This window comes from Flavobacterium caseinilyticum (assembly GCF_004349085.1).
Classification (GTDB): domain Bacteria; phylum Bacteroidota; class Bacteroidia; order Flavobacteriales; family Flavobacteriaceae; genus Flavobacterium; species Flavobacterium caseinilyticum.
The window spans coordinates 1-57,154 of sequence record NZ_SMFM01000008.1 but is presented as its reverse complement, the minus strand read 5'-3'; the positions used below and the strand labels follow the sequence as shown (position 1 = coordinate 57,154).

Sequence of the window (57,154 nt, the reverse complement as noted above, 5' to 3'; positions counted from 1 at the left end):
TTCGCATACTGTTTCATTTGTGACATGGCCAATTCCGGTGATTACCGGGATAGGAAATACCGCAATAGCCTTGGCCAATTCGTAATTGTTATAGCATGACAAGCCCACATCACCGCCGCCACCCCTGATAATGGCGACTGCATCGAAATGATGGATTACTTTTCTAATTCTTTCTAATTGTGAAATGATGCCGTGAACTGCTTTGTCTCCCTGCAATATGGTTGGAAATAAAAGATAAAAGAATTTGTAATTCCACGAATTTTTATCAATTACATCGAGAAAATCACCAAAGCCTTTGCTAGTCGCTACCGAAATTATCGCAATTCGTTGGGGTAAAAAAGAAAGTTGTAAATTTTTGTTTTTATCATAAATTCCGTCCAGCTGTAGTTTTTTGATTGTTTCCCGCTTTTCATTTTCTAAATCTCCTAACGTGTATTGTGGATCAATATCTATTATTTGAAGTGAAAGGCCAAAAGCCGGATCGAAGGATATCTTAGCAAGGAATAAAATTTTGATTCCATCTTTGAGCGGCTCCTTCAGTATGCGTAGAAAATTGCGATTGATATTTTGGTAATCGTCACGCCATATGGTAGATTTAATTTGCGCGATTATTTTCCCATCTCTTTTTTCTACTAATTCCGGAAAGCAATGACCTGATTGACTGTAATGATTTAGTTTGTTCATTTCAGCTTTAATCCAAAACGCGCTTTTATACCTTTCTTCCAGCGTTTTTTTGATACTGTTTGTTACCTCCAGCAGCGAAAAAATAGTCTTATCGTTGATTTTTTCAGGCATACTAATTTTAGATTTATGCTTTAAAGGCGTGCCTTTTATAGTGTTTCAAAGATAAAGTAGTTTTTTTACATTGATATTATCGGATGGAGTTAATTTTTTTAATCTGTTGGCCGATGATAGGAGGAAGATCGTTTTTGTCTATTAACAGGAAAGGGCTCGAAATAAAATTTTATGATAACGGGGGGAAGTTCGTCTATTGTCTATTAATTGGAAAGGGCACGGAATGCAATTCCGCGCGAAATGACTCTGTTTAGCGAGCCGCGTTGCAAACGCTACGACTTGTTTTTATAAGTAAAGTAGGCACTCGTTACATACGAGCGCCAGTGGGTATGGTTTATTTCTTAATATATAATTGCCAAACCAAGTTGTCACACTTCTTCAAACGCTTTTATATCCATACTTGTGCCGAATGCAATTCCAATTGGCATTCCTATACCTATAAAAGCCATATTCACGAGGCTTGGCAGGTCAGGTCGCATGATTTTCAAACTATGATTTTGCCTGTAGATCTTTTATTGCAGCTCTTTTGGCGCTATGAAGCATTTTTGATACTGAATTTGTTAATAATACATTTCCTGATGCCTTCAATACTTTCTTATTGTCTTTTGTATTTATCCGACTGGCAATTAAACCAAGGATAGCTAACGCGACCGTACTTATTAAAAGTGTATTTTTCATCATGTTTTTATTTAGTTAATTGCATAAATAGTTTTTACTAATTATAGCCTATATAGAACGAAATCTAAAGAGATCAGTTGAGCAAATCTTGTGACGCTACCATTCATAGGCAAATTTGCCTGTAAAGAAACCCTCTTTAGAATTTCCCTCTTTATTCCGCTTTACTGATTTGCCAAATACTGACAATAAGAAAATGAGCTTTGCCGCTCTATCGCTATATTTTATAGGATGTTTATTCTTCAGAAAAAGCTGGTTTATATGATTCCTTTACAGAACTAAATTTTGCCTGAATTTCTTTAACGGATGCATTCTTAGCATACTCAAGTATATCCTGCATAGCTTCTGACGACAACCCGGCTTGCACCGCTTGAGATACCATATTTTTTAATTTCTCATTTTTTCCTAATACGATTAGTCCAACTACCAATAAGGCTGCGGAACCGATTAAAATTGAATTTTTCATTTTGTTTATTTTTAAAAGTTATTGTGAATCTGTTTTTTAAAATTTTAGATACTATCAACTAGAGAACGATGCCTTTCATAGAGCTTGGCGGGTTTGAAGGCAGTATTCTTTTTTTTATAAAATTAAAAAGACTTAGGAGAATAAGATTTATGTTATTTCTGTAAATTTCTATATAATTCCCACATGCAGTGCATTTTTTATACCTCAAGCGGGAAGCTCACTGCTTATTAAGCGGGGCTATCTTCGGAAGTTCCTTTATCGTTTGCCTTGATTATTTGACGGATGCGATCGATATGTATTTGAGACTGTGCCGCTCTTTCGCGTACTATTTTTTCGGGTGTTCCGCGACGGGTTTCCGCCAGAGTCAGTAAAAGATTTTTTCGCTCTTCGAACATCCGCAATGCAACCCACATTGTTTCTTCGATTTTTTCTGTTTGTACCGCTAAAAGGGCTTCAGCAGTATAAGCGTGACCGGTATGGCAGCGATAGCGAGGCGGAACGCCCTTATCTATCTTCCATAGCACACCGCCGCAGCCCGGACAGTTAAACGGTACCTGTTCACCCAGCGTATTTACAGCGGGCAAATCGCTTAACACTCTTTTTGCAATGTTGGCTTCAAGGATTACGTCTTTGGGAATGGTTTTGCGTGCGGATATTTTCTTCGAAATAAGCTGCTCGATCTGTGCTCCCATTTCTTTCAGCGGCAGGACATAATCGATTTTTACGTTATTGATTGCATTTTGCGGCATTTGCGGATAATCTGCATCTGCGGGATCCTGAACGATACAAATACCACCACATTTTCTAACGGCATCCATACCTGAGGTTCCGTCGTTAAGGAATCCTGTGAGCAGGATTGCAATCAGCGAATTGCCGAAAGTGACAGCGGCAGATCGAAACAACGGATCAATTGCAGGACGATTTCTGTTTTCATGGGCACCCTTTGTGATCAGTATTTTAGCATCATCGCCTACCAAGAGGTGATGTCCCGAGGGCGCCAGGTAAACATGCCCGGCTTTGAGTGTTTGACCCGAGATTGCGTGCGCACAGTTTAAAACTGTATTTTTGGTAAGTGCATTAAGCAGTACATTACCTGATGCATCTTCTGAAATGTGCATAACAACCAAAATCGGAAGCGGAAATTCGGATGGTAGCTGGGCGATTACATCGACAATCGCTTTGAGTCCACCTGCTGAGGCTCCTATAACCACCGCCTGATGCTTTGATTCTCTGGGTTTGGTTTTTATACTTGTCATTATTCCTTTCTTTATCGGTTATATACTCTATTTAACGCGCGCACTATTGTATGTATTACTTTTGTTGAAAATAGCTTTTACAATCTTATAGCAATTCCGCCTGTCACAACTACATGAGTTGTATTAGTCTGAGCCATTATTGAGCGTTTAAAAGTTCTTTTTGATACACTTCCTGACGCAGGTTGGTACTCGAAAAACGATGATCTCTGGTATTATAGTACAGTTCGATCCCTTTTTGCTCACAATAAGCTCTTCCGGTAAAATCCTTTTCTTTATATTCATCACCAACGATGCGTACATCAATTTTAAAAGACTTCAAAACATCTTCTAAATCTTGTTCCGTAGCATAAGGAACTACCTCATCAACAAACTTACATGCCTTTAATTGTATATAACGTTCAACAACAGTTTGAGTAGGTTTGTTTTTTGTTGGACGATCTAAAGTAGGATCGGTCTGTAAACCAACAATTAAATAGTCACATTGTAATTTTGCTTCCTCAAGCATTTTAACATGCCCTGCGTGTAGCAAATCGAAGGCACTAAAAGTGATTCCTGTTTTCATCGGTCTAAAGTTTTAAAATTAAAAAAAACGTTTTTATAAGTAGCTGATATGTAAAAATCATGATAAACCTTTTTACCTTAATTCAGATTTAGTTTTTTGTAGCGAAACCTAAACTCATCATAAAATTTAATCTATTAAATTAAAAGCTTTTCTAATTAAGTTGTACTCCTGTTAAAAGCCATATTAGTTACTGTATATCTAACGCAGAATACAAAGTTGCGCTAACTTTTAATTAATTTGTTGCGTTATATTTAAAAAATGTTTCAATATTTACACATCCATACTGGAAATTTAAAACCGAGGCCATTGCCGAAATATCATCCAAAAAAATATTTTCATTATTTGAAAATTATTTAGAAAAGAAAGATTTTATCGCTGCTGATATGGCGCGGAAATTTCTTCAAATGGGTTTTACAAGAGCAAGAAGATACGCTAACCACAAGAGCGGGAGAAAATATGAAAGCGGCGAAAAAAAAGTCGACAAGGAAGTCTATCCATTTTCTTCAGGCAGCAGTAATAAAGACAATACAGTACTAGAGCAAGAAACGGACGCACTAACCAATGAAAAGGCCAGAGCAGCCGCTATTTTTAAACATTATTGGTTTTTAGCAAAAGATTATCCTCAGTTTATACAACAAAAAGATGAATTTAAAAAGATGTATTACCATTAAACGTGAATGATGATGTGCGGAAGAACCCTGCAGAAAAATGGAAGTAAAAACCGAGTTGTTGAGTATATTTATAAAATTTAAGATACAAAAGTTAGTTATTATCTATCCTAATTTTGTAGCCAGCAAATTAAGTAAACCTCGAGGGTTATTGTACATCTATATATAAAAACATTTTTAGTTTACTGCAGATGAGATCTATGAAAGTCTAAAGCATTTTCTTTTAGGTTAGGTATTTGTAGAAACAATTTTTTTTCGACGTCCGTAAATATTTATTTGTATTTTTCAATTAGCACCATTGCCATTTCATAAATATCTTTGGCTTCATAGGTCGGTTTATCCGAAAGGGAATACAACGATTGGCCTTCACGTGCAACAAAACCGGTTTGCAATCCAGCATGTATAGCGCCGGCTAAATCCCATCCGTGTGCCGCAATCATAATTATATTTTGTGGTTGCTGATTTAATTCAGTTGCCGCCCATTTATAGGTTGTAGGGTCTGGTTTGTAAATTTTAAGAGTATCAATACTTAGGACAAGCTCAAATATATCAGTCAGATTTGAATTAATTAATTGTTCTTTCAGTGTGTTTTCAGGCGAATTTGTCAAAGTGGCTAATCTAAAACCATTTTCTTTCAACAGTTGTAATCCTTTCAAAACATCGGGATACGCTTTCAGATTCCGAATTATTGAAAGAGTTTTTTTAATTTCATCTTCGGTTACGGTTTTATTTAAAGAAGTTGCCGCCATTCCAAGCATCGCAGCACCTATCGCACTAAAATCATGATACTGATTCGTGCAATTATCCACTAGCGAATAATGCAATACCATTCCAAACCAAATTTTGAACGCCAGTGGTTCCTCCAGTAAAGTGTTGATCGCATTCTTAAGCGGAGTCATGTCTAACAAGGTTTCATTTACATCAAAGAGGAGTACGGGTTTTGTGTTTTTTGAGTTCATAGTTGGGGATTATTTTTATCTTATTAAGAATAATTTAATGAGAATTTATAATTCTTCTTATTGTGTTAGCAGTTTGTTTTTAATAGAATAAACTAGGTTCATGAATGTTCAAATTTAAAGGTAATGATTTTAAACACAATTTTTCGCTAAAAGATTTTTGATCTACTGTTGTTTTTCCATCATAGGATATCAATAATTCGGGTTTTACAATTTTAGGTACAGGTCTAATAATTACTGTTTTGATTGGCTTTTATATTTAAAGGTTCCAGATTTGATTCTTTTATAAAAAGGACTTTATGAGTTCCCAAATTACTGAGGTGATCAAGTACTTTAGAGTAATAAGGATCCTTTATGAATGTATCTTCAAAATAACCTGTGAATAAAGTATCAAATTGTTCTTCCGATGTGGGAATAAAAGAAATCATGTCTTTGTAAATGATTTTGGCTTCTTCACCCAGCTGAAGTATAAAATCATAATTAGAAATGGTGTCGTTTTGCAAATTGTATAGCGTAATGAAGATAACGATTTCGATCTTGGTAATCGTTCCTAAAGAAATAAAATTATGACCATTTTGTCCTTTACCGTACTCTGCATACTTAAAATTGCTGATTGAGTTTAGTAAGATATATCATAAGCCAGTTTTTGTATGCTGGTTAAGTCTAAATTATGTCTATTGATGATTTTTGCTTCTTCATTCATGACGATAGGGTTTCCTGTTTTTTTGTTTTACAAAATTGCAAAAGACCAATTATATTTGGTGGTCAATGATTCAAAATAGTATTTAACCATTATTAGTTTGTTTTGTTATTGCAGATAAAAAACACTTCTCAATGACAAGACTGAGGAAATCGTTATTGTATATTAATTGGAATGGTAACAGAATGCAATTCCGCGCCGTATAGTGAGCCGAGTTGCAAACGCTACAGCTTGTTTTTAATAAGGAAAGTAGGCAGTCGCTGAAAACTAGCGCCAGTGGGTTGCGCGTGATGTTAAACGCGATTAATGTTGTTAACCTCTATTATTTAAATTTTATCTAAATAATTTAACTCGTTTACGTAAAGCCGTAATAGATGTAATTTTTATAAGGTTAAGTTTGAAAATTATTACTCTAAATCTTGAAGAAATGAAAATAAAACTGTTAAAATGTTTGGCGGTTTATTATTTTGTTCAAGTTTATTCATCTACTGTTAAACCAATTTCTCCCCAATTTGCCTTTTAGTCATTAACGTCCAAAATAAATTGTAAATTGGGATGGCGACTGCATCGAAATGATGGGTTGCTTTTTTAACTATTTCTAATTGCACGATGTTGCCGTAAACTGCTTTGTCACCTTTCAGTATGGATGGAAATAAAAAATAAAAGAACTTGTAATTCCACGAATTTTTATCAATTATATCTATAAAATCACCAAATCCTTTACTGGTTTTATTGGATACTATTGCAATTCGTTGTATTGGGTTGATGAAATAGTTGTTTAGTATTTAGCTGCTCATTGACACGGGTTCGGAATGCAATTCGGTGCAAACGGGTCTTTTTTATTGTTAGCCTTGAGTTAGAGCCTTTACTGAAAATCCAGGCAATGTGTTTGGAACAATTAGACTTCCCATTGCCCGATACAATGGTTTAATAGGTGTATATTTGACTCCATCATTGAAAACATTATCAAAATAATTACAAATGTTTGACGTATTTTTTTCTCATATTCTTGAGAAGGTTTCGTTGACCGAGCGGGAAAAGGAACTGCTAAAAACTTATTTTACCTATAAAAAACTTCGAAAGAAACAATTTCTTTTAGAGGAAGGTGAAGTGTGTCATTATCTTTCCTTTGTTGAACGAGGTTTATTAAAATCGTATAATACTGACGAAAAAGGGATTGAGCATGTCAGCCTTTTTGCATGGGAAGGATGGTGGACGTCCGATTTATCCAGCTTTTTCAAAGAGGAAAAGGCTATTTTCACAATCGATGCAGTTGAAGATTCTGAAATTCTGATGATTACTTTGGCTGATTTTGAAAAAATGACTATTGAAATACCAGTGATGGATCGTTACTTTCGAATTTTATTCCAAAATAGTCTCTTTACCAAAGAGCAGAGACTGCTTAGTTCTGTAACGTATTCGGCAGAAGAAAAGTATCTCCGATTAGCAGAAAGTAATGCTCAACTTTTGCTACGTGTTCCTCAAAATTTGATAGCCTCTTATTTGGGTATAACGCCAGAGACTTTGAGTAGAATAAAGAAAAATATATCTCGACGCTAATAGTCAGCGTTGATCTATATCAAGTTTGTTTCTTGCTTTATATCAGGTAAAAGCCAGCCTAACTACGGTATTTTTGTTTTTATTATTTTATATCTTATTCACTATGTCAGCTAATACACTTCCCAGAATATTAATAACAGGAGCTACCGGTCAGGTTGGCAGCAAAACGATCGATTTTCTTTTAGCAGATAAATCCATAGTTATTGTTGCTGCTGTTCGCACACCAGAAAAAGCCACGGCCTTTACCGCTAAAGGTATTGAGACAGTCATTTTGGATTTTGATGATGAAAGCACCCACAGCAAAGCTTTTGAAAACATCGACCGCGTTTTTATGGTCACCGGTTATACAGTAGACATGTTGCGTCAAAGCAAAGCATTATTGGATGCTGCCAAGAAACAGCAGGTGAAGCACATAGTACATCTTGGAGCATGTGGCCCAGATGACACCAGCATTGGTCATTGGGCTTGGCATCAATTGGTGGAGCGTTATATAGAGTGGGGCGGATTTACGTATACACATTTGCGGCCTCAAGATTATATGCAGAATTTATTGGGATACGGTGGAAAAAAAGCAATAGTGAATGGCGTAATCTATAATTATGTTGCCAATGCCAGATTGAGTTGGGTTGATTTGGAAGATGTGGCACAAGTTGCTGCATTAGCTTTAGCGCATCCCGAGCAACATGCCGGAAAAACCTACCGGTTAGGGTATGATGCCATGACTTTTGATGAGATTGCCGCGCTAATGACCGCTATAGTGGGCAAGTCTTTTCATTACGAACCCCTTTCACCAGAAGTATTTCGTGAAGCCATGGAAAGTGCCGGTGCAGAAATGGCTTATATGAATTGCGTATATGATCATTGGAAACGTCATGCGGCCGGAACTATACCTGGCGCCGCCGATACCTTTAATAATTTTTATGAACTCACGGGCAAGCAACCTACAAAATGGAACGGTTTTATTGAAAAACATAAAGCAGAATTTAACTATTAAGTTTTTGAAATAATCCGAAGACCATGGTCTAAAAGATACCGACGGCAAGTTCTACCCAAATGAGAAGAAGGACAGTCATTATAATTAATAAGGCGGCGAAACGATATTGTGGTTTTTTTATTTTTCTGATTGCAAGTTCACAAAGTATACCCGTTCCGAATAATAGTATGCCCGCGACAGTAAAATCGAAAAGAGTCCAATTTACGTCCTCCGTGAATTGCATTGCAATTAATGGTATCATTAAAAGAATTGCTGTAAGGGAAATGATAAGTAAAAGCCGATTGTTTTGCATCATGAAAATTGTTTTTCTTAGTTAGTCATTTTTTTTACATATTCTTACAAAAGCAATACATTGCCTAAAATTTAAAGATAATATAGACATACGTTCAGAGCGTGGAGCAATAGTGTAGATGTTTCATTAGTTGCTGATTGGAGAGGGCATAGTATGCAATTCTGCACGAACAGGTGAACTAGTGTTAATCTCTTTTCAGTTGCTAATTGGAGTAGGCACAGAATGCAATTCTGCACGAACGGGGTAGTCAGCTCAAAGAAAAATATTCCATAAAAATAACCAAGTCAGAAACAGAACTAAAAGAAGAAGTTTTACATATTGGGTATTTAAAAATATCCGTAATTAAGTTAATTATTCCATTAAAGGAATTCTTCTATCAAAACAGCTTGAACAAAATTATGTTTATTTTAATACCTATTTGTGAATTATCCCCTACTATAAGTTGTAATTTTATACTGTTAACAGAAATTAAAATTACAAAATTATGGAAAAGAGAATAGCTATTTTAGCCACAAATGGATTTGAAGAAGTTGAATTAAGCTCACCTAAAGAATATTTAGAAAAACAAGGTTGGATAGCCGAAATTGTGAGTCCAGAAAGCGGAAGCATAAGATCATGGGCTTCTACTGAATGGGGGAAAGATTATAAAGTTGATCAAGAATTAAAAAATGTTAAAGCTACTGATTATGATGCTTTAGTGCTACCTGGGGGCGTTATTAATCCAGATAAATTGCGAACAAATGAAAATGCTTTAGCTTTTATAAAAGATTTTTTTAAAGCTGGAAAGCCTGTTGCAGCAATTTGCCATGGACCACAAATTTTAATTAGCGCCGATCTAGTTAAAGGACGAAAAATGACTTCCTATCCTTCTATAAAAATTGATTTAACGAATGCTGGAGCCGAATGGCATGATCAAGAAGTTGTTGTAGACAAAGGATTAGTTACAAGTAGAAATCCTGATGACTTACCAGCTTTCAATAAAAAATTAGTAGAAGAAATTAAAGAAGGGAAACACCAGCAAATAGTTTAATTTTTACAAAGTATCTTTTTTTAAAAGAAATCAGCTCTTTTGCTTAAAATAATCCCGAGAAAGAAGTAGTCACTATTTCTGCGCTGTAGCATAACCTTTTTTTAAATATTGAATCTATTTTAACTTAATAGTAGAAATGAAAAAACCTTCCATAAACTAGACTGTCCCCAAAAAGTTAGACACTATTTGGGGCAGTCCAATCGGAGAGCGGGTTTTTTTTTCTTGAGGGAACAATTTTCTATCAAAAATCACTTGAAATGACTAAAAATTATCAGAAAAAAATAAGTACACCCAAAGGCAACCTCGTTTTATCAATTTTGCAATAGCAAGCTTAAATCAAAAACAGCAATAAATGACTAAAGAAAATACAGTTGTTGATTCAATTCTGGTTCAGGATTTTAACGGCAACCAAATCGATCTTATAAAAGAGTACCAAGGGAAAACTATTTTAGCCATAATATATAACAACCAATGTTTGGGGTGTACAGGACGTGCGATTCCTTTGGCATACCAATTACAGAAAGAAAATTTAGGAATACAAGTAGTGGGTATTCACAGCAACTTCACGCATACAAAAGTTACCGAAAATGATATTAAGAGCATTTTTACAATAGAGGAACTTCCTTTTCCTATTTTTTTGGATGAAGGGCATTTGGTTTATGACCAATTTGATTCAGAAGGAACTCCGCAATGGCTTTTAATTACAAAAGAAGGAAGATTATCTCGCTCCATATTTGGCTCTCAAGAAGGGGCACAAAATCGATTGTTCTATGCACTTGAGCAGCTGGATTAAAAACACTTTCAGAAATAGTGACCTTTGTCCTGGAACGACCTGTTCATTTTCAGCTGGAATCGGTACAAGCTATTTAAGAGTCACTCCAGAAAACTTAAGTAGTGTTAGGAAAACAGTTAAATCTATCATAATTGATATAGGTCAATGATATTTGCGTTTCGGTAATGCATATTTGCGGATATTAATAATTTTTTTAAAATAAAATGAGCAAACAAGATTTATTAACACCATATAACAAAAATATTAACCTCAAGAACAGAGTTGTTATGGCGCCTATGACACGAGGTAGAGCAGATAATGAAGGCAACGTTCCAACGGATGAGCTACATGGCTTGTATTACGAGCAACGGGCGTCAGCAGGTTTAATTATTACAGAAGGCTCGCAAGTGTCTCGTGATGCTGTAGGTTATATCAATACGGCTGGTATCTACACAGATGAGCAAGTAGAAGGTTGGAAAAAAGTAACCAAACGTGTACATGATAAAGGAGGGAAAATTTTTATTCAATTGTGGCATGTAGGACGTATGTCTCATCCCGATTTTCATAATGGAGCATTACCATTATCCTCTTCAGCTATAAATCCTAACGATAAATCATTTACTCCAGAAGGATTTAAAGATACTGTTACGCCTAAGGAAATGACCAATGAAGATATTAAAACTACGGTACAAGATTTTAAAAATTCAGCTGCAAATGCAGTAAAAGCTGGTTTTGATGGAGTAGAAATTCATTCGTCTAATGGCTATTTGTTTCAGCAGTTCTTTAACGGAACGTCTAATCACAGAACGGATGAATATGGTGGAAGTATTGAAAACAAGGCCCGTATATTTTTTGAAGTTCTAGACGCGATTAAAGAAGTCATTCCGCAGGAAAAAATTGGAGCTCGTTTTAATCCATCATTACAGGGCCCATTTGGAACGGCTATGGATGAAGAAACAATCCCAACGTTTGAATACATCATTAAAAAATTGAATGATTATAATTTAGCATACGTGCATCTTTCTGAGCCATTTACAGATGTTTCAGCAATTCCATACGCTGTTACTGAGATAGCTAAACATTTCCGTCCTCTATATAATGGAACATTGATGATTAACTCGGCATTTGATCAAGAAAAAGGAAATAAAGTAATTGAAGAAGGGTATGCAGATTTGGTAGCTTACGGTAAGCCATACATCTCTAATCCAGATTTAGTAGAACGTTTTGAAAATAACCTAGATTTAGCAGAGTGGGATCAAAGTACGTTCTACGCAGGAGGAGCAGAAGGGTATACAGATTATCCAAAAGCTTCTAAATAAAATAATACATAAATCGAATAAATAACAACTTAAAAACAACGTAATTATGGCGACTACAACAGTAAAAGCATATGGTTCAACATCACCAAAAGAAGATTTAAAACCGTTAGATATTGAAAGAAGAGCTGTAGGGGCAGATGACGTAAAAATCGATATCACTTACAGCGGTGTTTGTCATAGTGACATACATACCGCAAGAAACGAATGGAACGGATCAACCTATCCTGTGGTACCTGGACATGAGATCATTGGTCGAGTAGTAGAGGTTGGAAATGGTGTTAGTCGCCATAAAGTAGGTGATTTAGTAGGAGTAGGATGTATGGTAGATTCTTGCCGAACATGTTCTTCTTGTGAGAAAGATTTAGAACAATTTTGCGAAAAGGGAGTAACATTTACTTACAACAGTCCAGATAAACATCTTGAAGGCAAACAAACTTACGGAGGTTATTCAACGTCAGTAGTTGTTGATGAAAAATTTGTACTACGCATTCCAGAAAATTTAGACGAGGCAGCAACAGCACCGTTATTATGTGCAGGAGTTACTACATGGTCACCATTACGTCATTGGAACGTAAAAAAAGGAGATAAAGTAGGAGTAGTAGGTTTAGGAGGATTAGGTCATATGGGCGTTAAATTTGCCAATGCATTAGGTGCACATGTAGTTATGATTACAACATCGCCAGAAAAAGGAAAAGATGCTAAACGTTTAGGTGCTCAGGAAGTTTTAATTTCCAAAGATGAAGAGGCTATGAAAAAACACCAAAATAGTTTCGATTTTATTTTAAATACCATTCCTGTAGGTCATGAAATGGATCCATATTTAGGATTACTTAAAATTGATTCAACAATGGTTTTAGTTGGTGCAGTAGAACCGTTAAAGCCATTTCATGGAGGAAATATCATTGGCGGACGTAAGCGTATTGCCGGTTCTTTAATAGGAGGTATTAAAGAAACACAAGAGATGTTAGATTTCTGTGGCGAACATAATATTACTAGTGATATTGAGCTTATCAATATGCAAGATATTAACACAGCTTATGATCGTGTCACAAGCAATGATGTTAAATACAGATTTGTAATTGACATGAAATCGCTTAAATAAAAACAAATTTTTTTATAGCGGATTAAATAAAAACAGCATCTAAAGTAATTTTAGATGCTGTTTTTATTTTTAGTAAACTACCGAGATAAATTAAGTTCTGTTTCTTTTACCAAAAATGGCTCAGATTTACAGCCTGTAAATTTTTATTATGATATAGGTCTAACGCTTCAACCATTTTGAGCCTTATTTGCTTTATGGCAAGGGTACGGCCATCATGGCTCCAACTAGGACGGCCAAGAACTTGTAATTCCACGAATTTTTATCAGTTACATCTATAAAATCACCAAAGCCTTTGCTGGTTTCTACCGAAATTATTGCAATTCGTTGGGGTAAAAAAGAGAGTACTAACTTTTTATTTTTTCATAAATATCCTCCAACTGCAGTTTTTTAATCGTTTCCCGCTTTTGATTTTCTAAATCTCCTAACGTGTATTGCGGATCAATATCTACTATTTGAAGTGAAAGGCCAAAAGCAGGATCGAAGGCTATTTTAGCAAGGAATAAAATTTTGATTCCATCTTTGAGCGGTTCTTTTAGTATTTGTAGAAAATTGCGATTGATATTTTGGTAATCTTCACGCCGTAATGTTGCTTTTATTTGTGCAATTATTTTACCATTTACTTTTTCTATTATTTCGGGAAAGCTATGACCGGATTGACTGTAATGATTCAGTTTGTTCATTTCAGCTTTAATCCAAAACGCACTTTTATACCTTTCTTCTAACGTTTTTTTGATACTGTTAGTGACATCCAGCAGCGAAAAAATAGTTTTGTCATTGATTTTCTCAGGCATACTGTTTTTGTGTTTATGCTTTAAAGAAAGAGGGCCTTTTATAGTGTTTCAAAAATATAGTAGTTTTTTCAGATTGTTATTATTGGGTCGAAATGATTTCCTTAATTTTTGTGGTGAAGGATGGAGATAGTTTTTCTGGTTTAGTATGTGTTTTATTATTGTTGGAATTTTTGGCCAGACTGAATGCTATTTTTATTCGATGCAGTTTCATTTTTTTACAGCATTTCATTTTCCACTGAAGGTCGGGAGATTTGGAGTAATTCTTCATTTGATAACAGGAATGGGCACGGAATGCAATTCTGCGCGAACCGGTTGTTTCATTTTAAATCTAAAATAAGGAATAATGCTTTTGTTGAAAAAAATAATTTCACAATAAATCATTAAGGTGGTATTGGCATTCCATTTGGCGACTAAGTTAGCAAACAACTCCGAAGTCAGGAGACCCCGGAGAGTAGGGGACTTGTGGTGACAACAGTCTCTTTTTTTGCCAGTAATTCAAGTCTTAATTTTTTATGCCGATAAAGCCCTCTTACTGTTTAAACCCGTAAATAGAACAACTTATTTAAATATTTATATAACACATTTAACGGATAAGAAATTGATATTTACATTCTCACTGAAAATATAATTCCTCAAAAAATATAATTTTCATTTAAAAATAATTAAATAATTTTTTTACAACATTTGTCATGGTAACAGTCAAAAAAGAGGGTGTGATCATTCAAAAAACATTACACGATTTTGAAAATGAGGGCGTCCTAAATCCAGCGTCGATAAAAGATGGAAATAATGTCCATCTCTTTTACAGGGCGGTGAGAAATGGGAATTTTTCGAGTATTGGCTACAGTAAATTAGCCGGACCGCTTCATGTTGAAAATCGAAATGACACACCTATTATCATTCCCGAATTTGATTATGAATCTCATGGCGTCGAAGATCCTCGGATTGTAAAAATCGATGATTTGTATTATCTTAGTTATACTGCGTTTGATGGTATTAATGCTTTAGGTGCATTGGCTTTATCCAAAGATTTAATAACATGGGACAAACAAGGCGTTATAGTGGCGCAAATAACCTATGAGCAATTTGTCAAATTTTCTAAGAATGATAAACCAAAAAGCGAAAAATATTTTCATTATAATCGACAAAAAGGTGTTGAAAAAGAAGACGGCGGTGAAGTTCTCCTTTGGGATAAAAATTTAGTATTCTTTCCAAGAAGAATTAATGGGATGCTTTGTTTTTTGCATCGAATAAAGCCTGATATCCAAATCGTTGTTGCCGTAAAGGAAATCGTTGCACTCACAGCGGACTTCTGGGAAGATTATTTTATCGGATTTGAAGACACTATTGTTTTAGGCCCCAAATACAAACATGAATCATGTTACACCGGAGGAGGATGCCCACCTATTGAAACGGAATTCGGCTGGCTATTAATTTATCACGGGGTAGAACATACTGCAAAGGGCTTTGTTTATTCAGCCTGTGCCTCATTACTTGATCTCGATAATCCTCAGAAAGAAATTGCGCGATTGCCTTATCCCTTATTTAAACCTGAACTAAGTTGGGAATTAAAAGGAGAAGTCAATAATGTGTGTTTTCCTTCTGGTACGGCTTTATTTGGAGACCGACTGTACATCTATTATGGTGCAGCAGATGAGCGTGTAGGATGCGCCTCAGTGAATCAGTCAGAATTAGTGAAAGAATTAATGCTAAACAAAATTAATCATGCTTAATAAAATAATAGTTAAACACCAAAACATACCCTTGGCCAGTATTTTCAAAAAAAAATATTTGAATGAGTCAAATCAGATACCTCGCCTAGAGATCAAAAATGACTTGCCTGAAATCTTATTTATCACCACCTATCCTCCTCGTGAATGCGGTATTGCAACGTATTCTCAGGATTTGATTAAAGTGCTGAATACTAAATTCGAGAATTCTTTTAAAATAAAAATTTGCGCTTTGGAATCGAATGATGAGCAACATACTTATCCTGATGCCATAAAGTACTTTCTCAATACAGACCGTCCGAAAGCCTTTACCAATTTGGCCACGCAAATTAATACTAATGTCAATTTGCAAATGGTTTTGATTCAGCATGAATTTGGATTATTTAAAAATAATGAAGCTGATTTAAAACAGTTCATAAAAACAGTTGAAAAACCTGTTATCATTGTTTTCCATACCGTACTACCGCGACCTAATTCGTCATTAAAAGCAAATGTTAGGGAAATAGCCCTAGAAGCGCATTCTATAATTGTAATGACGCATTCCGCTGCGGAGCTATTGATGAGCACATATGGTATAACAGCAGATAAAATCAATATCATTCAGCACGGAACCCATTTAGTTCCACATTCCGATAAAGAGGAATTAAAAATTAAATATAAATTAAGTGGAAAAAAAATACTTTCGACTTTTGGATTATTAAGCTCGGGAAAAAGTATCGAAACTACTTTAGACGCATTAGTTGAAATAGCGGAAAGGAACAAAGATGTACTATTTTTAATTATTGGAAAAACGCATCCATCAGTAGTTAACCACGAAGGCGAAAAATACCGTTCGATGTTAGAAACAAAAATTGAAGACTTAGGACTTCAAGAACATGTTAGGTTTATCAATCGTTTTTTACCATTAGCGGAACTATTAGAATTATTACAACTTACTGATATTTATTTATTCACATCCAATGATCCCAATCAAGCGGTAAGTGGAACTTTTGCGTACGCTATGAGTTGTGGTTGTCCCATTATTTCAACACCTATTCCCCATGCATGTGAAGTTTTGAAGAATAATGCAGGAATTATTATTGATTTCAACAATTCGAAACAATTGGCTAAAGAAACAAATAGGCTATTGTCTGATGAACAATTGAGAGAGAAAATGGGTTCAAACGGCCTGCACAGGATTGTTCCCACAGCTTGGGAAAATTCAGCTATTGGTCATGCCATGTTATTTGAAAAACTGGGAGATGAAAACTTCCATTTGTATTATAAACTTCCAAAAGTCAATCTTGATCATATAAAAAAGCTAACTACTGCTTTTGGAATGATTCAATTTTCAATCATTAATCAACCTGATATTGATTCAGGATATACTTTAGACGACAATGCCAGGGCCATGGTAGCCCTATGTCAGCAATATGAATTGACAAGAGATGATAATGATTTAAAATACATTCAAATCTATTTCGATTTTATTAAATATTGTTTGCAACCTAATGAGGTTTTTCTAAATTATATAAATGAAGAATATAATTTTACAAAACAAAACTACAAAACAAACTTAGAAGATTCAAATGGAAGAGCTATTTGGGCTTTGGGCTATCTAAATTCAATTAGCGACATTCTTCCAAAAGAGTTAGCTAAAGATGCTGCTATTGCCATGGAAAGTGCTCTTGTAAATGTTTCTGAAATCCATTCCACGCGGGCAATGGCTTTCATAATTAAAGGGGTTTACTACTACAATTCAACAGGAGTATCCCAAAAAAACCTTACGATTATTAAAACACTAGCTAACAGGTTAGTACAAATGTACCAACACGAAGCAGATAAGGAATGGAAATGGTTTGAAAGCTATCTTACTTATGGCAATAGTATTATACCGGAAGCGATGCTTTGTGCCTGGATGGCCACAGATCAATTAATTTATAAGGAAATTGCAAAATCATCCTTTGACTTTCTTCTTTCCAAAATTTTTACAAAAAACAGCATACACGTAATTTCCAATAAAGGATGGCTAAAAAAAGAAAATAAATCGGAGCCAAGTCCTATAGGTGGTGAACAGCCTATTGATGTTGCGTATACTATTCTTGCATTAAATAAATTTGACGAGGTTTTTAAAAATGAAAAATACTTTAAAAAAATGGTAGCGGCATTTAATTGGTTTTTAGGAAAAAATCATTTAAACCAGATCATTTATAATCCTTGTACTGGGGGATGTTATGATGGATTGGAAGAGGATTATGTAAATCTAAATCAAGGTGCCGAATCAACTGTGAGTTATTTGATGGCCCGCTTAGTATTGGAGAAATCATTGCAAAGAGCACCTAAAAACATTCATAAAGCTGTTGCAAAGCACAATAAATCCATGAAATTGTAAAAGATATTTATTGATAATAAGGTAGTTGATGCGATTATTCAAAACCTAAGATCGCAGCCGGTTCTTGGAATTTGATGATACAAAGTCAAAAAACGGACCCCGAACCGGAACCGTTTCAGGGATTTTTTTTAGTGTCTTGGCTCCATATTCTTTCGGAAGATATCGCAAAATCGATACTCTTTGCGTTTATGGGAGCCATGTCGAGTTTTATGATTTCGCCGGTGTTGAAATGGCTGATCCGTTTTAGGAGATAATAGAATAGGGTTAATTTTTTATCAGAAGCCTGGTCCGTTTGGATCAGGCTTTTTTTCGTGCATGATTTGTGTTTCTTTTTTAATTAGTTAAATATTTTTTTATTTTAATGATTTTAAAACCTGTGCCAAAATTCATATCATATCTATACGGGCGTTTGTATTTTAATACTGATTGAGGTTCAAAACATTAACCGTCATGGTGAAATTTTTATGACAACGGGGGAAGATCGTTAATTGTCTATTAATTGGGAAGGGCACGGAATGCAATTCCGCGCGAATGGGTTTTTTTGGCGTTCTCCGGTACCTAACTGTTCATTCTTTAAATTTTCCGAAGTTAAAATGATGTCTTTTTTGAACAACTTTTTCTCAGCTTCCAAAACCTTGCTTTTTATATTTTCAAGATGATTATTTATTGAACGGGCATCCTCAGTGGAACCCTTTACTTTCGACCCTTCATTAGACCATCTTTCTGGATTAACAAACTTATACTGCTAAACTCAAATCGTTTGGTTAGAATTGTCACACGGACATAAAAAGGGCAGATGCCATCATTGTTGGCTTTTGATCTCTTGATGTAAAAGAGTACGGATACAGCTGTATTCATGGCTGGTAACCTTTAAGTTATTATTAAATTTAAACTTTAAAATATTTTCATACAAGATGTTTAGATTATGAACATCTGATTAAACAGCTACCTGTTCAATAAATGAACAGTAGCGGAATATGTCTTTTTTTTTTGAGAGGTGTCACTAAAAGATTTAATTTTTTAGTGACACCTCAAAAGACACCTAAGTTTTGAGATTTAATGAATAATTTGATATACCGCAAATGAAAAACCCCCCTAAATCATAAAATTTAGAGGGGTTTGCTTTGTTTTGTATTTCTACCAGCGGAGAAAGAGGGACTTTATAATCACTTGTAAAGCGCCTATTTTCAATGTCTTGTGAATTGAATTATATTTGGGTAACCGAATTTACCCCCTATTAAGTCGTTATGAATTCTATTAATTTGTGCACTGTAAAAGTACGGAATAACGTAGACATATCCAATAAAATTTGGGACAAACATCATCAAAAAATGAACAGGTTACTGAACATGTAGTGGTTCATTTATTGATAGAGAAGGGTTTAAAAAATGAACTGGTTACTGAAAAAATACTATTCCGATTATGAACACTTAAAAAGAATTTTCATCCAATTATCAATGGTTCTACCTGTTCAATTTTTAGGCTAGTGTATTGACAAAACTCCTCGATTGACACAAACTCATTTTGGAGCTTATTGAGCTCCTTTCTTATTTTTTGAAGTAGTCTAATGCTTTGACGATAACTCTTTCCGGTTATGCGTTGTATATCTTTCGGGTAGATACACAATCTCTTGTTTTGGGTTTTCATACACTATCTATGGCTTTGATTGGGCTTTGATTTACTCTAAAGTACTACTTGTCAAACTTTAGTGAAGCCTAAATTTATGAAAAAAAGTGTTTGCTTAATCAGTCTCAAACAATCTATGGTATCTTTCTTCTAGCAACACTTTGTATTTTTCTTTGAACGCATCCGAGAGGAATGAATTTTCGATCCACAGAAGAGCGATAGGTTTGTTTTTTTGGAATCGCTTTGCAATTCCTTTTATTTGTTTTTCATTTAAGCCAAGGTTAATACCCAGCTTTTTGAAGTGCTCCCATTTTAGTTTTTTCTTTTTTCCATCTAAGGTCAGGGCCAATTCTTCAGTGTCGTCTGGATTAACGATGGTCACATTCAATAAATCATAGGCTGGTGCCAATGTCCAAGTTTCGCCGAAATGAATCATCGAAAAGTTTTTCAAGTGCATATCATTATTACCGGTCAGGAAACTGAAAATACCCAGTTCGAGAAAGTACACTTTGTCGAGCAAGGTGTTGTCTGAAAATTCATCTAAGGCTTTGCCTATTTTTTCCATCGAGCTTTTGTATTTGTCAAAAGCTTCTGTGATTTGGAACATGTCCAACATGTGAATTTTTTCTCCAGTTTCTGTTCTGTCGATGCGTTTGGTGATATAGGATAGTTCTCCAGACTGTAATCTTATTAAGCTAGATTTTACGGTATTGATTCCGAAAGCTTCCGCAATACGCATCGTTACATGCTCATTTTCCGGCATTTCAGGAAATTGTTCGGAGGGTGGCTTGAAAATATAATTTCCGCCCAAGGCTCCAATAACGGTAAGACGTCCTTTGCTTCCGTCTTGTATCGTATCGTTTACAATAGACAAGGACAACTTGGGTTGTACTCCGGGCACTGCCACACTGCGCTCCACCACATTTTTGGCTAATTCTACCATTTGCTTTAGCGAATGATCGAATGCCGGCTGTTGTTTGGTACCGAAAAATTCGAAACTGCACCGCTCATGGAAATCACCAACGCTTTTATCGTTTAATGATTGGTAACAATATAAACATTTCTTAGACATCTTCAGTTGGAATTGGTTGAACACTTACTGCTCCGATACAATTTTGGCAACAAGCCAAAAGGAGTCCCATGCGATCGTTAGGATTGATTTTCCAGTTTTTGGCGGCGATATCCAGTAACCATCCTTCGGGTATGAGACCTTCAAAAAATGGGAATAACCGTTTTTCCGTGTATGGTTTTGTTCTCACAGGCATGTTCAAAGTGATACTTTCTTTGGGATGTTCTGAAACATACTTTTCGTCGTATTGAAAGTTATAATCCCCATCATCTGTTTCTGTGAGTATTCCTGAGAGAAACTCTTTATAATAGATAGCTGCTTTTCTCATAGAATCTAATCTTCACTGTTGGATAAATCTCTGGCATTTACCGGAGCTAATGTATGTCCGAACATTTTAAGTACCTGGTTTACTTTTTCGAGATTCAGGTTTTCTTTTCCTTGTTCTATTTTTCGTATCACGGTAAGGGCTACTCCGGCACGTTCCGCTAAGGCTTCCTGTGTGAGGTTTACCTCATTTCTTTTCTCTTTCACAAAATCTGCTATTGTTTTCATATCCGGAAACGTATTTTTTAATAGGTCATACTATAATTGACTTTCGATGCATTAGTTTTTCCTCATGCGATGTCATGATTATATGCTTTTGCAACGATTTTAAACAAATGTATTAAATTATATGTAAAAGCATATAGTTTCGATTAATTATTTGTATTTATATGTAAAAGCATATAGTTGTAATTGATTGTTAATTTTAAATGACAACTGACATTTAGGTCTATTTCTGCCATTGATGTCAATTTATGACATATGGAATACCTAGCTATTTTTTATCTGATTTAATAGCTTAAAATTTGTTTCATAATCAATCGAAAGTGTTGCAACAGGATGATGATTGAAGGTGTTTTAAAGGAAAAATTAATTTAAAATTTTAGAAATTATGGCAAGGCAAAAAGGCATAATTAAGTTGAAAGGTACTATCGGAGATATTACTTTTTACAAAACCAAGGACGGGCATCTGGCTCGCGAAAAAGGAGGAATTGATGCAAGCAGAATCAAGAATGATCCTGCGTTTCAAAGAACCCGTGAAAATGGTTCGGAATTTGGTAGAGCCGGGAAGGCCGGAAAGATTTTGAGAACGGCTCTGAGGGCTTTGCTTTTGAATACTGCCGATGGCAGAATGGTGAGCCGATTGACCCAGAAAATGGTTGAAGTGATTCAGGCTGATGTGACCAGTGTGAGAGGGTTACGAAATGTGATTGATGGTGAGGCAGAATTGCTTGCCGGCTTTGAATTCAATATCAGGGGAAAATTGGGCACCAGTTTGTTTGCGCCATTTGTGGGATCGATTGACCGTGCCTCAGGTGAAATCACCGTGTATCTGGAACCGTTTGTTCCGGCAAACATGATAGCCGCACCGGGTGGAACAACCCATTTCAAAATTATTTCTGCGGGTGCCGAGATTGATTTTGAAACTGAAACGTTTGTCGAGGCGCATTCTGAAACTGCGATTTTACCTTGGGATGCAGTGGCTACGCTTGCCATCTCCCAACTGAATGCAGTTACTGCTGCAAGCACAAAACCGTTGTTTTTAGCTTTGGGAGTGGAGTTCTACCAAGAAGTTAACGGACAAATGTACCCATTGAAAAATGGCTCCTACAATCCCTTGGCATTGGTTCAAGTGAGCGGATTGTAAGATGGTCCTGATGTTGAAACGGACGTATTTTCCGGAGGGAACGCAAGGGGTTTTAGAATGGAACGGCACCATAGTTTGTTATACCATCGAATTGCCCTGGTTGGGAAACCAAAAGCGTATTTCTTGCATTCCCGAAGGAGAATATATCTTACGGCAGCGGTTTAGCCCCAAATTCGGATGGCACTTGCATTTGATGAATGTTCCGGGAAGAGATTTAATCTTAATCCATCCCGCCAATGATGCCAAAAAAGAGTTGTTGGGCTGCATCGCTCCTGTAACTCAACTCACCGGAATAGGGAAGGGCAGTTCCTCCAGAAAAGCATTAAAAAAGCTAGAAAGTTTGGTTTGTGCCGCTTTGGATCGTAATGAAGTAGTAAAAATAAGTATTCACTGTAAAAAAAAAAGATTATGAATATAATTGAAAGGGCGAAATCGCCCACCCCGAAGTTTTTTAAAATAATCAGAATCATTGGCTTAGCATTGCTGGCTGTAAGTGGAAGTTTAATGGCTTCTCCTATTGTTTTACCTGCAGCAGTTGTTACGGTGGCCGGATATGTTGCTGTTGCCGGAGGTGTTTTATCAGCGATTAGTCAGGTAACTGTGGATGATTCTGCCCTCAAACAAGTTCGCGGCAAAGAACAGCAGCTTGTAAATAAACCCCGTGATGGAGGCTAATATCTCACTTAAAGTGGGTACTGCGACTGGCACTTTGTTGAGTATTTTTGGGAACATTTTTTATGAAGATATTTTAAAAACCATTATCTTAGCAGCTGTTGGAGTCACAGCCAGTTTTATGGTTTCACTTCTATTAAAATGGCTAATAAAATTCAAAAAGAAACACTGAGACACTGAGACACTGAGACACTGAAACAAGTTCAGTGTAAAAGTTCAATGTAAAAGTTAAGCGAAAAATAATCCGGTTATGATTGGTAACCTTTTCCGGATGAATTGAGAAAGCCTGGTCGCAAGATCAGGTTTTCTTTGTTAATTCCTATACACTTCTGAATTGTGGAGCTCTTCTGAATAGAGAATATTCTGTTCACCTAATATTTATGTAAATAGCAAATTTACTACAACGGCACGATATCAAAATGCTTGTTGTATACTACATTTTCATCTTACATCATTGGGTTGTTTGTATGTCGATGTTCATTTGTCTGCAGTGGTTAATGAAAGTTTTGATATTAAAAATCCCCCATTGAGTGCTTACTGCAACTATTTCGTCAGCCAAATGAATTAATTCGTTTGGCTTAATAAAATTTCTTCTATCACTTTTTAGTGCAGCGCTATTTTCTGTTGTAAATGTTTCTTGACCTTGCAAACGATCTGGGAACATTGATTTTAGTTGATTAAAAGATGTTGCTGGATTTTTCTCAATATAATCCTTTATTACTGCTAATACCAGTCGATTTTTGCCGAGCGTTTGCCCGTTGAATAAATATTTTGTATAATCTTTGTTATTTACATTATCTACTGTTCCAGGAGAATATAATATTTTTGGTTGGGAATGTTTCTGATTTTGTATATTTGAATTGATTGCAGATTTGTATTTCTCAGATATTTCTATTTTCAATTCTGTAAGAACAGAGTCGATTAACTCACCGTCGTAATCACTAATAAAATCTTGCTTAATTAATTCATTTAATCTTTCAAGGAAATCAACGGAAACTATTTTCTTTGTAAGCTCTTTAAAATCTTGTTTAAGGTTTATTTTCTTTAAGGATTTTAAAGTAAATTCCTTCAAGACTTCCTTGTTAAAATTCTCTTTATCAAATAGTTCAACAAAAGCCAATCCTCTTTCATTATTGTGTTCAAATTTGATTGTTTCAAGTAAAATAGGATCGTCTTGTTTAACCAAATCACCATCATAGAATATTTGGATGCTTTGCCCGATAAGAATCCCATACTCTAATTTTAAATATCTCATGTATGAGAATAATTGTTGTTGGAAATTTGAACTAATAGGGATATTTGGTTGTTTGATCTCAATAACAAACAATTTATTTTGGTCAATTGATTTTATTACAAAGTCTGGTGTGATCCTGTTGGAAGCGCCAACTTGAAATGATGGACGAATGTCAAAATCATTTAAAAATTGTTTCCAATTTAAAACTCTTAAAGCTTGAATAATATTTTTTTCGAATGCATTCTCGCTAACATCCGGTTTTATACTGTCTGATAGTAAAAAGCATATTTCGCTCCATTTTTCGTTATTCATAAATTTCTCTTTTAAATTCCTAATCAGTCTTTCAGTGCAAATGCTAACTTAGCCATTATTATGACTTTATTTATAATAATACCTTTTTCATAAAAAGGACTCAAATATACATAATTATACTACAAGTCTTATTTTTTATTACTTACAGTATTTATAGAGAATTGCTCTTCGCATTTCATTAATAAGTATAATATTCTTCTGGAATTGATCCTCTTTTTGTTCCAATAATCTCAATGCCTGGACCTGTTTTGTATGCAACTCGTGTTCCTGCAGCATTTCATTTACTTTTGAGTTAAAATCTTTTTTAAAATCGTCAATACGTAAAAATGGAATTACGGACCCAACTAAGGATTGGTGCCAGAATCTTGCTTTCCATAAACTATAAGCCAACCAGTAAACTGTTTCAGCATCTTGCTCGTCTTGAAATAGAATCACAAAACTATTTGTAAAGGGTTCTTTTTGTGGCTTTACCAACGCGCTGTTATTGTTTTTTTGGTATTGGTGAATTTCACTATGCTCCATTTCCACTATTTAATCCTTTGTTAAGAATAAAGATTTGGTTAGCTCTGTAAACTGCATTTTTTTGGTGTGTTTTAATAATGAAATTCGGCATGACGGATTGGTATTAAAAATTAAACATTAATTTTTTGAAAAGAAAAAAGAGAAAAAAAGAAAGCTGTTAAAACAGCAGAAATGACGAACGAAAATGGAGGGCGACCCTGTAATAAATTTTGAAAAAGACCCTGAAACAAGTTCAGGGTAAACCGACTGAAAGTGAGGAATGGATGCTATGTTTGCTGGATTTTTTTCTTTTTCTTTTCAAGAAATTGCACTATCGTCTTGTTGAGGTTTTTCTGGGGACGTTTTTATGAAAACGGCAATCAAACACCCCCAAGCACCGCAGAAAATGATGATTGTAGCGATAGCGGAAATTATTGTTTTTCGAGGAGCGCAGTTGGCGGGGTTGCGGCAATCGAACAGCCGCTGCAGGACGGGAACGCACCGTAGTCCCGCCTTTTGCGGGACGAAGTAGAGTGTAGTACTGCATGCGTGAAACGGCGGGGAAAAAATATAGGACAGCCTATGGCGTTCCTTGATTTAGGGCAAAGTGCCGTTTTTCACGGTGCGGAGCCAACCCCGATGGCTGTGCGAAGGAGCAACCGCTGAAAAAATAAAGGGCGGCAGACATGATACTGCTGGAATGCAGTGAAACGCAGCTTGCGGAGTGTAACGGAATGAAGCGGTATTGTGGATGTAATAGCCCTGCCGAACGCAGGAAGTGATCGTGTGAAGATGAGGAACGAAAAGCAGAAAAAATAAGGCTGCCTATTTTGGCTGCCTTATTTTTTTGTGCTGTGAAGTGTCTGCGGAATGGAGGGAAACCCGAAAGAAAATCGTTGAAAAGACCCTGAAACTAGTTCAGGGTGAACCGACTGGAGCTGCCGAACGGAACAAAGAGAACGACCGAAGAGAGACCGCTTGATTGCACGTGATGTTTATTTAGAATATTCTTTTTTCGATTACATGATTTCAAAACTGTTCTGGTATACCAGTAATGTTTCCTTTTTCCTAAAGAGTACTGTTCTATTTTGATAGCTTGGTTTTTGCAAAAGCTGCTTGTTATTGAATTGCAATAAGTTGAATTGCAACTCTTCTATAGTAAATTCTTCCATTTTTATTTCATAACTCGCAATAAATCCAATAGCTTTTTGTTCTATATAAATTCCGGGAATATACTGTTCTGTAATTTCAGTTTTATGTATGTTGTATAACGGAAAAAGTAGTTGTTCCTGGTTTAAATCATTGAAGTGTAGTTTTTTTAGTTTCTTCCCATCTAACAGTATTTCGATTTGGTTTCTTGGAGTGTTCAATAGACCAGTCCACTTTATACCCGGTAAGTGTTCTACCGAAGGGATATAAGGAATTTTTAAGTAATAATAGAAAAATGGATCTACTAATGCTTTAAATAATGGAACTTTCATTTTATCCGCTACTTTTGAACATTCCTTTAAACTCTCATCATTACATTCGAACTTTTTGAGCATCCAGCTTTCCCCATGAAGATTGATTTTGAGAGTTTGCATTGAAATTATTCACTTGATTTAATCTGTTATCTTGAAGTTTAAAAAGGCAGATGTTATATAATTTAATTCCATCTGGTTTAATTCCACGAAGCTCTGTTTCGGTGAAGGAAAGTTTTTCACCTTCTGGAGGTTGGTTAATATTGTAGACATGATCCAATTGCCTGGTTTCTTTATCAAAATTCCCCAGAAAGCAAAATAAACTATCAAATAAATTAACTTCTTTTGTGCCAACTTCATCCATTGGTGGCCGAATAAAAAAGCCCCTTGGAAGTGTTGGCTAAAACTTCCTTGCTGTTGTCTGTTAAGTCAGAAAAATTACCATAAGAACTCCCGGAATAGTCGGTATGCCAAGATTTTACAGAAGTTTTTGAGTATTCAATTTTGTGACTGTTGCTAGGATTAATTCTAATTAATTTTTCTCGTATGTTAATCATTTGTGACATAATAGTTTTTTTTAGTCTGCCTTCTCGAATTGGTTTATAATTTTCCCACTCAGCGAATTTACTGAGTAGTTAAGACAAATGATGGCGCAGTTAAATTTTTTGTTTATAAAAAAATGACACTTTTTTTTGCTGTAGTTTAGAATTTATTAGACAAGAAACAATATTGTTTTACAGAACTTTTGTTGGGGTATTAGTGCAACTTTCCATTAAATGGTTAGAGTGCCATAGCCATGCAATTTGATTATTTAACTAGGTATAGCAATATAATCTATATGTACTTTCGAATTGTTGACTGAATTATCAAACTTAATGTTTTTATTTTCACTATTTGAAATATACAAATTTTCCAGTTTTTTATTTAAAATTATTTTTTCTAGTTTATTATCTAATGCGTACAGATCTTTTAAATTTTCATTCAATTCAATTACTGTTAGATTATTAAATGAAACATGTAATTCTTCCAGTTTTTCATTTAAGATTATTTGCTCTAATTTATTATCAGAAGTATTCAGTTGGATTAAGTTTTTATTTAAAACAATTTCGGTTAAATTATTACAGCTAACCTTTGATTTTTCCAACTTTTCATTTAAGATTATTTTTTCTAATTTATTGGACGATGCATTCAGTATTTTTAAATTTTCATTTAATTCGATTTCGATTAGATTATTATTACTGATATCTAATTCTTCCAGTTCTTCATTTAAGATTATTTTTTTTAATTTATTCCCTGACACATCTAGTTTTTTTAAATTTTCATTTACTTCTATTTCGATTAGATTATTACACGATATATCCAGTTCTTCCAGTTTTTCATTTAAGATGATTGTTTTTAGGTTATTACGAGTTGCTTTCAATTTTTTTAAATTTTCATTTAATTCTAAATTAATTAAGTTGTTAATACTACAATTAAGTATTCTTAGATTTTTATTGAGTTTTAAATTTGAAATTTCATTATGAGAACAATCTAATTCAATTAAATTTTCGTTTAATTCTAATTTTCTTACTTGACTATAATGACAGTTGAGTTTTTTTAAGTTTTTATTCAGTTTTAAATTCGAAATTTGGTTAAAAGAACAATCTAATTCTTCCATTTTGTCGCTGAGAATCAATGATTTTATAGATATTCTCTCAAGTTTTAAGTACTCCAGGTTTTCATTAAGTTCAATTTCAATTTTCCGAAAAGGTTCTAAATCTCTATTTTCCAAACATAATTTCTTAAGATTTCCATTGCATTTTATGATAGTTAGATTATTTGACTGGTCTATAACTAAATTTAAATTTTCTAAATTTGGATCTAATATATATCTTCTGTTGTTCGAAATGTAATATCCTGATTCCATAACTTTTAATCAAAAGCATTTTGCATGATTCCTGAAATCGGGTTTATTTCTTGTTGAATGTATTTAATTACATTTTCGGCTTCCGTTTTAATGGTGCCGTGTTCGCCATGGGTGACAATTCCGTTTCCTGTAATTTTTAACTTAATGATACCGTTTCCGAGTTTTTTCATTTCAATCTTGTCGGCTTCCAACACGTGGGTATTTGTTGATGGTTCTAAAATTAGTGCTTCTTTTTGCATGGTTTTTACGATTTAAGATTATGTTTCAATGGTTAAAAAACTAAAATACTGTTCTGCTGTTAGCGGGATGATTCTGCCTTGTGGTTCAATTTCTTTTTTTAATTCAACTAGCATAATGTCTCCTTGTCTTTTTAATTCTTTTATATGTGGAATCACATTTTTATGGAAACGGAAAGTGCTGGCAATAGCTTCCAAAGGTTCGTCTTTATAAGCTTCATCAATCCAGATCCAATGCGCTTTATTAGTCGATGTACACCAGCATTTTACAGTGTAAGCAAAACTTTTCACCTCTCTAAATTCAGATTTATTAACTAGTTTTGTGCAGTCAATTTGATACGTTTCATAAACAGCATGATAGCTTTTGTTTGGCAAAGTATTCCCTAGTTTATCGAAACACTTTCGGCTTACTTCCTTGCCATCAACTTTGACTCTGGTAGCTCCTAAGTTTTCAATCAAGTCGTTGATGTCAATAGTATTAAAAACTATCCTTCTGAAGTTTTCGTCTTTTATTTCGAAAGCTTCTTTATATGTAAACGGAACTGTTTTCTCGTAATTTTCAAGAAAGTAATTATAGATTGGTTTCAGTAATTCTATATTTTCATAAACTGATAAATAACGTTCTATAAATCTCTCTTTGTTGGTATAAATACCTTTTAATAGGCGTAACGCATTTTTATTCCCAATAGATTTTATACTATGTGAAGACACTAGATAAGTTAGGTCGTGTAGGATGCCGATTTCTATTTTCATACTTTAATTTTATCAAAAGTAAATCCGCGCTATGTCAAACAATGTCGGTGTGAAATTGTTTTATATAAAAAAACGACACTTTTTTGGAGTGTCGTTTCGGATATCTTAAAGTTGCTTTCCTATGGATTTATTTTCCGATTTTATTCTATTGAAGTATTAAACCCTGTTGCAATTATTGTAATTGCAATTGATTCGCCAAGATTTATATTTTCACTAACAGACATAATTATATTGGCCTCGTAACCAGCTTCTGATTGTATGTAATCATTGATTTCGCCAACTTCATCAATTGTTGTTGCAATTGTACCACTTGTGACCAGTAACAAAACGTACTTGGCGTTGGCGATTTTGTCCTCTTTCAACAGCGGAGAAAATAATGCCGACTCAATTGCATTTTTAGCCCTGTTTTCACCGGAAGCTACAGATGACCCAACTAAAGCGCAGCCACTATTACCTAATACTGTTGTGATATTTTTTAATTCAAATCTTGGGTGTGATACCATTGCAACCATATCTTTTACAATGTTTGTAATAGTGCCATTGATACGCTGAAATGCCGATTCAAAGTTAAGATTTTCATTGAGGTGATTTGATTTGTTATTATCAATAACTATTAGCGAGTCAAATTGTTTTCGCATTTTTTTAATCTCTGAATGTGCTTTTTCATAATTTAATTTTCCTTCAGAAAGGAGTGGAATTGAAACAATACCTATTGTGATATTATCTCTTTCTTTTGCCAGATGTGCGATTATTGATGCAGTTTCCGTTTCTGTCGCTCCTCCCATTTCAGCAATTATCACAACCATTTTGGTGCCGTTGCCCAGCTGAGTTTTGTCTTTAATCCTCTTATTTTCGATTACTTTAGCATCATTACTGCAAACCATAAAATCAGCTCCTTTAATCTCTTGCTGAATCATGTAGTTTACACTATTACAACCCGCAGTCCCCATACCAATTACTTTAATCTTATTTGTACAATCCTGGGGTACTTCCATTGCAAAGTCTGAACCGGCTATGGAGTTAATTTTCCTGATAACATTTTTTGTAAACTCTAGCGTTATTTCTTTTTTATTAAGTTTTACTTCTGTAAGCAGATAATGTAAACAACCTTTAAGGTCTTTCAAATTTGACTTTATATTTCGGGCGATATAGTCTATGATTTCTTCGGGTATTTCTACATTCGTGGAAAGCAATAAATTTTTCAGGACTGCCATTCGGGTTACATAATCAAGTTGTTGCAGTTCTACTGTTAGTCCTCCTGTAAAACGAGACAATAGTTGGGGATTAATATCTAGCATGTCGATTAGTGGCCGGTCAGCTGTTATTATGATTTGCTTGCCCTTTTGACAAAAATTATTAAATACTTCTAAGATAACTTCCTGTCCTGTAGTTTGGCCGGATAGGCATTGAATGTCTTCCAATATTAAAATATCTATCGATTGGAGCCAATTGACAAATTTATCCCGATTATTGTTATTTACTGAATCGATGTATTGTTGTGCAAAGATTTCAGAAGAAGTATATAAGACACTTTTCTCAGGATACCGCTCTTTTATTACATTACCCATCGCATGGACCAAATGCGTTTTTCCAGAACCCATTCCTCCAAAAATAAATAAAGGATTGAATAATTTTTCTACCAAATTAGTTGTGACAAAGATTCCTGACAATAACGCACTTTGATTGGAATCGCCAACAATAAAATTATCAAAACTATATTTTTCATTTAGCTGAGATTCTATTTTAAATTTTCGGGTTATAAACGTTTCAATTGGTTTGTGGATTTTTTTTCCTGAATTTGACATTTTGTTATTTTTTAGGTTGCCTATTTTTTGGTTTTCTTCGGAACTATTTATTAAGCAAACTTAGGAGCAGACAATGTCAAAATGTGTCGGAGATAAATTATTGTATAAAAAAAAACGACACTTTTTTTGGAGTGTCGTTCTTGGCTTTATTGTCTATTCCCAAATATCATTTCTATTTATAATACTTTCAGAGATAAATTCAATAATATCTTCACTTCTTTCATTTATTTTGGAAACAAATTGTTCAGGATTCTCCCAGGTTTTTACTTGTTTAGCGGTTTTTATAAATCCACATTTTTCATAAGTATTAATGTGATCATTTGGCAATCCATTTGAATCAGATGAATTATTACTTGTTGTAGATAAAGCAAGGTTCCCAATGCCGTTAATTACACCCAATATTTCATTCCATAAATAATCTGCTTGTTTTATTTCTTCCTCAGATTCTCTTTTTAAACCTAAACTTTTCCAAGTTAATCCTCTAGCCACAATATGGTCTATTGAAACTTTATCGTCTTTAAATATATCTGTTCTTATTCTTTCAACATTTGCTCCTTTTTGAATTTCATATTTGTATAAAAAATATCCCGCTCTAGTCCATCCATAAGTATTTGATAGCCATTTGTTTTTCCCTTCCCCAAATAATTTTTTGGTGTTCTCGCCTAAATGTCCCCAATCTGCACCAAACCATTTGTTATTCGTAAAATATTGCAATAATAAATTTTTACATTCTTCAAAACCTAATTCAGGCTTTAGACTTGCATAAATGCTATCAAATTTACCTCGATATTGTTTTCCATAAAAAAAGCCGTTCCAATAGATTATATCATAACTTAATACAAAGTTTTCCCAACGTTCAATAAGTTTATAATCAATCGTATTACTCGCTCTGAATGCTCGAAGTAAGAAAGTTAGACTTTTGTTTTTATCTAAAAGCAAAACATCTCCTATTAAATGATTATTATCTTGTTTGTCAGCATTTGGAATAGCAACAGTTATAATCTCCATTGATCTAGCAAATTCTTTTGCGAGTGTTTTTGCATACGTTACAATTTCTTCCTTATTCTTTTGCGATAATGATTCTTTTACATATTCAAAAGAGCCTCTTTCTTCTTCAACCCCTTGTGGTGAACCAAAGTTTTCAATTTTGTTGCCGTCTTCAACAGCTCGTAAGTGATGCATTAAAATTGTATCTAAAGGCATATCTCCTCGCAACCAAACTTCGTTTGCTTTCTCTTCTAACTCAAAAATTCTTGCAAAATATTTTTGAATTTCTTGAATATTTTTTTCTGCATTTATAGGTGTTGATGAATGAATATAAATATTCTTCATCAAAAGTGCTTTTACTTTCTCTGTTTCGGTAAGTTTTACACCTCTTGTATTGTGCAATTCAAATATTTGTGAAGCAACAGATTTATCATTAAAAATTGCAACCGAGCAATATGCTTTGTTTATGATTTGGATATATTTTCCAATATCATCAGTCTTTAATAAATTAGTGCTTTTGGATTTATCCGTATCAGAAAAAGCTTTTTTAAATAGAGTAACTGCTTCAATCATTCTTTTCAAAGAAGATGTTTTAGAACTTTTTAGAAGATTATCTAATTCAATATCAACACAATTATTTTTACTTAAAATATTTTTTATTTCGTCTAAACCTAGTAAATCGTATGAAACTGGCTTGAAACTAATCTTATTTATATAATTTTCTTCTTGTAAATAGCCACAAACCAATAAAAACAAGTAAACAGTACTTATACGCTGTTGTCCGTCAACTATTTCAAATTCATTACTTCCTTTTGAGTTTTCTAAAATATAATGACCAAGGTAATATGTTGTATCATCTAAAGAATCATCGTTATCATCGCAATGTTCTAAAATATCATTGATAAATGGAATTAGCTGTTTTTCTCCCCAGGAATAAGCACGTTGATAATCAGGGATAACGAACGAGTATTTCTTTACAAATTCGCCAAATGTGTTTTGTTTTTCTGTCATATTAATTTTTATTTGTAATTAATTTAAATAATTACTTTCCCAATTTAACTTTTACAGCTGTAATTGTATTTAATATACTAAATAAGATACGATTTATTGTACTGTTCCAAAACTTTTTCGAGGATTTTTACATCAATCTTCTCCTTGGTTCCTATAGGCCCTTCTTCGTTAGGGTAATAAGTATTAAAATAGATAGTTTCATAAATATCAGCAAATCGTTTAAAGTTTTTCAGCTGATGTTTTTCGTGATACTCCCAGGCAGTCATATAGACATCTACTTTTTCAATGGCATAATTTATTTGATCCTCATCTTCTGAAATACCATATCTTGATTTTACATTTACTAATTCTTCTCCATAAACTTCTGCAAATTCCAATGCATACGCTTCACTTTTGCCTTCCTTTATAGCTTTATCATATGCATATGCATATTCTTCACAATAGATAGGGTTGTAATCTCCGCTGGATAATAAACGAGCATATTCATGTATATAAACCTCAGATTTCCCTAATACAAATTTGGTTTTATGAATTTCTGAATATTTTTTCGCCTGCTTTTCTATATCTTTAAATACCACTTCAATTTCAAAAAGATGTATATAGTGTTTGATGAAATTTTCATCACCCCCGAATGTTCCGCTATGAATTAGCAATTCTTGTTTTGCTAATTCGGGATTAGTTTTTTTTATATCATGATAAGTAATATGATATACAACTTCTCCATCTTCGACACAATTAGCTACTGCTAATGACCATTCGTCACCCTGTCCTTTAGCTTTTTCACATAAAAAGGTTTCGATAAACATCTCAGTTACAACCAAAGCACTTTTATGAGCAGAATCCCCTGTTTCTTCATAGTCTACATGGGTCCAGTTTATATATTCATGTTGATAAAGTTCTTCAAAACATTGTTTATAATAAGTATACAGATTTTGAAAGATTTTCTCCTCAATCCCTTTTTTCTTAAAAATCGATATAAGATGGGCATATGGATGTGGTGTTTTCTTGTCGATCATATTTTAGTAAAATGTTATTTATTTTCTTGTAAATCTATTCTATTAATACATAATAATTCCTACAATTTCAACAAACTCCTCAAATACAACTCCGCACAAGCCTTGGCATCGCTCAATGCATCGTGGTGATTTAGCGGAATGTTATGTTCTTGGCACAATGTAGCTAAATTTGACCTATAAATCTTATAAGTACAGTACTTATTGTAATCCGGTGCTGACATTCCATAATGTTCCAATGTTTTGCTTAAAACCGGGAAATCAAAACCAAACCCATTGTGCGCAATTACATTTTGGTTTTCTATAAATGGCGCAATCTTGTGCCAAATTTGATTGAAAGTGGGGGCATTTATGGTATCTCTTGCCGAAATTCCATGAATTTCTGTAAAACGCTGCCAGTAGTAGTTGTTAGGTGGTTGTACCAACAAATCGATTTCTTGGGTGATAATTCCGTTTTCGAGTCGTACCCAGTCCAACCTGGCAAATGCTCGAACGGTAGCCTTGTGCAGTTTCAAAATCTATAGCGGTAAAAGAATGGCCCATTAATTATATATTTTGATCATTTCTTCGATGCGGCTTTTTACTGCTTTGCGTAATGTTGAAGGTTCATATACTTCAACTTGATCACCATACTTAAGCAATTCCATGATGAAATCATTGGTTGGATGCATGTATAATTCAATAAGGAGCTCTTCTTCTGTATTGTGTACAACTTTTTGTGAGGAATGGAGCGGGAAAGATTTTATGTAATTTCCTTGCTGCCACGTAAAAGAAAGTACGATTCTTTGAACAGGTTCGTAGGTTTCTATGCCAAAAGCATGTTGGTAATTTTTATCCATATCAAAAACGATGGGCTTGAATTTGTCAGCTGAAATTTTCAAATCAGTGATTCTGTCGAAACCGAAATTTTTTATACTCCCGTTTTTGTTGTCTTGGGCTATCAGGTACCAGCGGTGTTGGGATTCTTTAATCGCGATGGGTTTTACCGTTCTTTGGGTAATTTCCATATTCCAAAATTTGGTGTGGGTAAATGCGATTTGGAAATTGTTTTGAATGGCGTATAAAATGCCGTTTATCAAGGCGGTTCCTGAAGATTTTCTGTTTTCCAAGTGAATACTTGGTGCTATTTTATTTCCTTCTTTAAGTGCCTGATGAATGGAAAATGCCTCAATCATTCTTGACACCGAAGGATCTTCAATGTCTTCATCTATATAATATACCTTATCCTTTCGATTGTACTGGATAAGAATACCGAACAAATCCAGTATGTCTTTTTTATCTCTATCGAAAGTACGAGCTGAAAATTCAAAATTAGCACTCAAATCCTCATTTTCAAGTTTAGTCATCACCAGTTTATGTAAATCCTTAAAATTACTAGGAGCAGATTTTAATCGATCCACGATGTATAAATAGCGTTTGTAAAATATTACTTTTGCCATAGGTTTCTTTTTTTATTTTGCTAAAGTATTATTTTAGTCTGACAAAACGTGACGGATAAAAAAACGAATAATTTTTATTTTATATCCATTCTAAGCGCGGATTTGTTGCAGATTTAATTTTATTTACCCACTTCTAGATTAATATATTGTAAAATTCAAACATCTCCTTAAGTACTTTGATGCTCAAGTAATCCTCTATTTTTTGAATTTTACGATTGTGATCCAATGCTGTTGTTCTAAAATCAGTTAATTGATGTATAGATATTTTTTGATTTCTCTAACTTAATGGATTTCATCCTAAATTATAAATTCTTTTGCCTATTTATCATCCGAAGGGGATAAATAGGCAAGAATTATAATATCAATTGGAATTGATGTAAGACTCCACCAGCCAAACTTACCCCAATAAAAATAACAAAATAAAATAGTTATTGTTAGGATAAAAATTACTGTTAAACCAAAAATATAATCTGCTCTTTCTTTCTCTCTCTCCTTTTCTTTTTTTGCCTCACAAAAGTTTAATGTCTCCAATATTTTCGCCTCATTTTTTGTTTCACAAAATTTTAGTGTTTCCAATATTTTTGAATCATTTGAAGTTAATAGATTCGCTTTCTCTAAATACATTTTCGCATCTGTATAAGAAAAATTATTAAGGGAATAAGTATAGTAATGCCCTAATTTATAACAGCAATCAGCAACGGCAAAGCCTTGAGAAATAAGTGTTTTAAAATCTTGTATAGCTTTTAAATCCCCACCATAATTACTTTTTATTCCCGTTACTGCATTTTCATAAGTTTTTTTTTGTGAAACATACGCTAATTCAATTTTTTTTTCTTTCTCATAACAACTTTCCTGTGACAATATACCATCTAGTTTATTTGTCGTTGATTTAACTTCGTTAGGATGATTTTTGTTTGTATTTTGAATGGATTTTACTCTATTTGCTTCTTTTATATGATTAGTGTCCTTTGAGACATCAAATGCTTTATTAAAATAAATGTAAGCCAATTCAAATTTTCGTTCTTGCTCATAACAACGTGCTTGTTTCAATAAAACATCTAGATTATTTGCTGTTTGTTGAACTTCTTTATGGGCCAAAAGCCGTTCTAAAATCCAAGCTAATTTAATTTTTTTTTCTTGCTCAGAACATCGTGCCTGTTCCAATAAATCAAGTTTTTTTGTCGTTGCGTGTTCTTCTTTATGAAGGGTATCGCTTACATTTTGAACTGATTGATCAATGCAATTTATTGTTTCAGGCACATTTTCTTGTTCTTCTTCCCAATCCTCAAAGGAAATTTTTTTTCTTCCTGACATTTTTTTCTATTTTTAAATAAATAAGAGTTCCTCAAAAAAAGACGGCTTTTATATAGTTATAAATTTATTTTGCTGAATTTTTCATTCCACTGTTCAGCAGCTACTTCTTTGATTTGAATGAGGGTTTCGTTTTTCCACTGTTGCAAGGTGGATTTCAATTTGGATTCAAAATCTCCATCTTCTGCAATCTGATCTATCTTGATTCGCCATTCTCGTGAATTTAATGTTAACGGCAGAAAAACATAGGTAAAATCAAGATTTTCATCAATTACACTTTGCTCTTTCTGACTGGTTTGAATTGTGGATTGTAAATCAGATTTAAGATTTTCCAATTGATTGTACCAGGCATTAACTAATTCCTCATTCGTAGTTAAAACCAGCTGAATGCAGTCTGATTTTGATTTTTCAAAATCTATACTCATTTTGGTCTCTATCGTACTATTTACAGTATTATCTGATTTTCTACGAGCGACTGAATACAGTAATCCGGCTATTATGACAGCACTACTTATTGAATACAGAGGGCTTTTTGTAATGTAATAAACTCCACCGCCAACAACGATTCCTCCCAAAGCAGGGACAAAAGATGGTTTTGAAGGATCTTCGGTATTATTTACCGCCTTGCTCAAGCCCGATTTTTGGGAGATGGCAGAAAAGCCTGAATATTTTGATTCTAATTTTGAATAAACCGCATTTGAAATCTGTTCCAATTGTGTTTGTAACTGTTGGCGTGATAAAATATTCATACTATTATTTTATTAAATGGAGGGCATTATTTATTGTATCGATAAAGTCTTCAAAGATTGGAATTACCCTCTCTTTTTCTTTTATATCTGTTTCCAAAAGGTCCAATTGTTTGCTAAACTCTTTCTCTAAAGTTAATACAAGATGTTTGTCAAGACGTGTTAATTCGATTTCGATTTTACCCATAGGCGAAGTGAAAAGTTTTTTAGCTTCAGCCTGAACTTCAGCTCGCAACCTTAACAGCGTACTTCTCATTTCATATTCTAATTTTTCGACTGTATTATGTACATCATTTATAACTTGACTACTATTTATAGATTCAGAAAACGTTGTCCAATTTGGATAATAAGCCTCAGTCAATCGACATGGGAATTTTAAGTTTGTGACGTCATAATCAAAATTTTGTGTAAATGTCAAACTATCAATTTGAATTGATGTTATATTTCTCAACACTTCCGCTAAAGCATTTTGTAAAATTTCAGGATCTAATTTTGGTTGTTTTTCAAGAGCGTTTTCAATTTCTTTTTCGATGCGTCTTTTCAAATCAAGTTCAAACTGACCTCCTTTTTTAAACTTATCGTTCCACACAGTAGTAACATTGTCTATATATGCAGTCCCACTTGTTTTAACAATTCTTCTTACCGCTTCACGGTCAATTTCATTATAATCACATGAATAACTAGCATTCGGAATTAACCAAGCGCCACTTTCAATTTTAAAACTATAAGGTGACCTACTACCAGGAATATTCGAAGGAACATTCCAAGATGTTTGTCCTAAGTTATGAGCAATATTATTTAAGTTTTGTTTAGCATCCTTAATTGTATTTGAAATGCCACCTTGAATTTTAGAAAACATATTTTGATAAGATTCTCTATCTTCTTTCAGTTTTTCCAAATCGCTGCTCTCTAACAATCTTTTTTGTTTTACAGCCTTTTCTTTCGCTGCCTCTATTTCAGTTTGAAGATTTCTTTTGTTTTTTTCTTCATAATTTGAAATTTTAGCACCTATAATTTTGTCTTTATTTTCTTTGAATTCCTTCTCTATATATTCTTCTCTTATGACTTCTATATTCGACAAACCTAAAAGAGTTTCTTTAGCATCATCATCCGAATTGAAATAATCGGGAAAAAGTTCCGATAAATTATCGTATACTTGTCTCTCTGTGGCATCCCACGTATTCATTTCTTTTAAGTACAATGAAAAACAAATACCGGAAGTAACGTCAAATTTTGGTTTTACGCCTTTGTATCCAGTGTTTTTCAAAGCATCTTCAAAGCTTTGTTTCAAATCACGTCCCAATTTACCATGAGCTCTTTCCAAGTCGGGTATTTTATATCCAATTTCTTGCAAAGCAGAATCGTATTTACTTGCCAATAAAACCACTGCATCAATGCCTTGACTATTGATCCTAGTTTCAAGAAAATCAATATCAGTTTTACTACATAATTGACCAGCATAACTTAACAGAAACACTCCGTGACAGGTTCTCAAAAAATCTTTTGTACGTTCCTCACGAGATACAACAGGATCGTTTACTCCTGGTGTGTCAACTATTTCAATGTTTTTCAGGCGTTCATCATTGAGATATAAGAATAAACTTTTAGTTACAGAAGTATATTTTCCCTCGGCACCCACATAATCAATTAAACGTCCCTGCATTTCGCTGATATTGGAAAATGGGACTTTTTCAATCATATTTCCAATTTTTCTTCTTGCATCACCTTTACATCGATCCACCAATTCTTTGGAGGAGCAGATTTCATCATTCAATTTTTCGCTAAGGTCTGCTTCAATATCTTTTGTTGACCAATCAGGGTTTTCTCTTTTTGTATCATCAAAATATTTTTCATAAACGGTCGCATTATCTTCAAAAACCTTAAAATCTTCCTGAGTATAGAACTCAATTTCGAAAGAAGGATTTTCGGCATAACGGATTACGGTCAGCCCGGCAGTCATAGGTGTTGAAGCCTTGGGCAAAATTTCCTTACCTTCAAAAAATAAGGCGTTAAGGAACGATGATTTACCAGCTTTTACCTGTCCAACGATACCAATTTTTAATATTTTTCCTTCTGTCAGGATTTCCTGTAAACCGTGACTTATTTTTTTTGCTTCGGCAATTAGGCTTCTACTGTCTTCAATCTTTAGGTTTTCGTGATTGAATCTATTTTGATTATCGAGGAACAATAATGCCTCATGTATTTTTTCAAATTTATTTTCCATTTTTTTTAATTCTAATTTTTTAATACCCTTTTTCTTCAAGGAACGAAATGATATTTCTGTATCCGAAATGTTTTGCGGATTCCATAGCATTTCTGTTGTGATCATCGGGAGTTGTGAAATCTGCACCTTGGTTATCAAAGAAACGCACCATTTCTAAATTGCCTTCATAGATGGCAGCCGTTAATGGGGTATAATTATCGAATTTTTCATATTGATCCACACCATTATCATGGGCGAAACAGTTTAAGAAATTATCGTGATTAGCTGTTTTAATAGCAATAAAAACATTTCCAGCGCTTACAGAAGATTTCACATCAACTCTCGATTGAGTCGATTTGTTTCTGCGAATATTTCGAACTTTTGTTTTTAAATCATCAATTAGATTACTGAATTCTTTTTCAGCTATTTTTTTATCATTGAATAGATAATCTCCTTCTGCTAATAATACATTTTTACGGTTTCTGAAATACTCTTGTTCATCTTTCGGACTTCCGTCTTTAATTGACTGATTTAAAAGTCGATTGATTGTTTGAATCTCAGTATCATGCAATTTTATTTTTGGATTAATATAGCTGATTATGATAAAATCTAACATTTTTTCTAAATATTCGACACATTGAGATTCAGCATTCGATTTTTTTGCGAATTGTTTTATCTCACCGTATATCGTATCCATATATTTTTTTCGATAAGAATACAATACTTGTTTTTTATGGGAAGAGTAGGCAATGACATCAATAATCGTATTATCATCATCTGTTTTCAGATCTTTCGCTACACGATGAACGACCTCTCTGATAGATACTAGATCTTTCTTATCTGCTTTGTTAATGATGATTACTTTTGGTTTTTTTTTATCAAATTTGGTTATAAACTCTTTATCGTCACGAGTCAATGAGCCCCTTTCAATATCAATAAGCCAGAAAAGAGCATCCCCTCTTTTAAGTTCTGCTTCAGCGGTTTCTCTGTCAGTTTGTGTGCTTCGCTGATCTGTTTTTTCTGCTTTGTCATATCCGGGAGTATCGATGAATGCAATGTCTGCCAGAGCCGATACTGTTGGAACATTCAGATAAAGTCGTTTAAGAAAACTTGATAACTGTATTTTATGACGGGTTTCGAAATCATGTCCTATCGCAGCTAACACATTTTTGTCAATAGCAACCATGTTTTCACTGTTGTTCTCAGCTTGTATTGATAACTCTGAGACTTTTCCGCAGTATAAATACGTAGGAACAACCGAAGTTGGTTTTTGACCGGAAGGCAAAATTTCTTTTTCAGCATCACCGAAAAGGATGGAATTCAAAAAGCTTGATTTTCCAGCGCTAAACGCTCCTGCTACAGCTATAGTTGCAAATTCATCATCTACATTTGAAGACAATTCCAATTTGACATCATTGATGCTATTCTGAATATCTTGAATATATTCTCCAAAGCCGTTGTCTGTTAAAATTTGCCTGATACTTCCTGCCTCCTGCTCTTTGTTCTTTTTGGTGAAATAGCTATCAATTTCTGTAAATTCTGCATCAACGCCTTTTATTCTTGTCCCACCATTTAACTGACCAATTAATTCTAATGCTTTGGTAGTCGATTCCAGATATATGTTTTCAATTTTTATAAAACTAGGGCCTGACGGTATTGATTCTGAATCTTTTTTTCTTTTAAATATAGCCATTTAAAATTATATTATTTATACGAAGAAAAGTCTTGGGATTCATTTGATGAATCCTAAGACTTTTCTGTTTTGTTATTGTTAAGCCGCTTGAATTTTCAATTCTTCAATTAACACTATTTTTACTTCGATTGCCTCTTTTTCGATATTAATTTGTTCTTCGCTTTGTTTTACCTCATTTGAACGGGCTTCAATACTGTTTTGAATTTGCATTACTTTTTCATTAATTTCATTTTGTAATGTTAAAACCATCTCATGATGTGATTGTGCCAAGGATTCCTCAATTTTTGGTCTCAAATGATTAACGATTCCAGGAACTACTTTATTGAGAAAATTGTCTTTATACATAGCTTCTTTTTCTTTTCTTGAATCCCCACCAATTCCAAAGAATTTAAGGATATCGGGGCCAAAGAAAATGAGTATTTCTACCCAAGGAGCTACAAATGCTGTCCCAATTCCTAACGCTCCAATGATTCCTTTGTAAACTTTACTGTTTTTGAACACGAGATCGGTCAGTGGCTTTATCTTGGTTTCGATTGTACCGATTACTGATTGTGAATCAAATCTTTCGGTGTTTTCGAATTGAGAGATACTTTCAAAAATAGTAGCTGTTTTGTCTTGTAAGTCTTGCCAAAGCGTTTCCTGTACTTTTCCCAATTCGCTTATCATTATTGGACGAACTGATTCGATTAATCTTTGATTAACACCAGTCCCATTATTCGGATTGTTGATCATTTCATTAACAAAATCAGTTTCCATCGAAACTAATTTGTTTTTAATCTCGTCTAATATTAAATCGGTTGACGCAGAAGATACTTTCTTAGTTTCGTTATTCTCATTCAACTTAAGGATTGCTTTTTCCTGTTCAGAATGAATTTCCAGTAATTCTTTTTTAAGGGATTCTACATTTTCTGACAAGGTTTTATTTCTCATTTTCAAAATGGAAATCATTTCATCCAATAATCCCATTACATTATTTGAGAAACGCTGTTTATACAATGAAAAACTGTCAAGATTTGCAATTACTTTCTCTAAATCTTCAATTTCATTTTTCACAGATGAAACAATACCGACAGATATAGCTCCTTTGACGTAACGACGCATTTGACTTTCGATATAATCCTTGATTTTCAATCGATCCTCTAATGGTTTTTTATCAGATTTTGTTACCAATACATGTGCATCAATATCATAACCCTGAACCTCTGAAATAAATCGCAAAGCACTTTGTTTCAAGGAACCATGCTCGCAATCTACCAAAGTGATAAAGGCTGTTCCTTCAGTAAGGTAGCTCATAATCGCTTTTTCGTGAGCTTCCAAACTCGAATCTGTACCAGGCATATCGACCAATACGATATTACGTTCTATTAATTCCTTAACTTTTTGGTTATCTACATATACTTTCACAATGTCACCAGCTTGAACATTTAGATGGGCTAAATCACCAATCCCTTTATCCGTAATAAGTAGACCTTTTCTATAATGTTCCACTGTTTCTACCGGGGCATAATACAATTCATAAGAAACTGCCGTTTCCGGTCTGATACTTGTTGGCAAAAGCTCAGGTCTATTTAAATAAGCATTTAAAAGACTACTTTTACCAGCACTAAAATCACCGATAAAAGGAACTTTGATATACAATTGATCATTTAAGTCATTGATTAAGCTCTGAGTCTTTATCTTTATATCTTCCGCATTTTTTTCTGGCACAGAAGTAATTGTTTTTTCCAAAGCTAGATTTAATACTTTCTTGAAATCTTCGCTTATTGATTTAATATCTTTCATTTTTTTATTTGATTTAATTTTTACAATCTATAATGCCGGCGCATGCTTCCCTTTCCCTGAACCATTTGGATGGCGGTGGCAGGAGTTGGCTGTTAATGATGTAATTTGTGAAGATGAAGTGCCACAATATTTACAGCTATATTGCGATTTCTCGCTTCCCTCGTATAATTTGTGTTTTCCTTTACCTGAACCCAGTGGATGACGATGGCAGGAATTAGCCGTTAAACTAGAAATGCTTGAACTTTTGGTACCGCAGTACTCACAATAACAATTTGCCATATTTAATTTTATTTAACTTTTCCATTTTTTATACTTGGCCAAAAAAACTCTCCTGTTTTATGGATTACGGACAAGCATTTACAAACCTAATGTCTATATAATTGGCATCCTTACGGGAAACCGTAAAGGGTGAAAATAAATTAAAAATTAAATTATGGTAATCGATGTAGTTTTTGAAGTGCTACTATTTGCTGCTTATTTAACCTCAAAACCATTCTGGTATGTCAGTAAAGTCTCTTTTTTTCTGAAACGCAGGTTTTGGCTGCAGTAGGTGGGTGGTTGCAATAACAGTTTATCATTAAATTGCAGCAAATTGAACTGCAAATCTTCCAAATTGAAGGATTCTATATTTAGTTCGTAGCTGCCCACAAAACCTATTGCTTGCTGTTCCACATAAATGCCGGGACTATATTCTTTATTAATCTTGATTTTATTCTTGTTGTAAATGGGGAAAAGCAACAAATCCCGATCTATATCGGCGATTTGTAGTTTTTTGATTTTCTTGGCGTTGTACCAAATCTCGATTTGGTTTTTTGGCGAGTCCAATAAACCAGACCATTTTTTGCCCGGCAGGTGCTCTGTCGAAGCAATAGCAGGTATTTTAAGGTAATAATAAAAGAATGGGTCCAATAAGGCTTTGTCTAACTGGAGTTTCATTCTAGATGCCACTTTCATACACTCCTTGAGGTCATCATCATTGCATTCAAATTTTTTTAGGGTCCAACTTTCGCCGTGAAAATTGATTTTTAGTTTTTGCATTGAAACTATGGGTTGAAAAAGTTGCAAGTTTATTGGTTATTAAGTCATTAGCATTTGACATTCTTCAATAACAGAGCTCCTCAAAAAAGTATTCAGCTTGCTTTTCAAAAATAGGTACTGGAATTTGGTGTGCCAATTCATTTATTATTTGAATTGTACACTCTTTTAACTCGCTAAAATTTTGTGACAGAAAAACCAAATTGTCTTTGGCTTTAATCACATCATCCTGACCGCCCAAAACTATTCGCATCAGGGGTGATCGTTTTTTTGGTAAATCTGAAGGAATGTTTTGTACGACATTATTTCTGTAGGGTAGGGCAGGATTGTACAATAATGCACAAATACCCATACTATTTGCCAGATGATAGGCAGCAAAACCGCCCATACTACTACCAATAATCACAGTAATTTCCTGACTCTTAAATTCGTCATATAAATTTTGGATTGTATTGGGGTTGGAATTATAATCCAAATCCGGGGCGATTACAATACCATATGTTTCGAGAATTACTCTTTTTGCTGGACTTAATTTGCTTTCGAGTCCGTGGAGGAATAGGATGTTCATGGTTTGTTGTTTTAAATAATCGCTGTAAGGATTATAAATTAGTTTTTTGTCAAATGACCTCCGAAATAATATTTTACTTAACTGTTTTATTAATTGATCGAAAGGTTTATAAAGTAACTTTTAGTTTTTTTTTTTAAAACTCTAAAATTCTACATCGTAAATATTTACTCTAATATATTCTAACAGGTCTTTTCTATAATCATCTTTTGTAATTTCCAAATCTTTCGAAAAAGTACAAGAATAAAAATATAAAAGTTCTAAAACATCATCTTTTGTGGTAGCAAGAATATCTAGATATTTTACGTATCGCCAGAAACAAAAATAGTCTTCATCATAGTATACGTCTGTTTCGCCCAAAATTCGTTTTTGAAAAGGGAATCCCTCCACTTCATATCCTTTGCCTTCACAATAGTCAATTATCATTGATCGCACTGCACTTTCATATATTTCGGCAGTTGTAAAATCCTCGATATTTCCCGGTACTAGTTTCCACTGCTGATATTGTTTTTCAATTTCTAATTTAATTTCGTCGATTTCCATATTTTATTCTATTTTCCAATTTACATCACCTAAGTTCAATGTTCCGTTCATTTCTACTTCGAGCCAATCTCCAACTTCACAACAACATAATTTAATACTACATCCTGAAAGGCTATCAGATGCTCCATTTATTTCCGTACCTCTTCTTTGGTGTGCTTTCAATTTGTTGTGTTGTTCTTCCGAGAGTTCTATTATAATTCTTTTCATTTCAGATTGTTTTTACTATTAGAGTCAAAAGTAAGTTTCCATAACGTCAAAGTGTGACATATTTAAAAAAAATAAACTGATTAAAGTAGAATTATTGATTCATTTTTAGAGTGGCTCTAATTTTTATAATTGTTTGCCGTTAATTAGTAAAATAAACCATTAATAAAGGAATTGTTTTTTCATTTTCATTACTAAATGATCGTGTTACTACCTTTTGAGACCAAATTCATAAACTATTTTGGATTAGTTTCTATTAATGGCTCTGATGGTAGTTTTGTTGCTTTAATTAATGGTGTAACATTCCGTTTTGATGTTCCGCAGACTGTTTTGCGAATTGATGTGGATGCGGAACCGCATTTAGTGATGAAGAGTATCATTTATAATTTAACAGCAATTAGGTCTGCAGAATAATGAAAGGCAAAGTGCTCTACTGGTTCATGGTGTAACCATTTCATTTCGTCTTCTCTTTTTAAAACTACCGGCATTCTTTTTTTATTATTGTGGATTTCCGCTAAAAGTGGATTGGCTTCGGTGGTGAGTATGGTGTAAGTGTTTTTGATTTCTCCGGTTTCTTTATCTACCCAATGGGAATATAAACCCGCAAAAGCAAAAAGTTCTTCGTTAGGTAAACACAATTCGTATTTTTGTTTTGTTTTCCCTTTTGAATCCAACCATTGCCATTCGTAATATCCATTTGCAATAATCAGGCATCTTTTGTCGACTGAATTTTTGAAGGAAGGTTTTTCGTTGACCGTTTCTATTTTGGCGTTAAGCGTGTATTTTTTAATTTCCTCGTCCTTCGCCCATGATGGAATTAAACCCCAATTGTAATGGGTAATGACGTTTGGTTTTTCATCAATAATTACAGGTGTTTTTGGATAGTCAAAGCCATTGATAGTAGCACTAGGTTTGAATTCCACCGGATTGTCAATAGTTGCGTTGAACCTGCTTTGTACTTCTAATGCTAATTTGGTTTGTTTGGAATGAAAACACATACTATTTTCTTTATTTATTAATTTTCGAGTTCTTTTAAAATTGCATTCACGTCCTCTTCGATTGTGGTTAATTTTAATTTGCAAAATTTAATTAGTACTGTTGCTCTTTTTACTTTTGCAGAGAGTTCATCTACTGAGATTTCTCCTTTTTCTATTTCGGTGACAATTCCCTGCAATTCCTCAAAGGCATTCTTATAATTCAATTCTTCTTCCATTTTATTCTTTGATTTTTGTGATGGTACTTTCAATGGTACAGTTAAATAGCAATGTGTTTATTGCTGCGCCTTTTTCCAATTGGGAAACATCTTTGATAGCTTTGCCATTTGAATACGTTATGCTAAAACCTCTTTTTAAAACATTTATAGGATCCATGATTTGGCTGTTTTTTTCTATTTTTTCCAATGCAAGTTCGGAATTTTTAAGATATAGTATGGGTTGCAATTCTAATTTTTCTTGTAATTGAATAACAGCTACTTTTAGTTGATGCAGATTGAATTTAGTTGCAATGCGTGTTTTGGCTTGCAGTACGTTTAATTTTTCGTGGTTGATTTTTACTATGAATTGGGATTGTTGCTGAATTGCGTAGCTGGCAATTTTGATTCGGTTTTCATTGGTGTTCAAAATATTAACCGTTATGGAGCGAAACAACTTCAATTCTGATTCTAGTTTGGTATTTTCTTCACTTAGCAATCGTCTTGATTTGTCCACTATTTTTTCTTTGGCCTTTTGAATTGGTACAGAGAAATTATGAAATTTTTGTATCAGGTATTCGGCAAGTTTTGTTGGTGTTATTGCGTTGGTATGTGCAATCATTTTGCAAACCGTTTCATTTGTGACATGGCCGATACCAATAATTACATGGATAGGAAATAAGGCAATTGCTTTGGCCAATTCGTAATTATTGTAACAGGATAAGCCACATCGCCACCACCGCCCCTAATAATAGCGACTGAATCGAAATGATGGATTACTTTTCTAATTCTTTCTAATTGTGCAATGATGCCTGAAACTGCTTTGCCTCCTTGCAGTATGGATGGAAATATAAGATAAAAGAACTTGTAATTCCAGGCATTTTTATCAATAACATCTATAAAATCACCAAAGCCTTTGCTGGTTGCTACCGAAATTATTGCAATTCGTTAGGGTAAAAAGGAGAGTTCTAACTTTTTATTTGTTTAATAAATACCCTCTAATTGTAGCTGTTTGATCGTTTCCCGCTTTTCATTTTCTAAATCTTCTAACGTAAATTGCGGATCAATATCTACTATTTGAAGTGAAAGGCCAAAAGCAGGATCGAAGGCTATTTTAGCAAGGAATAAAATTTTGATTCCATGTTTGAGCGGTCCTTTTAGTATTTGTAGAAAATTGCGATTGATATTTTGGTAATCGTCACGCCATATGGTAGATTTAATTTGCGCGATTATTTTCCCATCTCTTTTTTCTACTAATTCCGGAAAGCAATGACCTGACTGACTGCAATGATTCAGTTTGTTCATTTCAGCTTTAATCCAAAACGCACTTTTATACCTTTCTTCTAACGTTTTTTTGATAATGTTAGTCACTTCCAGCAGCGAGAAAATAGTCTTATCATTGATTTTTTCAGGCATTATAATTTTGTATTAATACCTAAAAGGATTTTTCCTTTTATTTTATTTCAAAGATAAAGTAGTTTTTTTACATTGATATTCTTGCATGGAGATAATTTATTTGTTTTTTAAGGATAGGAAAAAGATCTTTATTGTTGATTAATTGGAAAGTGCGAAAGAAATTTTTATGACAATGGGGATAATCGTTAATTGGCTATTATTCGGAAAAGGCATAGAATGTAATTCCGCGCGAAATGGGTCTGTTTAGTGAGCCGCATTGCAAACGCTATGAATTGTTTTTATCAGTAAAGTAGGCACTCTTTGCAAACGAGCCTTTACTTTGTAATAGAGAAAAACACTAAATTTATTCAAAGGAAAGCAGAGGTGACATTAAGGCAATGAAAAAGCAGCAATGTTGAGACCGCTGTTGTGCGGCGATTTAATTATCATCCAATACTTCTACTTTAAGTTTTGCGCTTATGCCTTTATGATCAGAAAGATTCTTTTCAAGATTCCACTCAAATAATTCTATTTTCGCAAGTTTTAAAAACTCTTTCGTTATTGCAATGTGGTCTATATTCCAAACTAAATTTTCTGTTAGGTTCATCATACCGCTTTCTTTAAAACACTTATTTAATTCATTTCTGCCTGAATGTGTGAAATAATAATTATCAGAAAAACTTATATTAAAATCACCCGCAACACACAGGTTCTGATTATTAGAAAATTTCCTGTAGTCAACAATCTGTTTTGGTAAATCTGTTTTAAAGTTTTGGCATCTGTTTCCCAATATTCCCAGTATTGTTCCATAAACATTAAGTTTTCCAAACTCTGTATTTATTTCAGCGCAGCAACTTGTAAATTCATCGTAAGTTTCGTACTGTTTGGAAATTTCATACTTTGAATAAATCTTTACGCGTTTTTCTGTATGCTCATAATACTTTGCGTCCAAATCTTCTAAACTTCGCGTGGAAATTTGAAAAGGATAGTTTTTTAAATCAACGCGTTCATCATATTCAGTGAGTATTAATATATCTGCATTGACATTTTCACAAGCTGCGACTATCTGAGCGATTTTTTTAATATGTTTAAGTCTTTCAATGTTCCAAGTAGCGATTTTCACAGTTCAGATTTTTAAAATTAGCGCATAACGTTCCGCTACTACAGCGGGTTTGGGACTAAATTAAGCGCTATTTTCGGATTTGCCAAATCATCCCATATACACAACCATTTTCCCATTAAGCCAATTGCCCAAATCCATTGTAGTAGTTGTTGTGCGTTCGGTTTTTTAGGCACTTCCACTTATATTCAATTCTGAATAATTATGTTTTGTTAAATTAACTTTTAGATTTATATTACAATTTCCGCCATCATTCATTTGGATTATCGAATATTTATAATTGTCTTTTTCGTATTTATTTTTGCAATAACAACTTACCCAAACTTCTATTTCTTGTTTTGGGTTTATCACAACAATACATTGTTTGACATAATTATTTATATCTTTTAATTTAGAATTATTTTCTACAAAACATTTCTTCAACATTATATCTAATTCTTCTAATTCATTTTGATTTAAATCATATGCTTTTACTGTTTTTGGCTTATATCCATAATAAATGTTGCTGTGATATTTTTCATCGAATGTGAAAATGGCGTAATCTTTAATTTTGTCAAATTTTAAACTATTTTTTGAGTTTAATTTATTTCTCTTTATTTCGATTTTCAACGGAAATTCTCCATCAACTAATTCTATGAAATTATTTTTAATAACTGCTTTTGTTGAATAATTTAGTTTGAAATCAGATGGAAAAAAGTTTATTGTGTCGTTTATTATTTTAAAAACACCTTCAAATTTTTCAGTCTTTTCATAATTTGGACTTGTTTCGTATCGTACACAAGTGTAAGAACTGTCGGATTATATTTTTATATTAATTTTTCCAAACATTCCATAATCGTTTTCAGCATAAATTTGCTCAATTTTAGTTTGTTTTCCAATTTCAATTTTTTCTTTCTTACAATCTATGAACAAAGATAAAATTAGAAAATATAGAATTTTGTTTTTCATTTTTCTTTCGGTTTTCTGTAGCTCCAAACTGACGCACAACTAGCATATACTCGCTACAAACGAGAGCATATCCACCCAAATATGAGTAGATTGGCGAAGGATTATTTTGCTTTAGCGATTTTCAAATATATACAACTTTTAGTACACTATTATAATTGTATGGAGATAATTTCCTTAATTTTTGTGGTGAAGGATGGGGAAAGTTTTTCCTGCTTCATTTTCCACTGGCGGTCGAGGGATTGGGTGGCAAATTTGATTTTGTTGGTGCCGTAACTTTTATTCATTTTATCAATCACACTCATTAAAGGCTGGTGCTTTGGATTTGAAGTGTTGAATAAGGATAGTTGCGTTTCGTTATTTGGCGTTAAGCCCATTACGATTACACCTGCTTTTTTGTAGTGGTAACCTTCCCGGAATAATGCTTTTAGTCCTACTTGTGCATAGTGGTTGAGCTCGATGGTTGAATTGGTTGGAAAGTCGGTGTTGATGATGATGTTACGCGAATATTGCGGTTGGTCTTTGCGGAAATAGTTTGTTTGAACAAATACCATGATCATATTGCAATGGCTGCCTTGTTTGCGTAGTTTTTCGGAACAGGATGCAGTGAAGGTGGACACTCTTTCGGAGAGATCCTCAATTTTGGTGTACATTTTTTCGAAGGATCGCGTGGTGGCAATCATCTTTTTGTTTTTGGGTGCTTCAAGATCTAATGTAGGTTTGCCTTCTAGTTCGTGTTTTAGCCTCAACCCAACTACTGCCATTTCTTTGCGGACCCATTCATCGGACAACTGTGTGAATTGATACGCGTTAAAAATGTTTTTGGCTTGTAATCGTTTAGCATGCTTTCGGCCGATACCCCAAACGTCTTCTATTTTGGTCCATTTTAAGGCTTTAATTCTCTTTTCGTCACTATCGATGCTGTACACACTTTTAGTGCGTTCCGGGAACTTCTTGGCTATTTTATTGGCCACTTTGGCGAGGGCTTTCGTCGGTGCAAAACCGATACTAACCGGGATGCCGGTTCCCTTGGTCACTTTGCGCTGCATGTCTAATCCAATTTCGTTGAGGTCGAACATTTCGAAACCTTTGAATTTTAGAAAAGCTTCATCGATGCTGTAGATTTCAATTTCCGGAGAATACGTCGCCAGTATGTTCATCACCCGGGAACTCATATCACCGTACAGTGCATAATTGGATGAATAGACAAATACATTGTTGGCAATAAAAATATTTTTGTACTCGAATGCCGTAGCACCCATTGGAATTCCCAATGCTTTGGCTTCATTGGAACGCGCAATAACACAACCGTCATTGTTAGAAAGAATCACTATGGGCTTGTTTCTTAAATGGGGTTCGAAGACTCTTTGGCAAGAGGCGTAGAAGTTGTTGCAGTCTATTAGAGCGAGCATAATTTGGGTGTTGTGTTCATCCTCTCCCTAAATCCCTCTCCGAAGGAAAGGGACTTGAGAAGTGGAATTATGTATTTAATTTAGAATGTTTTAATGCTGTTCGTTACGATACCCCAGATCATAAAATCATTTTCTGGTGTTACTTTTATGGGTTTGTAATTTTCGTTTTCTGCAATGAGCCAAACGATATTCTCTTCGATTTTGATACGCTTTACGGTGAATTCGCCATCGATTTGGCAAACTGCTATTTTGTTGTTCTGAGGTTCTAGGCTTTTGTCGATAATCAATAAATCACCGTCATTAATTCCTGCATTTTTCATCGAATGCCCTTTTACTTTTGCAAAAAAAGTAGAATCCCGGTTCTTGATGAATTCCTTATTCAAGTCGATGGTTAATTCAATGAAATCATCAGCAGGCGAGGGGAAGCCCGCACTAATGCCCACATCAAAAAAAGGCAATTTAAGTGCTGTTGAATAATCCGGAAAGTAAAATTCCAGTGTTGGGGTTTTATGCAGGCTTCGTAATTTCATGATTATAGCGTTACTATTGTATTAACGCTACGATAAAGGATTCTTCTTTCTCTTGAATATCAGCACTATATTGTTCCCATGTTTGATTGGCTTTTATATCCAAAGTTTCAGGGTTTAATTCTTTTACAAATAGGACTTTATCAGCTCCAAAATCTCTGAGATCATCAAATACTCCTGAATAATAAGGATCTGTGATTAATGTACCTTCCAAATAATCTTTAAGCACTGTATCAAATTGTTCTTCCCATGGTGGAATGAATGAAATCATGTCTTTGTAAATGAGTTTGGCTTCTTCGCCTAGTTCCAGCACAAAATCATAATTAGAATTTGTATCATTTTGCAAATTGTATAAGGTACTGAAAATGCCACTTTCGTTTTTGGTTATCGTTCCTAAAGGAATAAAATTATGACCATTTTCACCTTTACTGTACTCTCCATATTCAACATTGCTGTTGAGTCTAGTAGCAATATCATTGGCCAGTTTTTCTGTGCTGGATAGGTCTAAATTATGTTTACTGATGATTTTTGCTTCTTCATTCATGACTGTAGGATCTCTCGTTTTTCTGTTTTACAAAATTACATAAGTCCAATTCTATTTGGTGTTAAATGGTTCAAAATAGTTATTAACTAAAAGTATCTGTGCTTTTTTTTAAAAAAAAATCCGAACTGAGAACAGTACGTAGCTGGAGTTTATTAAGGAAAATCTAAGAAAAAATATATGCGGAAATATAAAATATTTATTCAAAATCCTTTAAAATAATTTTTACAATTGATGGTTTCACGGTCTTAATTTTTTTTGCTTCATCTATTGAAATATTCATTTCTGTAGAAACTATTTGATTAATTGTCGATTTAATTAACCTTACACTGAAACCTTTAAGCAAATCTTGAATTTCTGCTTTTCTCCAACATATTCTGGTGTTTGCAATATCTGATAATGCCATATTTATTTTTTATAATTAAATTTATTTTTAAAGTAAGTTTTCATCACCTTGTTACATTTTCATAAGTTGGGCTGTTATCAAAGTGATATTTATCCGATGCAACTAACTTTATTATTCTAAATTATCATTCCAATCTCTTACTAAAAAAAATCTATTTTTGCTTTGTTTTTTCATATAAATAAAAGTAAAAGATACCTTTAACCTATTTTTGTTATTTCGAAATTACCATGACTTTTGTACGATTGTGATTGCTTGTTAAATCCCAATGTAATTATTTCCTTTTCTATATCATTTTGATTGCTCGAGTTGTTTAGACGATTCGTATGATGGAATTATTTTGAATAACCAAACTATTTATAAATTCTCTTTTCTTTAATACCGTCTGGCGCCAATACCATAACAAGAAATTTTTTCTCGCTTACTCCAACTCCAAAGGGTACTACTGTCAATTTTTAATAATTCACAGGTTTCGGATCTGGTTAACAGTACATCAGATTCTTTGACTGCCAAATCCTTTTTTAAATTTATGAGTTCTTCTTTAATAACTTCTTTAATCAATTGCTTTAGTTCATCTATTGAAAAAGAGTTTAGTAAAATTTGCTTGTCCATTGTGTATGATTTTAAAATTAATAAAAAGACAATTGAAGTTATGAATTCCTTTTTTTAAAATTTTAATTTATACGAGTTAAACTTTTCAAGACCTCATCTTTTTTATAAAAAACTCTATTGCCAATGCCGTAACTTTTTAGCTTACCACTTTTTGTATGCTTCCAGAGAGAAGTTAAATTTATTTTTAAAAGTTTAGCGGTTTCTAATCTTGATAATAAGATTTCACCATCATTCTGTGGTGGAGCATTGAGTTTTTGTATTGCAATTTCAATTCTTTCCAGTTTTTCTAAAATAAGTTCAAAAGGATTTTCCATTTTTAATATAAAATTAGTGAAATGGATGGAAAAAAAGGTTGAATATTTTACAGAAGTATTCGGAAGATAGGTTATCGAGGATTATGTTTTCTTATTAGAAATTTTTAATCAAGAAATGCAATTCTGTTTTAACGGATACGCGCCTAAACAGGGAGAGAATTACTAAAAGGTAGTTAGTAAGAAAATTGTACATGCCAATAGTATTGGGCACGGAATGCAATTCCGCGCCAACGGGTATAGATTACCGAGCTAGCGGGGTCTAGAATCGAATCAAAGTCCGAAGTCAGGAGACTTCGTAGAGCTGGGTTTCTTCTTTTAGTCTAACTCGCCAGGTATCGTTGAATTTAGACTATTTAATGGTCAGTTTATTTGGATAAATACCTGTTTGTTCAAGCGAAGTATAAATTGTTTAGGAAATAGCCAGTTTTGGTGATATTTATTTAAGATTAGTATTGAAATAACCTTTATGTTTGACGAGAACTTAATTATAGATTATTTTTACTAAATGGTTATTTTCAAATTGAACTCTAAATAAAGAAATCCGAAGTCAGGAGACTTCGGAGAGCTTGGGGAATAAAAATATAAAAAGATTCTTACGGTAGCGGGGTTCTGAACTAATATAATTTTACACTAATTAATGTACTATTACAGTAGTTTATTTTAATTTCATAAACTTATGTCTTGCAACTATTGCAGTTGTTAGCTTGATTGTTGAATTTCTCGTATTATTAGAGTTTTTGAATTCTGGAAAAAACATATCTACTACATCGCAAACTTGATTTGTAATATCTAATGTCATTTTATCAGTTAATAATCCATCTGATTGTTCGTCAAGTTCAATGCACATATTAGAAGAGTACTTAACCGCTTCTGCTTGAATATCTCCCAATACAACTTGTCTGTTAATTCTAGCCAAATTAGTAAATATTTTTGTTAAATCATTTTTGAAAGCTTCTCTAAAGTTGGGTGTATCCATATTGTATTTTAATTAATATTATTCAATTGTTTATAATTTTTTAGCTATTTCTTTCTCTATGACTTTACTGTAATCAGAACTATAATCCATCATTAGACTACATATTTCCAAAGTAAGTTTATAAGTTCTATTTACAATCACTGGGCCTACTGCAACTGCCGGTATAAGTTTATGTTCTACAAATGCTCCGGCAAGCATAATTATTGCTTGATATACTTTTAGCTTTTCTAGATTTAAATCTTTTAAAAGAAAAGATTGTTTAACATTATTTATCACTACCCCAATTTTATGTGGAAAGATTGAAAATTCCATAGATTCAGTAGGTGCATTAACAGGGCTGATGATAGTCATTACTCCATCTACCCCCATTACGACATTATGAATCATATCGTTCATTATTTTTTGTGTGTTTGTATTCATTTTGTGTGTGTTTTAGGTTTTGACTTATTAGAATTATAAAAAAGAATAATATTTTTTTCGTTTTAATTACTTCCAACGTTTTGCTAATTTGAGATGCACAAGGTTTGTAATCCTAGTATTTTCGGCTTACTGATATAAACTGTATTTCTTTACTTTTTCCTATTTATAAATCCACATAAGTACTGGTTTAGAACTTGATTTTAAAAAGGGGTCAATTATCTTAAAGCTATTATTTGATATTGTTGGACAACCCCAACCTTCAGGAGTCCCATTTGGATAAACTTCTTTATCTGAGATGACATCCCAGGAGTGAAACACAATAAAGCGTTTAAGAGCATTGCTATTTGTTGGTTCTAATCCATGCAACACATATTTTGTATTCACACCCCAACTACTATAAGCTCGCTCTCCGATTTTATATTTTCCAAGTGAAGAGCAATGACTATCATTACTATTACTAAATTTAGGTTTGTCTTTTGAAGAGTCGTTACTCCAAGGATTATCGCAACAGCCATGACCAACCAAAAAACTATGTTTAATTTTTTTGTTTTTAAAATCCCAAACTATAAATCTTTTTACACCAGAGTGTAAGCTCATATCAATTAATATACAGAAATCTGTATTGAAGTTTTTAGTATTACAAAAGGTAAGAGCCTGTTTTGCTTTATCTCTTGTTGATTCAATATCTATATAGGGCTTTTCAGGTGTCCTGGTACAACCAAATAAGAAGGTAAAAAATAGAATTATGATAGTCTGTAGATGTATCATTTTAAAATGCTTATATATCAATTAGTACTATTATTCTTTTAAACCGACTGTATTGTCTTCCTTGTTTTTTTCGTCTTTTCTTTGCAATAACTCGGAAAACACGAATACGGGATCCTCACCAGTTTCCATTAACCTATAGAATGACCATACGCAATCTTTGGTTAAATCATAATGGTCGAAGCAGTCATTTTCAATTTCTTGCGGATAAAGCATATAGGTTAATAAATCTCCTGAATAAACAAATGACACATAATTGTACTTTATATTAACCCTGACTAAACCAAAATTTAATAAGCCATTAAAATGAGACGCTAATACTAATATGTCGTTTGTTCTCTCCTCATCGAAACTTTTTAATATTATTGCATTGAATTCTAATTTATGATCGGAAACTGTATTGCAAATTCCAGTGATATTGACCACCCAATTCCAATTTAAAGTGAGCACCTGATTCCAATTCAAAATGACCACCTAATTCCGGAGCAAAATGACCACCTCCATTTTTCATTAAAAACTACTTTTTTTCATCTGTTAATTAGTATTCAAATATACTTAAATATTAGCTTTTGTTTATGCCCCTTTTTTTTCTCATAGATTCTCCGTGCAATTCGATTCGGTGAGATTGATGTATCAGCCTATCCAAAATTGCATCAGCTATTGTTTTTTCTCCAATGATGTCATACCAGCCTTGCACTGG

Annotated in this window: 67 protein-coding genes and 1 pseudogene (1 of these 68 cut by a window edge); 13 read left to right on the top strand and 55 right to left on the bottom strand. The window is 33.7% G+C overall.

All coding sequences use genetic code 11. The annotated features are described in order from the left end of the window. The 5 genes from xseA to E0F89_RS14245 all read right to left on the bottom strand — a co-directional run. Positions 1-795: the 5' portion of an exodeoxyribonuclease VII large subunit gene (gene xseA / locus E0F89_RS14265; protein ID WP_131910451.1), read on the bottom strand. The gene continues 597 nt to the left of window position 1, outside the view; only the first 795 of its 1,392 coding nucleotides appear in the window; it begins with the start codon at positions 793-795; the stop codon falls past the left edge of the window. A 489-nt stretch (positions 796-1,284) separates the two neighbouring features. Beyond that, a complete protein-coding gene (locus E0F89_RS14260) occupies positions 1,285-1,473 on the bottom strand; it encodes a hypothetical protein (RefSeq protein WP_131910450.1) in 189 nt (62 codons plus the stop codon). A 232-nt stretch (positions 1,474-1,705) separates the two neighbouring features. After that, on the bottom strand, positions 1,706-1,936 hold the full coding sequence (locus E0F89_RS14255) for a hypothetical protein (RefSeq protein WP_131910449.1): 231 nt from the start codon (positions 1,934-1,936) through the stop codon (positions 1,706-1,708). 227 nt (positions 1,937-2,163) lie between these two features. After that, entirely contained in the window at positions 2,164-3,192 is a 1,029-nt protein-coding gene (locus E0F89_RS14250) for a chemotaxis protein CheB (protein WP_131910448.1), read from the bottom strand. A gap of 136 nt (positions 3,193-3,328) precedes the next feature. Next, complete coding sequence (locus E0F89_RS14245) at positions 3,329-3,754, bottom strand: adenylyltransferase/cytidyltransferase family protein (protein WP_131910447.1); 426 nt, start codon at positions 3,752-3,754, stop codon at positions 3,329-3,331. A gap of 266 nt (positions 3,755-4,020) precedes the next feature. On the opposite strand from E0F89_RS14245, the gene E0F89_RS14240 reads away from it, so the two are divergent. Further along, the gene (locus E0F89_RS14240; protein WP_131910446.1) at positions 4,021-4,425 is read left to right on the top strand and encodes a DUF4385 family protein; all 405 of its coding nucleotides are present in this window, start codon (positions 4,021-4,023) and stop codon (positions 4,423-4,425) included. Between the two features lie 269 nt (positions 4,426-4,694). Here E0F89_RS14240 and E0F89_RS14235 read toward each other — a convergent pair whose 3' ends face one another. Further along, the gene (locus E0F89_RS14235; protein ID WP_131910445.1) at positions 4,695-5,381 is read right to left on the bottom strand and encodes a haloacid dehalogenase type II; all 687 of its coding nucleotides are present in this window, start codon (positions 5,379-5,381) and stop codon (positions 4,695-4,697) included. 224 nt (positions 5,382-5,605) lie between these two features. After that, on the bottom strand, positions 5,606-5,881 hold the full coding sequence (locus E0F89_RS14230; protein ID WP_131910444.1) for a hypothetical protein: 276 nt from the start codon (positions 5,879-5,881) through the stop codon (positions 5,606-5,608). Positions 5,882-7,059: 1,178 nt separating this feature from the next. On the opposite strand from E0F89_RS14230, the gene E0F89_RS14225 reads away from it, so the two are divergent. From E0F89_RS14225 to E0F89_RS14190, 6 genes are all read left to right on the top strand, one after another. Further along, entirely contained in the window at positions 7,060-7,638 is a 579-nt protein-coding gene (locus E0F89_RS14225; RefSeq protein ID WP_131910443.1) for a Crp/Fnr family transcriptional regulator, read from the top strand. A gap of 103 nt (positions 7,639-7,741) precedes the next feature. Beyond that, positions 7,742-8,632: an SDR family oxidoreductase gene (locus tag E0F89_RS14220; protein ID WP_131910442.1), complete on the top strand. Its 891-nt coding sequence runs from the start codon at positions 7,742-7,744 to the stop codon at positions 8,630-8,632. 776 nt (positions 8,633-9,408) lie between these two features. Next, positions 9,409-9,954: a type 1 glutamine amidotransferase domain-containing protein gene (locus E0F89_RS14205; RefSeq protein ID WP_131910440.1), complete on the top strand. Its 546-nt coding sequence runs from the start codon at positions 9,409-9,411 to the stop codon at positions 9,952-9,954. 352 nt (positions 9,955-10,306) lie between these two features. Continuing rightward, positions 10,307-10,747: a TlpA family protein disulfide reductase gene (locus tag E0F89_RS14200; RefSeq protein WP_131910439.1), complete on the top strand. Its 441-nt coding sequence runs from the start codon at positions 10,307-10,309 to the stop codon at positions 10,745-10,747. 203 nt (positions 10,748-10,950) lie between these two features. Further along, positions 10,951-12,045: an alkene reductase gene (locus tag E0F89_RS14195; protein WP_131910438.1), complete on the top strand. Its 1,095-nt coding sequence runs from the start codon at positions 10,951-10,953 to the stop codon at positions 12,043-12,045. A 46-nt stretch (positions 12,046-12,091) separates the two neighbouring features. Next, positions 12,092-13,147, top strand: a complete 1,056-nt coding sequence (locus E0F89_RS14190; protein ID WP_131910437.1) for an NAD(P)-dependent alcohol dehydrogenase — start codon at positions 12,092-12,094, stop codon at positions 13,145-13,147. 344 nt (positions 13,148-13,491) lie between these two features. Here the strand turns inward: E0F89_RS14190 and E0F89_RS14185 are convergent, their stop codons facing one another. After that, entirely contained in the window at positions 13,492-13,938 is a 447-nt protein-coding gene (locus E0F89_RS14185) for an exodeoxyribonuclease VII large subunit (protein ID WP_131910436.1), read from the bottom strand. 689 nt (positions 13,939-14,627) lie between these two features. Here E0F89_RS14185 and E0F89_RS14180 point away from each other — a divergent pair. After that, positions 14,628-15,671, top strand: coding sequence for a glycoside hydrolase family 130 protein (locus tag E0F89_RS14180; protein ID WP_131910435.1), 1,044 nt, complete (start codon positions 14,628-14,630; stop codon positions 15,669-15,671). Further along, positions 15,664-18,039, top strand: a complete 2,376-nt coding sequence (locus E0F89_RS14175; protein ID WP_131910434.1) for a glycosyltransferase — start codon at positions 15,664-15,666, stop codon at positions 18,037-18,039. Before E0F89_RS14180 ends, E0F89_RS14175 begins: the two co-directional genes overlap by 8 nt. A 693-nt stretch (positions 18,040-18,732) precedes the next feature. On the opposite strand, the gene E0F89_RS17170 is transcribed toward E0F89_RS14175, so the two are convergent. From E0F89_RS17170 to E0F89_RS14155, 4 genes are all read right to left on the bottom strand, one after another. Then, entirely contained in the window at positions 18,733-18,897 is a 165-nt protein-coding gene (locus tag E0F89_RS17170; protein ID WP_165930040.1) for a hypothetical protein, read from the bottom strand. An 883-nt stretch (positions 18,898-19,780) separates the two neighbouring features. Continuing rightward, positions 19,781-20,737: a HipA domain-containing protein gene (locus E0F89_RS14165; RefSeq protein WP_131910432.1), complete on the bottom strand. Its 957-nt coding sequence runs from the start codon at positions 20,735-20,737 to the stop codon at positions 19,781-19,783. Continuing rightward, positions 20,730-21,062 (bottom strand): HipA N-terminal domain-containing protein, encoded by a 333-nt coding sequence (locus E0F89_RS14160; RefSeq protein ID WP_131910431.1) that lies wholly within the window; start codon positions 21,060-21,062, stop codon positions 20,730-20,732. The genes E0F89_RS14165 and E0F89_RS14160 overlap by 8 nt, the downstream gene beginning before the upstream one ends. Before the next feature lie 5 nt (positions 21,063-21,067). Further along, positions 21,068-21,286 (bottom strand): type II toxin-antitoxin system Y4mF family antitoxin, encoded by a 219-nt coding sequence (locus E0F89_RS14155; protein ID WP_131910430.1) that lies wholly within the window; start codon positions 21,284-21,286, stop codon positions 21,068-21,070. A 382-nt stretch (positions 21,287-21,668) separates the two neighbouring features. Here E0F89_RS14155 and E0F89_RS14150 point away from each other — a divergent pair, with 382 nt between their 5' ends. Genes E0F89_RS14150 through E0F89_RS14140 form a run of 3 tightly spaced genes read left to right on the top strand, consistent with a single transcriptional unit; the run spans position 21,669 to position 23,099 of the window. After that, on the top strand, positions 21,669-22,424 hold the full coding sequence (locus tag E0F89_RS14150) for a hypothetical protein (RefSeq protein ID WP_131910429.1): 756 nt from the start codon (positions 21,669-21,671) through the stop codon (positions 22,422-22,424). 1 nt (position 22,425) lies between these two features. Next, complete coding sequence (locus E0F89_RS14145) at positions 22,426-22,836, top strand: DUF5675 family protein (RefSeq protein ID WP_131910428.1); 411 nt, start codon at positions 22,426-22,428, stop codon at positions 22,834-22,836. Further along, positions 22,833-23,099 carry a hypothetical protein gene (locus E0F89_RS14140; RefSeq protein WP_131910427.1) on the top strand — a complete coding sequence of 89 codons (267 nt, stop codon included), beginning with the start codon at positions 22,833-22,835 and terminating at the stop codon, positions 23,097-23,099. Before E0F89_RS14145 ends, E0F89_RS14140 begins: the two co-directional genes overlap by 4 nt. Positions 23,100-23,547: 448 nt before the next feature. Here E0F89_RS14140 and E0F89_RS14130 read toward each other — a convergent pair whose 3' ends face one another. The 23 genes from E0F89_RS14130 to E0F89_RS14020 all read right to left on the bottom strand — a co-directional run bounded on the left by E0F89_RS14130 (position 23,548) and on the right by E0F89_RS14020 (position 45,838). Beyond that, positions 23,548-24,642 (bottom strand): type I restriction enzyme HsdR N-terminal domain-containing protein, encoded by a 1,095-nt coding sequence (locus tag E0F89_RS14130; RefSeq protein ID WP_131910425.1) that lies wholly within the window; start codon positions 24,640-24,642, stop codon positions 23,548-23,550. A gap of 138 nt (positions 24,643-24,780) precedes the next feature. Further along, positions 24,781-25,164, bottom strand: a complete 384-nt coding sequence (locus E0F89_RS14125) for a DUF6943 family protein (RefSeq protein ID WP_243699529.1) — start codon at positions 25,162-25,164, stop codon at positions 24,781-24,783. Beyond that, positions 25,154-25,255 carry a DUF6943 family protein gene (locus E0F89_RS17575; RefSeq protein WP_394345969.1) on the bottom strand — a complete coding sequence of 34 codons (102 nt, stop codon included), beginning with the start codon at positions 25,253-25,255 and terminating at the stop codon, positions 25,154-25,156. The genes E0F89_RS14125 and E0F89_RS17575 overlap by 11 nt, the downstream gene beginning before the upstream one ends. Positions 25,256-26,162: 907 nt before the next feature. After that, entirely contained in the window at positions 26,163-26,624 is a 462-nt protein-coding gene (locus E0F89_RS14120; RefSeq protein WP_131910424.1) for a hypothetical protein, read from the bottom strand. 40 nt (positions 26,625-26,664) lie between these two features. Further along, positions 26,665-26,967 (bottom strand): hypothetical protein, encoded by a 303-nt coding sequence (locus E0F89_RS14115; protein ID WP_131910423.1) that lies wholly within the window; start codon positions 26,965-26,967, stop codon positions 26,665-26,667. Then, the gene (locus E0F89_RS14110) at positions 26,960-27,169 is read right to left on the bottom strand and encodes a hypothetical protein (protein WP_131910422.1); all 210 of its coding nucleotides are present in this window, start codon (positions 27,167-27,169) and stop codon (positions 26,960-26,962) included. The genes E0F89_RS14115 and E0F89_RS14110 overlap by 8 nt, the downstream gene beginning before the upstream one ends. Positions 27,170-27,414: 245 nt before the next feature. Beyond that, positions 27,415-28,509 carry a leucine-rich repeat domain-containing protein gene (locus tag E0F89_RS14105; protein ID WP_131910421.1) on the bottom strand — a complete coding sequence of 365 codons (1,095 nt, stop codon included), beginning with the start codon at positions 28,507-28,509 and terminating at the stop codon, positions 27,415-27,417. Positions 28,510-28,514: 5 nt separating this feature from the next. Further along, positions 28,515-28,748, bottom strand: coding sequence for a hypothetical protein (locus E0F89_RS14100; RefSeq protein ID WP_131910420.1), 234 nt, complete (start codon positions 28,746-28,748; stop codon positions 28,515-28,517). Between the two features lie 18 nt (positions 28,749-28,766). Then, the gene (locus E0F89_RS14095; protein ID WP_131910419.1) at positions 28,767-29,498 is read right to left on the bottom strand and encodes a hypothetical protein; all 732 of its coding nucleotides are present in this window, start codon (positions 29,496-29,498) and stop codon (positions 28,767-28,769) included. A 140-nt stretch (positions 29,499-29,638) separates the two neighbouring features. Further along, a complete protein-coding gene (locus tag E0F89_RS14090) occupies positions 29,639-31,303 on the bottom strand; it encodes a DnaA ATPase domain-containing protein (protein ID WP_131910418.1) in 1,665 nt (554 codons plus the stop codon). A 153-nt stretch (positions 31,304-31,456) separates the two neighbouring features. Then, a complete protein-coding gene (locus E0F89_RS14085) occupies positions 31,457-33,301 on the bottom strand; it encodes a DUF262 domain-containing protein (protein WP_131910417.1) in 1,845 nt (614 codons plus the stop codon). Between the two features lie 77 nt (positions 33,302-33,378). After that, the gene (locus E0F89_RS14080) at positions 33,379-34,317 is read right to left on the bottom strand and encodes a hypothetical protein (RefSeq protein ID WP_131910416.1); all 939 of its coding nucleotides are present in this window, start codon (positions 34,315-34,317) and stop codon (positions 33,379-33,381) included. 59 nt (positions 34,318-34,376) lie between these two features. After that, positions 34,377-34,829 (bottom strand): exonuclease domain-containing protein, encoded by a 453-nt coding sequence (locus E0F89_RS14075; protein ID WP_243699528.1) that lies wholly within the window; start codon positions 34,827-34,829, stop codon positions 34,377-34,379. Positions 34,830-34,856: 27 nt separating this feature from the next. After that, positions 34,857-35,753: a helix-turn-helix transcriptional regulator gene (locus tag E0F89_RS14070; RefSeq protein WP_131910415.1), complete on the bottom strand. Its 897-nt coding sequence runs from the start codon at positions 35,751-35,753 to the stop codon at positions 34,857-34,859. A 318-nt stretch (positions 35,754-36,071) separates the two neighbouring features. Continuing rightward, positions 36,072-37,067: a hypothetical protein gene (locus E0F89_RS14065; protein WP_131910414.1), complete on the bottom strand. Its 996-nt coding sequence runs from the start codon at positions 37,065-37,067 to the stop codon at positions 36,072-36,074. A gap of 56 nt (positions 37,068-37,123) precedes the next feature. Further along, positions 37,124-37,813 carry a hypothetical protein gene (locus tag E0F89_RS14060; protein ID WP_131910413.1) on the bottom strand — a complete coding sequence of 230 codons (690 nt, stop codon included), beginning with the start codon at positions 37,811-37,813 and terminating at the stop codon, positions 37,124-37,126. 4 nt (positions 37,814-37,817) lie between these two features. Further along, the gene (locus E0F89_RS14055; RefSeq protein WP_165930039.1) at positions 37,818-40,034 is read right to left on the bottom strand and encodes a dynamin family protein; all 2,217 of its coding nucleotides are present in this window, start codon (positions 40,032-40,034) and stop codon (positions 37,818-37,820) included. A 19-nt stretch (positions 40,035-40,053) separates the two neighbouring features. Beyond that, positions 40,054-41,706 carry a dynamin family protein gene (locus tag E0F89_RS14050; RefSeq protein WP_131910411.1) on the bottom strand — a complete coding sequence of 551 codons (1,653 nt, stop codon included), beginning with the start codon at positions 41,704-41,706 and terminating at the stop codon, positions 40,054-40,056. A gap of 78 nt (positions 41,707-41,784) precedes the next feature. After that, positions 41,785-43,488 carry a dynamin family protein gene (locus E0F89_RS14045; protein ID WP_131910410.1) on the bottom strand — a complete coding sequence of 568 codons (1,704 nt, stop codon included), beginning with the start codon at positions 43,486-43,488 and terminating at the stop codon, positions 41,785-41,787. Positions 43,489-43,962: 474 nt separating this feature from the next. Next, entirely contained in the window at positions 43,963-44,526 is a 564-nt protein-coding gene (locus E0F89_RS14035) for a hypothetical protein (RefSeq protein ID WP_131910408.1), read from the bottom strand. A gap of 64 nt (positions 44,527-44,590) precedes the next feature. After that, entirely contained in the window at positions 44,591-45,091 is a 501-nt protein-coding gene (locus E0F89_RS14030; protein WP_131910407.1) for a YqiA/YcfP family alpha/beta fold hydrolase, read from the bottom strand. Positions 45,092-45,232: 141 nt separating this feature from the next. Further along, positions 45,233-45,631, bottom strand: coding sequence for a hypothetical protein (locus E0F89_RS14025; RefSeq protein ID WP_131910406.1), 399 nt, complete (start codon positions 45,629-45,631; stop codon positions 45,233-45,235). A gap of 3 nt (positions 45,632-45,634) precedes the next feature. Next, on the bottom strand, positions 45,635-45,838 hold the full coding sequence (locus tag E0F89_RS14020) for a hypothetical protein (protein ID WP_131910405.1): 204 nt from the start codon (positions 45,836-45,838) through the stop codon (positions 45,635-45,637). Positions 45,839-46,033: 195 nt separating this feature from the next. Between E0F89_RS14020 and E0F89_RS14015 the strand changes: the two genes are divergently transcribed. Next, positions 46,034-46,249, top strand: a complete 216-nt coding sequence (locus E0F89_RS14015) for a hypothetical protein (protein ID WP_131910404.1) — start codon at positions 46,034-46,036, stop codon at positions 46,247-46,249. Here the strand turns inward: E0F89_RS14015 and E0F89_RS14010 are convergent. From E0F89_RS14010 to E0F89_RS13925, 20 genes and pseudogenes are all read right to left on the bottom strand, one after another. Continuing rightward, on the bottom strand, positions 46,216-46,833 hold the full coding sequence (locus E0F89_RS14010; RefSeq protein ID WP_131910403.1) for an SOS response-associated peptidase: 618 nt from the start codon (positions 46,831-46,833) through the stop codon (positions 46,216-46,218). The genes E0F89_RS14015 and E0F89_RS14010 overlap by 34 nt on opposite strands. Positions 46,834-46,850: 17 nt before the next feature. Beyond that, on the bottom strand, positions 46,851-47,048 hold the full coding sequence (gene xseB / locus E0F89_RS14005) for an exodeoxyribonuclease VII small subunit (protein ID WP_131910402.1): 198 nt from the start codon (positions 47,046-47,048) through the stop codon (positions 46,851-46,853). 1 nt (position 47,049) lies between these two features. Continuing rightward, positions 47,050-47,736 (bottom strand): annotated as a pseudogene (locus E0F89_RS14000) (exodeoxyribonuclease VII large subunit); the annotation flags it as partial. Then, positions 47,688-47,960, bottom strand: a complete 273-nt coding sequence (locus E0F89_RS17570) for a hypothetical protein (RefSeq protein ID WP_394345970.1) — start codon at positions 47,958-47,960, stop codon at positions 47,688-47,690. The pseudogene E0F89_RS14000 and the gene E0F89_RS17570, both read right to left, overlap by 49 nt. A gap of 48 nt (positions 47,961-48,008) precedes the next feature. Next, positions 48,009-48,440: an exodeoxyribonuclease VII large subunit gene (locus E0F89_RS13990; protein ID WP_131910400.1), complete on the bottom strand. Its 432-nt coding sequence runs from the start codon at positions 48,438-48,440 to the stop codon at positions 48,009-48,011. Between the two features lie 418 nt (positions 48,441-48,858). Then, positions 48,859-49,542, bottom strand: a complete 684-nt coding sequence (locus tag E0F89_RS13985) for an endonuclease/exonuclease/phosphatase family protein (RefSeq protein ID WP_131910399.1) — start codon at positions 49,540-49,542, stop codon at positions 48,859-48,861. A gap of 165 nt (positions 49,543-49,707) precedes the next feature. Further along, positions 49,708-50,148: a hypothetical protein gene (locus E0F89_RS13980; protein WP_131910398.1), complete on the bottom strand. Its 441-nt coding sequence runs from the start codon at positions 50,146-50,148 to the stop codon at positions 49,708-49,710. Positions 50,149-50,337: 189 nt separating this feature from the next. After that, positions 50,338-50,487, bottom strand: a complete 150-nt coding sequence (locus tag E0F89_RS17165; RefSeq protein WP_165930038.1) for a hypothetical protein — start codon at positions 50,485-50,487, stop codon at positions 50,338-50,340. A gap of 149 nt (positions 50,488-50,636) precedes the next feature. Beyond that, a complete protein-coding gene (locus E0F89_RS13975; RefSeq protein WP_131910397.1) occupies positions 50,637-51,896 on the bottom strand; it encodes a Y-family DNA polymerase in 1,260 nt (419 codons plus the stop codon). A gap of 80 nt (positions 51,897-51,976) precedes the next feature. Next, positions 51,977-52,426, bottom strand: coding sequence for a LexA family protein (locus E0F89_RS13970; protein WP_131910396.1), 450 nt, complete (start codon positions 52,424-52,426; stop codon positions 51,977-51,979). A gap of 13 nt (positions 52,427-52,439) precedes the next feature. Further along, complete coding sequence (locus tag E0F89_RS13965; protein ID WP_131910395.1) at positions 52,440-52,967, bottom strand: hypothetical protein; 528 nt, start codon at positions 52,965-52,967, stop codon at positions 52,440-52,442. 196 nt (positions 52,968-53,163) lie between these two features. Continuing rightward, a complete protein-coding gene (locus tag E0F89_RS13960; RefSeq protein ID WP_131910394.1) occupies positions 53,164-53,370 on the bottom strand; it encodes a hypothetical protein in 207 nt (68 codons plus the stop codon). Positions 53,371-53,742: 372 nt separating this feature from the next. Next, entirely contained in the window at positions 53,743-53,979 is a 237-nt protein-coding gene (locus E0F89_RS13955; protein WP_131910393.1) for a MerR family transcriptional regulator, read from the bottom strand. Positions 53,980-54,041: 62 nt separating this feature from the next. Next, entirely contained in the window at positions 54,042-54,293 is a 252-nt protein-coding gene (locus E0F89_RS13950) for a helix-turn-helix domain-containing protein (RefSeq protein ID WP_131910392.1), read from the bottom strand. Positions 54,294-54,948: 655 nt separating this feature from the next. Then, positions 54,949-55,269 carry a hypothetical protein gene (locus tag E0F89_RS13945; RefSeq protein ID WP_131910391.1) on the bottom strand — a complete coding sequence of 107 codons (321 nt, stop codon included), beginning with the start codon at positions 55,267-55,269 and terminating at the stop codon, positions 54,949-54,951. 30 nt (positions 55,270-55,299) lie between these two features. Continuing rightward, positions 55,300-55,689, bottom strand: a complete 390-nt coding sequence (locus E0F89_RS13940) for a hypothetical protein (RefSeq protein WP_131910390.1) — start codon at positions 55,687-55,689, stop codon at positions 55,300-55,302. A gap of 159 nt (positions 55,690-55,848) precedes the next feature. Continuing rightward, positions 55,849-56,457 carry a murein L,D-transpeptidase catalytic domain-containing protein gene (locus tag E0F89_RS13935; protein WP_131910389.1) on the bottom strand — a complete coding sequence of 203 codons (609 nt, stop codon included), beginning with the start codon at positions 56,455-56,457 and terminating at the stop codon, positions 55,849-55,851. A 30-nt stretch (positions 56,458-56,487) separates the two neighbouring features. Further along, positions 56,488-56,880, bottom strand: coding sequence for a hypothetical protein (locus E0F89_RS13930; protein WP_131910388.1), 393 nt, complete (start codon positions 56,878-56,880; stop codon positions 56,488-56,490). After that, entirely contained in the window at positions 56,837-56,965 is a 129-nt protein-coding gene (locus tag E0F89_RS17480) for a hypothetical protein (RefSeq protein WP_262709548.1), read from the bottom strand. Before E0F89_RS17480 ends, E0F89_RS13930 begins: the two co-directional genes overlap by 44 nt. Before the next feature lie 51 nt (positions 56,966-57,016). Next, positions 57,017-57,154: ATP-binding protein (locus E0F89_RS13925; RefSeq protein WP_165930037.1), on the bottom strand; the 138-nt coding region annotated here is incomplete at its 5' end.

Bases quoted from the DNA above. Each gene is read 5' to 3' on its own strand.
- E0F89_RS14260 (WP_131910450.1), bottom strand. From the start codon at position 1,473: ATGAAAAATACACTTTTAATAAGTACGGTCGCGTTAGCTATCCTTGGT.
- E0F89_RS14255 (WP_131910449.1), bottom strand. From the start codon at position 1,936: ATGAAAAATTCAATTTTAATCGGTTCCGCAGCCTTATTGGTAGTTGGA.
- E0F89_RS14250 (WP_131910448.1), bottom strand. From the start codon at position 3,192: ATGACAAGTATAAAAACCAAACCCAGAGAATCAAAGCATCAGGCGGTG.
- E0F89_RS14245 (WP_131910447.1), bottom strand. From the start codon at position 3,754: ATGAAAACAGGAATCACTTTTAGTGCCTTCGATTTGCTACACGCAGGG.
- E0F89_RS14235 (WP_131910445.1), bottom strand. From the start codon at position 5,381: ATGAACTCAAAAAACACAAAACCCGTACTCCTCTTTGATGTAAATGAA.
- E0F89_RS14225 (WP_131910443.1), top strand. From the start codon at position 7,060: ATGTTTGACGTATTTTTTTCTCATATTCTTGAGAAGGTTTCGTTGACC.
- E0F89_RS14220 (WP_131910442.1), top strand. From the start codon at position 7,742: ATGTCAGCTAATACACTTCCCAGAATATTAATAACAGGAGCTACCGGT.
- E0F89_RS14205 (WP_131910440.1), top strand. From the start codon at position 9,409: ATGGAAAAGAGAATAGCTATTTTAGCCACAAATGGATTTGAAGAAGTT.
- E0F89_RS14200 (WP_131910439.1), top strand. From the start codon at position 10,307: ATGACTAAAGAAAATACAGTTGTTGATTCAATTCTGGTTCAGGATTTT.
- E0F89_RS14195 (WP_131910438.1), top strand. From the start codon at position 10,951: ATGAGCAAACAAGATTTATTAACACCATATAACAAAAATATTAACCTC.
- E0F89_RS14190 (WP_131910437.1), top strand. From the start codon at position 12,092: ATGGCGACTACAACAGTAAAAGCATATGGTTCAACATCACCAAAAGAA.
- E0F89_RS14185 (WP_131910436.1), bottom strand. From the start codon at position 13,938: ATGCCTGAGAAAATCAATGACAAAACTATTTTTTCGCTGCTGGATGTC.
- E0F89_RS14180 (WP_131910435.1), top strand. From the start codon at position 14,628: ATGGTAACAGTCAAAAAAGAGGGTGTGATCATTCAAAAAACATTACAC.
- E0F89_RS14175 (WP_131910434.1), top strand. From the start codon at position 15,664: ATGCTTAATAAAATAATAGTTAAACACCAAAACATACCCTTGGCCAGT.
- E0F89_RS17170 (WP_165930040.1), bottom strand. From the start codon at position 18,897: ATGAATACAGCTGTATCCGTACTCTTTTACATCAAGAGATCAAAAGCC.
- E0F89_RS14165 (WP_131910432.1), bottom strand. From the start codon at position 20,737: ATGTCTAAGAAATGTTTATATTGTTACCAATCATTAAACGATAAAAGC.
- E0F89_RS14160 (WP_131910431.1), bottom strand. From the start codon at position 21,062: ATGAGAAAAGCAGCTATCTATTATAAAGAGTTTCTCTCAGGAATACTC.
- E0F89_RS14155 (WP_131910430.1), bottom strand. From the start codon at position 21,286: ATGAAAACAATAGCAGATTTTGTGAAAGAGAAAAGAAATGAGGTAAAC.
- E0F89_RS14150 (WP_131910429.1), top strand. From the start codon at position 21,669: ATGGCAAGGCAAAAAGGCATAATTAAGTTGAAAGGTACTATCGGAGAT.
- E0F89_RS14145 (WP_131910428.1), top strand. From the start codon at position 22,426: ATGGTCCTGATGTTGAAACGGACGTATTTTCCGGAGGGAACGCAAGGG.
- E0F89_RS14140 (WP_131910427.1), top strand. From the start codon at position 22,833: ATGAATATAATTGAAAGGGCGAAATCGCCCACCCCGAAGTTTTTTAAA.
- E0F89_RS14130 (WP_131910425.1), bottom strand. From the start codon at position 24,642: ATGAATAACGAAAAATGGAGCGAAATATGCTTTTTACTATCAGACAGT.
- E0F89_RS14125 (WP_243699529.1), bottom strand. From the start codon at position 25,164: ATGGAGCATAGTGAAATTCACCAATACCAAAAAAACAATAACAGCGCG.
- E0F89_RS17575 (WP_394345969.1), bottom strand. From the start codon at position 25,255: ATGCCGAATTTCATTATTAAAACACACCAAAAAAATGCAGTTTACAGA.
- E0F89_RS14120 (WP_131910424.1), bottom strand. From the start codon at position 26,624: ATGAAAGTTCCATTATTTAAAGCATTAGTAGATCCATTTTTCTATTAT.
- E0F89_RS14115 (WP_131910423.1), bottom strand. From the start codon at position 26,967: ATGGATGAAGTTGGCACAAAAGAAGTTAATTTATTTGATAGTTTATTT.
- E0F89_RS14110 (WP_131910422.1), bottom strand. From the start codon at position 27,169: ATGTCACAAATGATTAACATACGAGAAAAATTAATTAGAATTAATCCT.
- E0F89_RS14105 (WP_131910421.1), bottom strand. From the start codon at position 28,509: ATGGAATCAGGATATTACATTTCGAACAACAGAAGATATATATTAGAT.
- E0F89_RS14100 (WP_131910420.1), bottom strand. From the start codon at position 28,748: ATGCAAAAAGAAGCACTAATTTTAGAACCATCAACAAATACCCACGTG.
- E0F89_RS14095 (WP_131910419.1), bottom strand. From the start codon at position 29,498: ATGAAAATAGAAATCGGCATCCTACACGACCTAACTTATCTAGTGTCT.
- E0F89_RS14090 (WP_131910418.1), bottom strand. From the start codon at position 31,303: ATGTCAAATTCAGGAAAAAAAATCCACAAACCAATTGAAACGTTTATA.
- E0F89_RS14085 (WP_131910417.1), bottom strand. From the start codon at position 33,301: ATGACAGAAAAACAAAACACATTTGGCGAATTTGTAAAGAAATACTCG.
- E0F89_RS14080 (WP_131910416.1), bottom strand. From the start codon at position 34,317: ATGATCGACAAGAAAACACCACATCCATATGCCCATCTTATATCGATT.
- E0F89_RS14070 (WP_131910415.1), bottom strand. From the start codon at position 35,753: ATGGCAAAAGTAATATTTTACAAACGCTATTTATACATCGTGGATCGA.
- E0F89_RS14065 (WP_131910414.1), bottom strand. From the start codon at position 37,067: ATGTCAGGAAGAAAAAAAATTTCCTTTGAGGATTGGGAAGAAGAACAA.
- E0F89_RS14060 (WP_131910413.1), bottom strand. From the start codon at position 37,813: ATGAATATTTTATCACGCCAACAGTTACAAACACAATTGGAACAGATT.
- E0F89_RS14055 (WP_165930039.1), bottom strand. From the start codon at position 40,034: ATGGAAAATAAATTTGAAAAAATACATGAGGCATTATTGTTCCTCGAT.
- E0F89_RS14050 (WP_131910411.1), bottom strand. From the start codon at position 41,706: ATGGCTATATTTAAAAGAAAAAAAGATTCAGAATCAATACCGTCAGGC.
- E0F89_RS14045 (WP_131910410.1), bottom strand. From the start codon at position 43,488: ATGAAAGATATTAAATCAATAAGCGAAGATTTCAAGAAAGTATTAAAT.
- E0F89_RS14035 (WP_131910408.1), bottom strand. From the start codon at position 44,526: ATGCAAAAACTAAAAATCAATTTTCACGGCGAAAGTTGGACCCTAAAA.
- E0F89_RS14030 (WP_131910407.1), bottom strand. From the start codon at position 45,091: ATGAACATCCTATTCCTCCACGGACTCGAAAGCAAATTAAGTCCAGCA.
- E0F89_RS14025 (WP_131910406.1), bottom strand. From the start codon at position 45,631: ATGGAAATCGACGAAATTAAATTAGAAATTGAAAAACAATATCAGCAG.
- E0F89_RS14020 (WP_131910405.1), bottom strand. From the start codon at position 45,838: ATGAAAAGAATTATAATAGAACTCTCGGAAGAACAACACAACAAATTG.
- E0F89_RS14015 (WP_131910404.1), top strand. From the start codon at position 46,034: ATGATCGTGTTACTACCTTTTGAGACCAAATTCATAAACTATTTTGGA.
- E0F89_RS14010 (WP_131910403.1), bottom strand. From the start codon at position 46,833: ATGTGTTTTCATTCCAAACAAACCAAATTAGCATTAGAAGTACAAAGC.
- xseB (WP_131910402.1), bottom strand. From the start codon at position 47,048: ATGGAAGAAGAATTGAATTATAAGAATGCCTTTGAGGAATTGCAGGGA.
- E0F89_RS13990 (WP_131910400.1), bottom strand. From the start codon at position 48,440: ATGCCTGAAAAAATCAATGATAAGACTATTTTCTCGCTGCTGGAAGTG.
- E0F89_RS17165 (WP_165930038.1), bottom strand. From the start codon at position 50,487: ATGAAAAACAAAATTCTATATTTTCTAATTTTATCTTTGTTCATAGAT.
- E0F89_RS13975 (WP_131910397.1), bottom strand. From the start codon at position 51,896: ATGCTCGCTCTAATAGACTGCAACAACTTCTACGCCTCTTGCCAAAGA.
- E0F89_RS13970 (WP_131910396.1), bottom strand. From the start codon at position 52,426: ATGAAATTACGAAGCCTGCATAAAACCCCAACACTGGAATTTTACTTT.
- E0F89_RS13965 (WP_131910395.1), bottom strand. From the start codon at position 52,967: ATGAATGAAGAAGCAAAAATCATCAGTAAACATAATTTAGACCTATCC.
- E0F89_RS13960 (WP_131910394.1), bottom strand. From the start codon at position 53,370: ATGGCATTATCAGATATTGCAAACACCAGAATATGTTGGAGAAAAGCA.
- E0F89_RS13955 (WP_131910393.1), bottom strand. From the start codon at position 53,979: ATGGACAAGCAAATTTTACTAAACTCTTTTTCAATAGATGAACTAAAG.
- E0F89_RS13950 (WP_131910392.1), bottom strand. From the start codon at position 54,293: ATGGAAAATCCTTTTGAACTTATTTTAGAAAAACTGGAAAGAATTGAA.
- E0F89_RS13945 (WP_131910391.1), bottom strand. From the start codon at position 55,269: ATGGATACACCCAACTTTAGAGAAGCTTTCAAAAATGATTTAACAAAA.
- E0F89_RS13940 (WP_131910390.1), bottom strand. From the start codon at position 55,689: ATGAATACAAACACACAAAAAATAATGAACGATATGATTCATAATGTC.
- E0F89_RS13935 (WP_131910389.1), bottom strand. From the start codon at position 56,457: ATGATACATCTACAGACTATCATAATTCTATTTTTTACCTTCTTATTT.
- E0F89_RS17480 (WP_262709548.1), bottom strand. From the start codon at position 56,965: ATGAAAAATGGAGGTGGTCATTTTGCTCCGGAATTAGGTGGTCATTTT.